This is a genomic window from Plantibacter flavus (assembly GCF_051487245.1).
GTDB lineage: Bacteria > Actinomycetota > Actinomycetes > Actinomycetales > Microbacteriaceae > Plantibacter > Plantibacter flavus_B.
Genome location: NZ_JAHVDH010000001.1, coordinates 570807 through 626611 on the forward strand (window position 1 = coordinate 570807; position 55805 = coordinate 626611).

General features: G+C 68.8%; 54 protein-coding genes and 2 riboswitches (2 of these 56 cut by a window edge). Of the genes, 26 read left to right on the forward strand and 28 right to left on the reverse strand.

Annotated features, from left to right (window positions below; all coding sequences use genetic code 11):
- Positions 1–861, forward strand: partial view of an alanine racemase gene (locus KXS11_RS02615; RefSeq protein WP_437383888.1) — the 3' portion only. The gene continues 384 nt to the left of window position 1, outside the view; 861 of the gene's 1245 nt are visible here — the last part of the coding sequence; its start codon lies beyond the left edge, outside the window; its stop codon occupies positions 859–861.
- Positions 861–2171: a D-arabinono-1,4-lactone oxidase gene (locus tag KXS11_RS02620; RefSeq protein ID WP_437383889.1), complete on the forward strand. Its 1311-nt coding sequence runs from the start codon at positions 861–863 to the stop codon at positions 2169–2171. The genes KXS11_RS02615 and KXS11_RS02620 overlap by 1 nt, the downstream gene beginning before the upstream one ends.
- Here KXS11_RS02620 and KXS11_RS02625 read toward each other — a convergent pair.
- Complete coding sequence (locus tag KXS11_RS02625) at positions 2144–2473, reverse strand: ATP-binding cassette domain-containing protein (protein WP_437383890.1); 330 nt, start codon at positions 2471–2473, stop codon at positions 2144–2146. The two genes, KXS11_RS02620 and KXS11_RS02625, sit on opposite strands and share 28 nt — an antisense overlap.
- 162 nt (positions 2474–2635) lie before the next feature.
- Between KXS11_RS02625 and KXS11_RS02630 the strand changes: the two genes are divergently transcribed.
- Together KXS11_RS02630 and KXS11_RS02635 are read left to right on the forward strand one after the other, a co-directional pair.
- Complete coding sequence (locus KXS11_RS02630; protein ID WP_437383891.1) at positions 2636–3202, forward strand: LemA family protein; 567 nt, start codon at positions 2636–2638, stop codon at positions 3200–3202.
- Between the two features lie 19 nt (positions 3203–3221).
- Positions 3222–4106 carry a M48 family metallopeptidase gene (locus KXS11_RS02635; RefSeq protein WP_437383892.1) on the forward strand — a complete coding sequence of 295 codons (885 nt, stop codon included), beginning with the start codon at positions 3222–3224 and terminating at the stop codon, positions 4104–4106.
- Positions 4107–4233: 127 nt separating this feature from the next.
- On the opposite strand, the gene KXS11_RS02640 is transcribed toward KXS11_RS02635, so the two are convergent.
- Positions 4234–5790 (reverse strand): hypothetical protein, encoded by a 1557-nt coding sequence (locus KXS11_RS02640; protein ID WP_437383893.1) that lies wholly within the window; start codon positions 5788–5790, stop codon positions 4234–4236.
- A 38-nt stretch (positions 5791–5828) separates the two neighbouring features.
- The gene (locus tag KXS11_RS02645; RefSeq protein ID WP_437383894.1) at positions 5829–7175 is read right to left on the reverse strand and encodes a winged helix-turn-helix domain-containing protein; all 1347 of its coding nucleotides are present in this window, start codon (positions 7173–7175) and stop codon (positions 5829–5831) included.
- A 138-nt stretch (positions 7176–7313) separates the two neighbouring features.
- Here KXS11_RS02645 and KXS11_RS02650 point away from each other — a divergent pair, with 138 nt between their 5' ends.
- Both KXS11_RS02650 and ilvA read left to right on the forward strand, forming a co-directional pair.
- A complete protein-coding gene (locus tag KXS11_RS02650; RefSeq protein ID WP_437383895.1) occupies positions 7314–8624 on the forward strand; it encodes an AI-2E family transporter in 1311 nt (436 codons plus the stop codon).
- A complete protein-coding gene (gene ilvA / locus KXS11_RS02655) occupies positions 8621–9877 on the forward strand; it encodes a threonine ammonia-lyase (RefSeq protein WP_437383896.1) in 1257 nt (418 codons plus the stop codon). The genes KXS11_RS02650 and ilvA overlap by 4 nt, the downstream gene beginning before the upstream one ends.
- Positions 9878–9958: 81 nt before the next feature.
- Here the strand turns inward: ilvA and greA are convergent, their stop codons facing one another.
- Together greA and KXS11_RS02665 are read right to left on the reverse strand one after the other, a co-directional pair.
- On the reverse strand, positions 9959–10450 hold the full coding sequence (gene greA / locus KXS11_RS02660) for a transcription elongation factor GreA (protein ID WP_437383897.1): 492 nt from the start codon (positions 10448–10450) through the stop codon (positions 9959–9961).
- A gap of 159 nt (positions 10451–10609) precedes the next feature.
- Positions 10610–11029 (reverse strand): DUF4307 domain-containing protein, encoded by a 420-nt coding sequence (locus KXS11_RS02665; RefSeq protein WP_437383898.1) that lies wholly within the window; start codon positions 11027–11029, stop codon positions 10610–10612.
- A gap of 166 nt (positions 11030–11195) precedes the next feature.
- Between KXS11_RS02665 and mca the strand changes: the two genes are divergently transcribed.
- On the forward strand, positions 11196–12071 hold the full coding sequence (gene mca / locus KXS11_RS02670; protein WP_437383899.1) for a mycothiol conjugate amidase Mca: 876 nt from the start codon (positions 11196–11198) through the stop codon (positions 12069–12071).
- Positions 12068–12391, forward strand: coding sequence for a hypothetical protein (locus KXS11_RS02675; protein WP_437383900.1), 324 nt, complete (start codon positions 12068–12070; stop codon positions 12389–12391). Before mca ends, KXS11_RS02675 begins: the two co-directional genes overlap by 4 nt.
- Before the next feature lie 17 nt (positions 12392–12408).
- On the opposite strand, the gene trhA is transcribed toward KXS11_RS02675, so the two are convergent.
- Positions 12409–13122, reverse strand: coding sequence for a PAQR family membrane homeostasis protein TrhA (trhA, locus tag KXS11_RS02680; protein ID WP_437383901.1), 714 nt, complete (start codon positions 13120–13122; stop codon positions 12409–12411).
- A 73-nt stretch (positions 13123–13195) separates the two neighbouring features.
- Here trhA and KXS11_RS02685 point away from each other — a divergent pair, with 73 nt between their 5' ends.
- The 4 genes from KXS11_RS02685 to KXS11_RS02700 all read left to right on the forward strand — a co-directional run bounded on the left by KXS11_RS02685 (position 13196) and on the right by KXS11_RS02700 (position 17450).
- On the forward strand, positions 13196–13978 hold the full coding sequence (locus KXS11_RS02685; RefSeq protein WP_437383902.1) for an isoprenyl transferase: 783 nt from the start codon (positions 13196–13198) through the stop codon (positions 13976–13978).
- Positions 13975–15144 carry an aminotransferase class V-fold PLP-dependent enzyme gene (locus KXS11_RS02690; RefSeq protein WP_437383903.1) on the forward strand — a complete coding sequence of 390 codons (1170 nt, stop codon included), beginning with the start codon at positions 13975–13977 and terminating at the stop codon, positions 15142–15144. The genes KXS11_RS02685 and KXS11_RS02690 overlap by 4 nt, the downstream gene beginning before the upstream one ends.
- Before the next feature lie 216 nt (positions 15145–15360).
- Complete coding sequence (locus KXS11_RS02695; protein WP_437383904.1) at positions 15361–16764, forward strand: PhoH family protein; 1404 nt, start codon at positions 15361–15363, stop codon at positions 16762–16764.
- Positions 16765–16871: 107 nt separating this feature from the next.
- Positions 16872–17450 carry a prepilin peptidase gene (locus tag KXS11_RS02700; protein ID WP_437383905.1) on the forward strand — a complete coding sequence of 193 codons (579 nt, stop codon included), beginning with the start codon at positions 16872–16874 and terminating at the stop codon, positions 17448–17450.
- Positions 17451–17510: 60 nt separating this feature from the next.
- On the opposite strand, the gene KXS11_RS02705 is transcribed toward KXS11_RS02700, so the two are convergent.
- From KXS11_RS02705 to xseA, 5 genes are read right to left on the reverse strand one after another with little or no spacing between them, the layout of a single operon-like run.
- Positions 17511–18914, reverse strand: coding sequence for a class II fumarate hydratase (locus KXS11_RS02705; RefSeq protein ID WP_437383906.1), 1404 nt, complete (start codon positions 18912–18914; stop codon positions 17511–17513).
- 54 nt (positions 18915–18968) lie between these two features.
- Positions 18969–19610: a carbonic anhydrase gene (locus KXS11_RS02710; RefSeq protein WP_437383907.1), complete on the reverse strand. Its 642-nt coding sequence runs from the start codon at positions 19608–19610 to the stop codon at positions 18969–18971.
- Positions 19607–20296, reverse strand: a complete 690-nt coding sequence (locus tag KXS11_RS02715; RefSeq protein ID WP_437383908.1) for a DUF4245 domain-containing protein — start codon at positions 20294–20296, stop codon at positions 19607–19609. The genes KXS11_RS02710 and KXS11_RS02715 overlap by 4 nt, the downstream gene beginning before the upstream one ends.
- Positions 20293–20529 (reverse strand): exodeoxyribonuclease VII small subunit, encoded by a 237-nt coding sequence (locus KXS11_RS02720; RefSeq protein WP_437383909.1) that lies wholly within the window; start codon positions 20527–20529, stop codon positions 20293–20295. Before KXS11_RS02720 ends, KXS11_RS02715 begins: the two co-directional genes overlap by 4 nt.
- Before the next feature lie 10 nt (positions 20530–20539).
- Positions 20540–21799 (reverse strand): exodeoxyribonuclease VII large subunit, encoded by a 1260-nt coding sequence (gene xseA, locus KXS11_RS02725; RefSeq protein WP_437383910.1) that lies wholly within the window; start codon positions 21797–21799, stop codon positions 20540–20542.
- A gap of 144 nt (positions 21800–21943) precedes the next feature.
- Here xseA and KXS11_RS02730 point away from each other — a divergent pair, with 144 nt between their 5' ends.
- Positions 21944–22975 carry a 4-hydroxy-3-methylbut-2-enyl diphosphate reductase gene (locus KXS11_RS02730; protein WP_437384130.1) on the forward strand — a complete coding sequence of 344 codons (1032 nt, stop codon included), beginning with the start codon at positions 21944–21946 and terminating at the stop codon, positions 22973–22975.
- A complete protein-coding gene (locus tag KXS11_RS02735) occupies positions 22972–23571 on the forward strand; it encodes a DUF6264 family protein (protein ID WP_437383911.1) in 600 nt (199 codons plus the stop codon). The genes KXS11_RS02730 and KXS11_RS02735 overlap by 4 nt, the downstream gene beginning before the upstream one ends.
- A gap of 95 nt (positions 23572–23666) precedes the next feature.
- Here the strand turns inward: KXS11_RS02735 and fbaA are convergent, their stop codons facing one another.
- Positions 23667–24692: a class II fructose-bisphosphate aldolase gene (gene fbaA, locus KXS11_RS02740; RefSeq protein WP_437383912.1), complete on the reverse strand. Its 1026-nt coding sequence runs from the start codon at positions 24690–24692 to the stop codon at positions 23667–23669.
- Positions 24693–24768: 76 nt separating this feature from the next.
- Here fbaA and KXS11_RS02745 point away from each other — a divergent pair, with 76 nt between their 5' ends.
- Both KXS11_RS02745 and glpX read left to right on the forward strand, forming a co-directional pair.
- The gene (locus tag KXS11_RS02745; protein WP_437383913.1) at positions 24769–25764 is read left to right on the forward strand and encodes a fructose-bisphosphatase class II; all 996 of its coding nucleotides are present in this window, start codon (positions 24769–24771) and stop codon (positions 25762–25764) included.
- Between the two features lie 50 nt (positions 25765–25814).
- A complete protein-coding gene (gene glpX / locus KXS11_RS02750) occupies positions 25815–26813 on the forward strand; it encodes a class II fructose-bisphosphatase (RefSeq protein ID WP_437383914.1) in 999 nt (332 codons plus the stop codon).
- An 84-nt stretch (positions 26814–26897) separates the two neighbouring features.
- Here the strand turns inward: glpX and rmuC are convergent, their stop codons facing one another.
- Both rmuC and KXS11_RS02760 read right to left on the reverse strand, forming a co-directional pair.
- The gene (gene rmuC, locus KXS11_RS02755) at positions 26898–28304 is read right to left on the reverse strand and encodes a DNA recombination protein RmuC (RefSeq protein WP_437383915.1); all 1407 of its coding nucleotides are present in this window, start codon (positions 28302–28304) and stop codon (positions 26898–26900) included.
- A gap of 49 nt (positions 28305–28353) precedes the next feature.
- Positions 28354–28935: an exonuclease domain-containing protein gene (locus KXS11_RS02760; protein WP_437383916.1), complete on the reverse strand. Its 582-nt coding sequence runs from the start codon at positions 28933–28935 to the stop codon at positions 28354–28356.
- Positions 28936–29029: 94 nt separating this feature from the next.
- On the opposite strand from KXS11_RS02760, the gene KXS11_RS02765 reads away from it, so the two are divergent.
- Together KXS11_RS02765 and ychF are read left to right on the forward strand one after the other, a co-directional pair.
- Positions 29030–29968 carry a DMT family transporter gene (locus KXS11_RS02765; protein ID WP_437383917.1) on the forward strand — a complete coding sequence of 313 codons (939 nt, stop codon included), beginning with the start codon at positions 29030–29032 and terminating at the stop codon, positions 29966–29968.
- A gap of 6 nt (positions 29969–29974) precedes the next feature.
- The gene (gene ychF, locus KXS11_RS02770; protein ID WP_437383918.1) at positions 29975–31048 is read left to right on the forward strand and encodes a redox-regulated ATPase YchF; all 1074 of its coding nucleotides are present in this window, start codon (positions 29975–29977) and stop codon (positions 31046–31048) included.
- Between the two features lie 38 nt (positions 31049–31086).
- Here the strand turns inward: ychF and KXS11_RS02775 are convergent, their stop codons facing one another.
- Entirely contained in the window at positions 31087–32130 is a 1044-nt protein-coding gene (locus KXS11_RS02775) for a hypothetical protein (protein WP_437383919.1), read from the reverse strand.
- Between the two features lie 258 nt (positions 32131–32388).
- On the opposite strand from KXS11_RS02775, the gene KXS11_RS02780 reads away from it, so the two are divergent.
- Both KXS11_RS02780 and KXS11_RS02785 read left to right on the forward strand, forming a co-directional pair.
- The gene (locus KXS11_RS02780) at positions 32389–32853 is read left to right on the forward strand and encodes a phage tail protein (protein WP_437383920.1); all 465 of its coding nucleotides are present in this window, start codon (positions 32389–32391) and stop codon (positions 32851–32853) included.
- 100 nt (positions 32854–32953) lie between these two features.
- Positions 32954–34126: a hypothetical protein gene (locus KXS11_RS02785; RefSeq protein ID WP_437383921.1), complete on the forward strand. Its 1173-nt coding sequence runs from the start codon at positions 32954–32956 to the stop codon at positions 34124–34126.
- Positions 34127–34167: 41 nt separating this feature from the next.
- Here KXS11_RS02785 and KXS11_RS02790 read toward each other — a convergent pair whose 3' ends face one another.
- Together KXS11_RS02790 and KXS11_RS02795 are read right to left on the reverse strand one after the other, a co-directional pair.
- Positions 34168–34515, reverse strand: coding sequence for a LysR family transcriptional regulator (locus tag KXS11_RS02790; RefSeq protein WP_437383922.1), 348 nt, complete (start codon positions 34513–34515; stop codon positions 34168–34170).
- A gap of 52 nt (positions 34516–34567) precedes the next feature.
- The gene (locus tag KXS11_RS02795) at positions 34568–35794 is read right to left on the reverse strand and encodes an ice-binding family protein (RefSeq protein WP_437383923.1); all 1227 of its coding nucleotides are present in this window, start codon (positions 35792–35794) and stop codon (positions 34568–34570) included.
- Between the two features lie 173 nt (positions 35795–35967).
- Between KXS11_RS02795 and KXS11_RS02800 the strand changes: the two genes are divergently transcribed.
- Positions 35968–37626, forward strand: coding sequence for an ABC-F family ATP-binding cassette domain-containing protein (locus tag KXS11_RS02800; protein WP_437383924.1), 1659 nt, complete (start codon positions 35968–35970; stop codon positions 37624–37626).
- Positions 37627–37646: 20 nt separating this feature from the next.
- On the opposite strand, the gene KXS11_RS02805 is transcribed toward KXS11_RS02800, so the two are convergent.
- Both KXS11_RS02805 and KXS11_RS02810 read right to left on the reverse strand, forming a co-directional pair.
- On the reverse strand, positions 37647–38216 hold the full coding sequence (locus tag KXS11_RS02805; protein ID WP_437383925.1) for a carboxymuconolactone decarboxylase family protein: 570 nt from the start codon (positions 38214–38216) through the stop codon (positions 37647–37649).
- Positions 38217–38364: 148 nt separating this feature from the next.
- Entirely contained in the window at positions 38365–38580 is a 216-nt protein-coding gene (locus tag KXS11_RS02810) for a hypothetical protein (protein WP_437383926.1), read from the reverse strand.
- Positions 38581–38749: 169 nt separating this feature from the next.
- Between KXS11_RS02810 and KXS11_RS02815 the strand changes: the two genes are divergently transcribed.
- Complete coding sequence (locus tag KXS11_RS02815; protein ID WP_437383927.1) at positions 38750–40090, forward strand: anaerobic C4-dicarboxylate transporter; 1341 nt, start codon at positions 38750–38752, stop codon at positions 40088–40090.
- 31 nt (positions 40091–40121) lie between these two features.
- On the opposite strand, the gene KXS11_RS02820 is transcribed toward KXS11_RS02815, so the two are convergent.
- The 8 genes from KXS11_RS02820 to KXS11_RS02855 form a co-directional block, all read right to left on the reverse strand.
- Entirely contained in the window at positions 40122–41237 is a 1116-nt protein-coding gene (locus KXS11_RS02820; protein WP_437383928.1) for an N-formylglutamate amidohydrolase, read from the reverse strand.
- 49 nt (positions 41238–41286) lie between these two features.
- Positions 41287–41496 (reverse strand): hypothetical protein, encoded by a 210-nt coding sequence (locus KXS11_RS02825; protein ID WP_347870517.1) that lies wholly within the window; start codon positions 41494–41496, stop codon positions 41287–41289.
- Between the two features lie 63 nt (positions 41497–41559).
- Entirely contained in the window at positions 41560–42552 is a 993-nt protein-coding gene (locus KXS11_RS02830; protein WP_437383929.1) for a glycosyltransferase family 2 protein, read from the reverse strand.
- 64 nt (positions 42553–42616) lie between these two features.
- On the reverse strand, positions 42617–43759 hold the full coding sequence (locus tag KXS11_RS02835; RefSeq protein ID WP_437383930.1) for a cysteine desulfurase family protein: 1143 nt from the start codon (positions 43757–43759) through the stop codon (positions 42617–42619).
- A gap of 1 nt (position 43760) precedes the next feature.
- On the reverse strand, positions 43761–44612 hold the full coding sequence (nadC, locus tag KXS11_RS02840; protein WP_437383931.1) for a carboxylating nicotinate-nucleotide diphosphorylase: 852 nt from the start codon (positions 44610–44612) through the stop codon (positions 43761–43763).
- Positions 44606–46234, reverse strand: a complete 1629-nt coding sequence (nadB, locus tag KXS11_RS02845; RefSeq protein WP_437383932.1) for an L-aspartate oxidase — start codon at positions 46232–46234, stop codon at positions 44606–44608. Before nadB ends, nadC begins: the two co-directional genes overlap by 7 nt.
- Position 46235: 1 nt before the next feature.
- A complete protein-coding gene (nadA, locus tag KXS11_RS02850; RefSeq protein ID WP_437383933.1) occupies positions 46236–47543 on the reverse strand; it encodes a quinolinate synthase NadA in 1308 nt (435 codons plus the stop codon).
- Entirely contained in the window at positions 47540–48322 is a 783-nt protein-coding gene (locus KXS11_RS02855; protein WP_437383934.1) for an NUDIX hydrolase, read from the reverse strand. Before KXS11_RS02855 ends, nadA begins: the two co-directional genes overlap by 4 nt.
- A gap of 143 nt (positions 48323–48465) precedes the next feature.
- Positions 48466–48551: riboswitch (glycine riboswitch) on the forward strand.
- 1 nt (position 48552) lies between these two features.
- Positions 48553–48659, forward strand: a riboswitch (glycine riboswitch).
- Between the two features lie 56 nt (positions 48660–48715).
- Between KXS11_RS02855 and gcvT the strand changes: the two genes are divergently transcribed.
- From gcvT to gcvP, 3 genes are read left to right on the forward strand one after another with little or no spacing between them, the layout of a single operon-like run.
- Positions 48716–49840 (forward strand): glycine cleavage system aminomethyltransferase GcvT, encoded by a 1125-nt coding sequence (gene gcvT / locus KXS11_RS02860; protein ID WP_437383935.1) that lies wholly within the window; start codon positions 48716–48718, stop codon positions 49838–49840.
- 5 nt (positions 49841–49845) lie between these two features.
- On the forward strand, positions 49846–50220 hold the full coding sequence (gene gcvH / locus KXS11_RS02865) for a glycine cleavage system protein GcvH (protein ID WP_437383936.1): 375 nt from the start codon (positions 49846–49848) through the stop codon (positions 50218–50220).
- Positions 50220–53117 (forward strand): aminomethyl-transferring glycine dehydrogenase, encoded by a 2898-nt coding sequence (gene gcvP / locus KXS11_RS02870; RefSeq protein WP_437383937.1) that lies wholly within the window; start codon positions 50220–50222, stop codon positions 53115–53117. Before gcvH ends, gcvP begins: the two co-directional genes overlap by 1 nt.
- Positions 53118–53187: 70 nt before the next feature.
- Here gcvP and KXS11_RS02875 read toward each other — a convergent pair whose 3' ends face one another.
- Positions 53188–53997 (reverse strand): CPBP family intramembrane glutamic endopeptidase, encoded by an 810-nt coding sequence (locus tag KXS11_RS02875; protein WP_437383938.1) that lies wholly within the window; start codon positions 53995–53997, stop codon positions 53188–53190.
- Between the two features lie 336 nt (positions 53998–54333).
- Between KXS11_RS02875 and KXS11_RS02880 the strand changes: the two genes are divergently transcribed.
- Positions 54334–55805, forward strand: partial view of a peptide ABC transporter substrate-binding protein gene (locus KXS11_RS02880; RefSeq protein ID WP_437383939.1) — the 5' portion only. 148 nt of this gene lie beyond the right edge of the window; the window shows 1472 of its 1620 coding nt (coding positions 1–1472); it begins with the start codon at positions 54334–54336; its stop codon lies beyond the right edge, outside the window.

Here is a 55805-nt window from a genome sequence, read left to right on the forward strand (position 1 = left end):
CGTGTCACCTTCATGATCGACTCGCTCGACCACCTCGACCTCGTCGACGCCGTCGCCGGCCCCGGGCAGCGCGAGGAGATCCGTGTCTGCATCGAGCTCGACGCGTCGTTCCGCGCGCCCGGCCTCGGCCACGTCGGGGTGCGACGCTCACCGCTGCGGACGCCGGACGAGGTGCGCGCCCTGGCGGAGGCGGTCGTGGCGCGGCCGGGATTCCGACTGGTCGGCATCATGGCCTACGAGGCGCAGATCGCCGGGCAGGGGGACGACCTCGCGGGCCGACCGGCGTGGTCGGCGACACTGCGGGCGATCCAGCGGCGTTCCTGGGCCGAGCTGCGCGAGCGACGCGCGGCGGTCGTCGAGGAGGTGCGGTCGGTGTGCGACCTCGAGTTCGTCAACGGGGGCGGAACCGGATCCCTCGAACTCACCGCCTCCGACGAGTCGGTCACCGAGATCGCGGCGGGAAGCGGCGTGTTCGGCGGACATCTCTTCGACCACTACCGCGCGTTCACGCCGGCCCCCGCTGCGGCGTTCGGACTCTCCGTCGTCCGGAAACCGTCGCCGGAGCTCGCGACCATCCTCGGCGGTGGATGGGTCGCGTCCGGTCCGCCGGGTGCCGACCGACTGCCGATGATCGTGTGGCCCGAAGGGCTCGAGATGCTGCCCCGCGAGATGGCGGGCGAAGTGCAGACACCGGTCGCAGGTGAGGAGGCGGCGGCGCTCCGGCTCGGTGACCGTGTCTGGCTGCGGCATACGAAGTCGGGCGAGCTCAGTGAGCGGGTCGGGTCGTTCCGGGTGGTCGACGGCGACCGGGTCGTCGACGAACTCCCCACCTACCGTGGCGAAGGCCAGGGGTTCGTCTGATGCGGGGGACCCGGGAGTGGACCAACTGGGCACGCACAGAACGGGTGCGCCCCGTGCGCGTGGAGCGCCCGGACTCGATCGTCGCTGTGCAACGACTCGTCCGTGCGGCTGCTGGAGCGGGACTACCGATCAAGGCCGTCGGTGCCGGTCACAGCTTCACGGGGATCGCCGTGGCGACCGGCATCCTCCTCGACCTCGACGGGCTGAGCGGACTGGTCACGGTGGACCGTGAACGCCAGCAGGTCACGCTGCTCGCGGGAACCCGTTTGCACCGGCTGCCGGCGTTGCTCGAACCGTTCGGGCTCGCGATGGCGAACCTCGGAGACATCGACCGTCAGACGATCGCCGGTGCGATCTCCACGGGGACGCACGGCACGGGTCTCGGTTTCGGGGGCATCGCGACGCAAGTGGTCGGCGCGACCGTCGTGACAGCGGACGGCTCGCTCCTCACCGCCGATGCCGAGCAGGAGACGGCACTCCTGCCGGCGCTCGCGCTCGGGCTCGGAGCACTCGGAATCCTCGTGGAGGTGACGCTGCAGTGCGTACCCGCGTTCGTCCTGCACGCTGTCGAACGCCCCGAGCCGATCGACGAGCTGCTCCCGAGCCTGCTCGATCGAGCTGCAGCCGTCGACCACTTCGAGTTCTACTGGTTCCCGCACACCGACACGGCGCTCACCAAGACCAACCACCGACTGCCCGGGGACACGGAACTGCGCCCCATCCGCCCGGTGTCGCGCTGGATCGACGACACCCTGCTCGCCAACGGCGTCTATCGGGTGCTCTGCAACGCGGGCTCCGTCGCGCCCGCGATGGTCCCGCGTGTGAACCGGCTGGCCGACAAGCTCGTCGGTGACCGTGAGTTCATCGACCGCTCGACCAGGGTCTTCACCACGAGTCGCACCGTGCGCTTCCGGGAGATGGAGTACGCGGTCCCGCTCGACCGGCTCGTGACCGCCGTCGAGCGGGTTCGCGCGCTCATCGACGAGCGGCAGTGGCGGATCTCGTTCCCGATCGAGGTCCGGGTTGCCGCGGGAGACGACCTCTGGTTGTCGACGGCCAGCGGACGACCGACGGGGTATGTCGCTGTCCACCGCTTCTTCCGCGAGGACCCGGGGGAGTACTTCCGCGGCGTCGAGGCGATCATGTCCGAGCTCGGAGGTCGCCCCCACTGGGGCAAGCTGCACGCCAGGGACGCCAGCTCCCTGCGCGAGGCGTATCCGCACTTCGACGACTTCCTCAGGGTGCGGGACCGTCTCGACCCCGGACGGCTCTTCGGCAACCCCTATCTCGCGCGGGTGCTCGGCGGCTGATCGCGCTTCTGGCGCACCGTGAGGTCGTCGTAGACGCTGGCCGACTGTGTGACGGAGCCGACGCGCCGTCTGAGGGCTGCCGATCCGGCTGGAGCGCCCAGGATCTCGACCGTGCCGGTGACACGTCGCTGGACACCGACGACCGCTCGAAGCAGGGTCGTCTTCCCGCTCCCGCTCGGCCCCAGGAGGCCGACGACGCCACCCTGCGCGATCCGGCAGCTCACCCCGTGGAGCACCTCGGCGGTGCCGCGCCGGACGCGGAGCTCGTGGAGCTCGACGGCCCACCTGGGAACGTTCGTCATGGGGGCATCATTCGCCCGCGTCGACGGGCCGTCAAGGGGGTGTCGTTTGTACCCGCGCTGCACGGGAGCTGCGCGCTTGCTGCGAACTCCCCAAGACCGCAGGGTGGTGCCGGGTAGAATGTGCAGACCCGCTCTTCATCGATCCGCAAGGAGTCCATCCTCATGGAATGGCTGATCCCAGTCCTCATCGTCGTCGCCCTGGTCGTCATCGTAGGCATCTACTTCTGGGTGACGTACAACTCGCTCGTGACGCTCAACGTGCGGGTCGACGAGGCCTGGAGCGACATCACGGTGCAGCTCAAGCGCCGTGCCGACCTCATCCCGAACCTCATCGAGGCGGTGAAGGGCTACGCGGCGCACGAGAAGTCGGTGTTCGAGAACGTCACCAAGGCCCGTGCCGAGACGCTCAGTGCACAGGGCCCGGTGGCCGCGAGCGAGGCGGAGAACCACATGCAGCAGGCGCTGAAGAGCATCTTCGCCGTCGCTGAGGCGTACCCGCAGCTCCAAGCGAGCCAGAACTTCCTCCAGCTCCAGTCGGAGATCGTCGACACCGAGGACAAGATCCAGGCGTCGCGTCGGTTCTACAACGGTGGCGTGCGCGAACTCAACACGAAGATCAAGGTGTTCCCGAACAACCTGTTCGCGAAGGGACTCGGGTTCTCCGAGCGCGACTTCTTCGAGGTCACCGACAACGCGGCGATCGCCGAACCGCCGCGCGTCCAGTTCTGACGGGCGGTAGCGCACTTCCATGTATCGGGCGATCGCCAGGAACAAACGCAACACCGTCCTGATCTTCATCGCCTTCCTGGCGATCATCGGTGGTCTCGGTTGGCTTGCGGGCTACATCTACCAGAACCTCACGATCACCATCGTGGTTGTCGTCGTCGCTGCGGGATACGCGCTGCTCCAGTACTACTTCGCCGGTCGACAGGCCATCGCGATGAGCGGCGCACAGCGGATCGAGAAGGCGGACAACCCTCGCCTGTACCGCATCGTCGAGAACCTCTCGATCACCACCGGTACCCCGATGCCCGAGGTCTACCTCATCAACGATCCCGCTCCCAACGCCTTCGCAACGGGGAGGGACCCTGAGCACGCGATGGTCGCTGCGACCACCGGTCTGCTCGACATCATGAACGACGCAGAACTCGAGGGCGTCATGGCGCATGAGCTCGGGCATGTCCAGAACCACGACATCCGTGTGTCGATGGTGGTCTTCGGGCTCGTCGTCGCGATCGGGTTCCTCTCCGACATGCTGCTGCGCATGACGATCTGGGGCGGCGGCAACCGGAACAACAACAACGGCGGCAACCCGGTCATGCTCGTCATCGGCATCGTCGCCATGCTGGTGGCGCCGCTGCTCGCGACGCTCGTGCAGCTCGCGATCTCACGGCAGCGCGAGTACCTCGCAGATGCCACCGGAGCCCTCACGACGCGCCACCCCGAAGCGTTGGCGAGTGCGCTCGGCAAACTCGCCGCGTACGGTCGGCCGATGGCGAAGCAGAACTCGTCGATGGCGCACCTGTGGATCTCCGACCCGCTGAAGCCCGGCGCCGTCGCTCGTCTCTTCAGCACGCACCCGCCCCTGGTCGAGCGGATCAAGCGCCTCAGCACCATCGGCGACGGCTTCTAAGCCCCAGGCTCCTCGACGGGCCGGGTGGGCCGTGCTTCGATGACCGGCGCGTTCCGTCCGTGAACAGCAGAACGGGGCGGCACCTGCGAAGGCGCCGCCCCGTTCTGCGTGCGAGGAGTGGTTCGTCCTACTCGGTGTCCTGCTCGTCCGAGTCGAAGGTCACGGTGACCTTGTCATCGGCGTCGATCGAGATCGTGCCCGGGAAGTTCAGGTACGTGTCCCAGACCTGCTGGCCGCTGACCGCGCTCCCGTACCAGGACGCGTCGAACGAGCCGTCGATGCGTCCGTCGGAGGTGTAGAAGTAGGTGCCGCCCTCGTCGACCTCGACGGTCGGAGGCGAGGTGAGGGTCCAGGTCACCGGGCCGACACTCGTGAACTGCTCCTGCTGCCAGGTCGGCATGACGCCGCACGTGGTGTCGAGTGTCGTGGCGTCGAGGCACTTCTCGATCATCGCGACGACCTGGGCGGTGACCTCGGTGGTGAGGGCCTCGGTCGCGGTCACGTTGATGTCGATGAACGCCGAACCCTCACCGGCCGTGTACGAGGTGAGCGTCACGGTCTGGCTGTCGCCAGCGAGGTACTTGCTCTCGGGCGGCGCGATCGTGTACACCGCCGGGTAGGCGAACAGGCTCTCGTCGGTCGCGCCGTCGAAGTTGATGCCGTTCACGCTGAACGCGGTGCTCCCGAGGCCGGTGTAGACGTTGATGCTCCCGACGAGTGAGGAATCGAGCTTCCACTGGTCGAAGAACAGGAACTGCTTCCCCTCGCTCTTGAGCGAGACGGAGTCCTCGTAGCGCTTGCCGCCGAGCTCGTAGGTGACCTCGACACGGGCCTCGCCGTTCCGGCTCGACACGCGTCCGACCTGCGGGTTCTTGATGCGCTCGTCGGCGGCCTTCAGGACCTCGTTGGTGAGGAGTGCCTTCGGGTCGACTGCCGCGGGTGCCTCGGCATCGGCGTCTGCGTCGTCAGTCGCGTCGTCTTCTGCGGGGTCGTCGCTGCCGACGATCGACGGGTCCGGTGCGACCAGGCTGTTGGCGAGTTTGGCGTCGCCGGCAGCGATGGCCTTCAGGTAGTCCTGGACCTTCGCCTGCGGGCCGAACGCCGTCGTGTTGAGGACCGACACCGTGATCGCAGCGGCGGCGATGAGCACGAGCGCTCCTCCGGCGATCGAGGACCACAGGATGATCCGCTTCTTCTGCTTCGGGTCCATCGGCTGTTTCGGTGCCGCGGTCGCGTAGGGGTTCTGCGCGGTCGCGTACTGGCCGTTCGGCTGCTGTCCCGTCTGGTACGGGTTCTGCTGGCCGGGCTGCTGGCCCTGCTGCGGCTGACCGTAGGGAGTCGGCGGTGCCTGGTAACCGGCCTGCTGCTGGCCCTGGCCCTGCTGGTACGGGGTTGGCGTCTGCTGCTGGCCCTGGCCCTGCTGGTACGGGGTTGGCGTCTGCTGCTGGCCCTGGCCCTGCTGGTACGGGTTCGGGGTCTGCTGCTGGCCCTGCTGGTACGGGGTCTGCTGCTGGCCCGAGGTCGGGACCTGGGTCTGCGCCCACCCCTGGGCGGGAGCGGTCGGTGCGTTCGGCTGCTGGACGGAGGGCTGCTCGCCGTTCGCGGTCGCTGCCGGATCCGTGGGCGTGGCGTCTGGAGCGGGCTGTTGACCCGGCTGTTCGGGTGTCGTGTCGTCGGTGCTCATGGCTGGATTCCCCTCGTTCTGATCCATGAAGGTGCCCCTCAACCTAGCATTTCTTGTGTATCCCCTGAGAGTGCTTGCGGCCCATCGCCATGGGGAGTAGTCCCCATGGCGGGCGCGGAATCGGCGGAGAGGAGCGGGCTGTCGAGGGCGACGGCAAGCGGAGCCGAGAGCGTGCCGCGATCGACGACGGACACCTCGTCCAACCCCTGCCATCGCGCCGTCTCCTGGAGCAGGAGGGCGAGGCGCATCGAGATCTCATCATCGCCGGCAGGCCGGAGTCCGCGCGCGAGTCCGTCGTCGTGGCCGCGTTCGAACCACGCAGACTGCACCCGGAGCACGCCGCGCTGACGATCGCTCTTGAGATCGACGCGGGCGACGATCTCGCCGTCGATCATCACGGGGAGGACGTAATAGCCGTACACGCGTTTCGGCGCCGGCGTGTAGATCTCGATCCGGTAGTGGAGGCCGAACATGCGCAGGGCCCGATCCCGGAACCAGACGACGGGATCGAACGGGCTGAGGAGTGCTGCGCCGGAGATACTGCGGGGTCGGCGTGCCTCGTGGTGGAGCCAGGCCTCCTGTGGCCCCCCGCGGCGGTCCCAGCCACCGACGGCGACTGGTTCGAGTTCGCCGGCGTCGACGAGTTCCTCCACGGCTTGCCGCACTGCCGTCTGCGGCTTGATCCGGAAGTAGTCCGCCAGGTCGGCGAGGGTGGCGACGCCTTGCGCGGCTGCTGCGCGTCGGACGAGTTCGCGGATCGCATCCGGCCGTGTGACCTCGCGGCCGTAGACCTCCGGACTGAGCACCTGCTCGGCGAGGGCGTAGCGTCGCTCGAACCGATCGCGCCCTGCGGTGACGACCTCGCCGTAGAGGAACAGCACCTCGAGTGCCCGCTTGACGTCGGACCACCCCCACCACGGCCCACGACGCACGTTCGCGTCGTGTTCGATCTCGCTGGCCTTGAGCGGCCCCTCCTCCCGCAGCAGTTCGCGTACCCAGTCGAGCATCGCGGCGTTGTGGTGGACCCAGGCGTCCTCATCGGTGGCATGCTTGGCGCGATGGGCCTCCATGCGCCATCGGAACAGCGGCCACGCGTCGCGGGGGATGAACGCCGCCTCGTGTGCCCAGTACTCGAGGTACGGGGCGTCGGCTCCAAGGGTCAGACGGTCGAGGAGCACTTTGTCATACCCGCCGAGACGGGCGAAGAGCGGCAGGTAGTGACTGCGCTCGAAGACGTTCACCGAGTCGATCTGCACGAGCCCCAGGCGGTCGATCGTGGAACGGAGCGTCCGCGTGCCAACCGCGGTGCTCCGAGGTGGGCCGGCGAAGCCCTGGGCGCCGAGCGCGATGCGTCTGGCGAGGGCGGGGGAGATGGATTCGGGCACGGCCCGACGCTAACACCGGTCACCGACACGGGCATCGGCTCGTGCCGAAGGGACCTCGCCTTCCGGGCTGGGAGCGACGGCCGTTTCTCCCAGGATTCGCATACCCGACACGGCATGCGCCAGCCCTACACTTGAGCAATGGCGGACGACACACCGAAGACCTGGTGGGGGCGCTTCCTTCCGGAGGCGGTCTCGCCCGTCCGTGAGCGCGAGCCGAGCCCGGTCGCCCCCGGCATGCGCATCGCTGCCGCCTGGTCCTGGCGGATCCTCGTCGTCGCCGCGCTCTTCGCCCTCGTGGTGTTCCTCGTCGTCCAACTCCGTCTCATCGTCATCCCGCTCCTCATCGCGGTGCTCGTCTCGGCGCTGTTGAAGCCGGTCGTGGACCTCCTCGTCCGGCACCGCTGGCCGAAGGGGCTCGCGGTCGCAGTCGGCATGGTCGGCGCGATCGCGGTCGTCAGCGGACTCATCTTCCTCGCGATCTCGCAGATCACCTCGCAGTTCGCCTCCGTGCAGGCGAGGACGCTCGCCGCGTACGACGACTTCAAGACCTTCCTGCTGAACAGCCCACTCCACGTCACCGAGACGCAGCTCAACGACTTCATCTCGCAGGCGTTCACCTCGCTCCAGCAGGACAGCCAGGTGCTGTTGTCCGGAGCGCTCTCGATCGGTTCGACGCTCGGCCATGTTGCGACGGGCGTGTTCCTCGCGCTGTTCTGCCTCCTCTTCATCCTCATCGACGGCCGTACCATCTGGCGCTGGACCGTCGGCGTCTTCCCGAAAGCCGCGCGGCCTGCCATCGACAGCGCCGGTCGCGCCGGATGGCGGACGCTCGGCAACTACGTGCGGACACAGATCCTGGTCGCCTCGATCGACGCCGTCGGCATCGGTCTGGGCGCGTTCCTCCTGGGGGTCCCGCTCGCGATCCCGGTCGCCGTGCTCGTCTTCCTCGGTGCGTTCGTCCCGATCGTCGGTGCCGTCGTGACCGGCGCGGTCGCAGTGTTCCTCGCGCTCGTCTACAACGGGCCGGTCATCGCGCTCCTGATGCTCGGCGTGGTGCTCCTCGTCCAGCAGGTCGAGGGCCACGTGCTGCAGCCACTCATCATGGGGACGGCGGTCAAAGTCCACCCGCTCGCGGTGGTGCTCGCCGTCGCCGGCGGTACGCTGCTCGCCGGCATCCCGGGAGCCCTCTTCGCCGTGCCCGTCGTCGCGGTGCTCAACGTCGTGGTGCACACGATCTCGAGCGGAGCATGGCGCACGGGGGCGCCACCGCCCCCGATCTCTGCTGACGACGCGATCTGGCAGACCGTCCCGAGCCCGAGGCGAATCCGCCAGGGTTCCCGCTCGTCCCGCGAGCCAGAGGGTCGACCCGTCGACCAGGAGCCCCAGCACCCCAGCGCCGACCCGACAGACACCTCGTCCCCAGAAAGTCCAGGACACCGCACACCATGACCGATCCCACCCAGAGCACCACCGTCATCCCCGGCCCTCCGCTCGCGGCGTTCGAGCGCGCCCGCGACACGCTCGCGGGCACCGTCCAGCGCACCCCGATGGAGAGCTCCCGCTACCTCGCCGACGTGCTCGGCGTCCCCGTCCACCTCAAATGTGAGAACCTGCAGCGCACCGGCTCCTACAAGATCCGCGGCGCCTACAACCGCATGTCCAGCCTGACTCCTGAGGAACGGGCTCGTGGGGTCGTGGCCGCGTCGGCCGGCAACCACGCCCAGGGCGTCGCGTTCGCCGCCCGCGAGCTCGGGATCACGGCCACGATCTTCATGCCGGTCGGCGTCCCGCTCCCGAAGCTCGCAGCAACCCGCGACTACGGTGCGCACGTGATCCTCCGTGGCCACACGGTCGCGGAACCCCTGATCGCCGCCGCCGAGTTCGCGGCCGAGACCGGCGCGATCCTCATCCCGCCGTTCGACCACGTGGACGTCATCACCGGGCAGGGCACGCTCGGGCTGGAGATCCTCGACGAGGTTCCCGACGTCGAGACGGTGATCGTCCCGATCGGTGGCGGGGGACTCATCTCCGGTGTCTCGGGTGCGCTCAAGCAGCGTGCAGCGCTCGAGGGCCGCACCATCCGCGTGATCGGTGTCCAGGCGGCGAACGCGGCCGCCTACCCGCCCTCGCTCGAGGCGGGGGAGCCGACGACGATCACGGTACAGCCGACGATCGCGGACGGCATCGCCGTGGCGCGTCCCGGTGAGCTCAACTTCCAGATGATCAGCGCGCTCGTCGACGAGGTGGTCACGGTCACCGAGGACGACCTGGCGCGGGCCATCGTCGTCCTCCTGGAGCGTGCGAAACTCGTCGTCGAGCCAGCGGGTGCTGCGGGCGTCGCCGCGATCCTCGCGGGCAAGATCGTCCCCACCGGGACGACCGTCACGATCCTGTCGGGCGGCAACATCGACCCGCTGCTGCTGCAGCGCGTCGTCAGCCACGGTCTCGCCGCGTCCGACCGGTACCTCACCCTCCGCATCCCGTTGCCAGACCGACCGGGTCAGCTCGCGCGGACGGCTGAGCTCGTCGCCCAGGCGAACGCCAACGTCATCGAGGTCCTGCACACCCGCCACGGCCATGGGCTGCAGATCAGTGAGGTCGAGCTGGAGCTCAGTATCGAGACCCGCGGCCCCGATCACCGCGACCTCGTCGTGCAGACCCTCCGCGAGGCCGGTTACGACCCCCAGATCGTCGACGACTGACACGGTTCATCCGACGACGGTCGACGACGATGAAGGGCCCCGCCGATCGGCGGGGCCCTTCGTCTGCGCGCTCCGGACGGATCAGGAGCCGGTGTAGGTCTCGACGGCGGTGATGGAGACGGTGATCTCCTTGCCGTTGGGGGCGGTGTACGTGGTGGACTCGCCGATCTTGAGGCCGAGGATGGCACCGCCGAGCGGGCTGCCCTCGCTGTAGACGTCGAGGTCGGTGTTGCCGGCGATCTCCCGGCTTCCGAGGAGGAACCGCTCCTCGCCACCCGCGACCACGGCGGTGATGACGGTACCGGACTCGACGACACCGTTCGATTCGGGAGCCTCGCTCACTTTGGCGTCACGGAGCATCTGCGTGAGCGTGCGGATGCGCGCCTCCTGCTTGCCCTGCTCGTCCTTGGCGGCGTGGTAGCCACCGTTCTCCTTGAGGTCGCCCTCTTCGCGAGCCGCTTCGATGCGCTTGGCGATCTCCTCGCGGCCCGTGGTGCTGAGGTGCTCGAGTTCCGCCTGCAGCCGGTCGAAGGCCTGCTGGGTGAGGAACGTCTCCTGGATCTGCTCGGACACGATGGAACTCCTTTACATGAGTGGTCCGGCACGGGGGCCTCGGAACTGCCCGTCATATGCCAGACGCCCCGGCGGAGTGCCGGGGCGTGTGAACTGCTTGCTTCGAGTATCGCACGATCGGGCGGGGAAGGGGCTGCACGGGATCGGCGCGGTGACGCCTCAGGAGGTGGCCTCGACGACCCAACAGGTGTCGACGACGCCGGTGTTGCTGCGTTCGGTCGTGCGGAGGAGCTCGGAGAAGCTGCGGGTGCGCTGCTCGGAGCGGGGCAGCTCGACGACCTTCCAACCGACGACGGCGAACTGCTCGTTGAGTGCTTGGACGGAGCACGCCATCGCGGTGTCCTGGGGCCCGGTCACCTCGAAGGAGACGCTGACCATCGTGTCGTCGACGATCTCGTGTGCGGTGTTGCGCGCTTCGATGCTCGGGCGGCTGCCGTCGAGCCCGGCCCAGACCACCCAGGCGACGAACACGACGACGAAGGCACCGGCCACGATCCAGAGCGCGCGGCGGTCGCGGGTGCGGCTGCCGGGGGTGCGTCCGTAGCGTGCTTCGATGGCGGCCTGGGGGGAATGGGTCACGTCACGGGCTCCGGTTCGAACGGTTAAGCTTGACCAGGAGTGCGAGTCGCCTCGAGGTCGATGCCTCAAGCGTATTGCAGCTTCCTGGACGCCTGGTCCCGCCGGCGCCCTCATCATCAGGGGTCACTCGATGACTCCTCCCACTCAGGCCGGAAGGCGGCGCACCATGACCATGAGACTGCTCGCCGTGCACGCCCACCCCGACGACGAGTCGAGCAAGGGCGCGGCGACCCTCGCCTACTACCGCAGCCTCGGCGCCGAAGTCATGGTCGTGAGCTGCACGGGAGGGGAGCGGGGAGACCTGCAGAACCCCGACCTGGCGGACGTTGCGATGCTCGACCGCGACCTCACGGGGTACCGGCGCCGCGAGATGGAGCGCGCGCAGGAGATCCTCGACATCCAGCACCGGTGGCTCGGCTATCAGGACAGCGGCATGGCGACCGACGACGGTTCGGTCCCACCCGCGAGCTTCGCCGACATTCCGCTCGACGTCTCGACCGGCGTGCTCGTCCGCATCGTCCGCTCCTTCCGCCCGCAGGTGATCATCACCTACGACGAGAACGGCGGCTACCCGCACCCGGACCACATCCGTTGCCACGAGGTGAGCGTCGCCGCCTTCGAAGCCGCTGCGGACGCTGAGCGGTACCCGGAGGCCGGGGAGGCGTGGCGAGTCGACAAGCTCTACTACGACCGGTCGTTCAGCCCGGCTCGGCTCGAGGCCGTGCACGCGTACCTCGTCGAACATCACCCCGAGGATCCGGCGGTGGAGCGTCTCGCCGAGATGCGCGAGTGGATGGCCGGTCGCCCCGACCTCGCGACCACCCACGTCGACGTCGGCGCCTTCTTCGAAGTCCGCGACGCAGCGCTGCGCGCGCACAGCAGCCAGGTGCCACCGGACTCCCCGTTCTTCTTCTGGCCGAACGACGTCCTCCGTGCCGCTTGGCCGTATGAGGACTACCAGCTCGTCACCTCGCACGTACCGTCGACGACCCCGGAGTCGGAGCTGTTCGCCGGCGTCGACACGACTGAAGGATCCGCATGATGCACCACCTGTTCACCGAGTTCGTGCTGGCGGTCACCCCGTCGCCCTCGCCATCACCGCAGTTCGACGAGAACCAGGTGACGCCGGGGCCGTGGGGCTTCGTCATCACCTTCACGATCGCCATCATCGTCGTCCTGCTCGTGGTCGACATGGTGCGACGGGTGCGTCGGGTGAACTACCGGGCCGAGATCGACGAGCGCCTGCAGGTCGAGCTGGCCGAACGCGACGCGGCGGCAGGCACGGCGGCCCCGAGCGACGGCTCCACGTCGAAGCGCGAGGGCGACAGCGGCACCACCCCCGACGGCACTCCCGCGCGGTAGCCCTCCGCGATCCGGCCTCAGCGGTTGTAGACGGGGTCGAGCGCAAGCAGCAGGATGCCGCTCCAATGGCAGAGGAACGCGAGAACCGTGCAGACGTGGAACAGCTCGTGGAATCCGAACCTCCCGGGCCACGGGTTCGGCCGCTTCAACGCGTACATGATCGCGCCGACGGTGTAGAGCAGGCCGCCCACCGCGACGAGGATCATCGTCGCGACGTTCGCCGCCGCGATGTCGCCGAGGAAGGCGACGGCACCCCAGCCGAGCGCGAGGTAGAGCGGCACGTACAGCCAACGCGGCGCCCCGATCCAGAACACCCGGAAGCCGATGCCGAGGAGCGCCCCGCCCCACACGAGCGCCAGGAGGAGGGTGCCCGTGGCCGGCGGCAGCGCCAACACCGCGAGCGGCGTGTAGGTTCCGGCGATCAGCAGGAAGATGTTCGCGTGATCGATGCGCTTGAACAACAGCTTGAGCTTCGGCCGCCAGGAGAAGCGGTGGTAGAGCGCCGAGTTGCCGAAGAGCAGCATCGAGGTGAGCACGAACACCAGTGAGCTCCACTTGGCAGGGGCACCCTGCGCGAGCGCGATGAGCACGATCCCTGCCGCGACCGCGATCGGGAAGACACCCGCATGGATCCAGCCGCGCCACGTCGGTTTGATCTCCTCGACGGTGGCGTCGACGGCTGCGACCTCCAGGAGGGGCAGCTGGGGCAGCTCGGGTTCTCTGCTCGTCATCTGCCCAGGATACGGGGTGGGTGACCGGGAGACCTGGGTGCCTCGGAGCATTCTGCACTAGCGTTGCAGGGTGATGACGAGGCAATCCGCACCTGGGGACGGCTTCCTGTACGGCGTCTACGCCAGACGCCTCCGGAAGTCCCTGACCCAGCAGAACCTGCCGCACCATGTCGCGATGATCATCGACGGCAACCGGCGGTGGGCGAAACAGCTGGGCTACGACACCGCCGCGCACGGCCACCGTGCAGGAGCCGCGAAGATGCGCGAGTTCCTCGCCTGGTGCGACGACCTCGGCATCGGCGTCGTCACGCTGTACCTGCTCTCGAGCGACAACCTCGTGAACCGCTCGCCCGAGGAACTCGACGACCTCGTCGACATCATCGCCGACCTGGCGGAGGACCTCTCCCACTATCGCGATTGGCGGGTGAAGCACGTCGGCTCGAGCGAGGGGTTGCCCGATTCGTTGCGCAGCGCGTTGGAGGGGGCGGAGCAGCGGACCGCGGACCACGCCGGCATGCACATCAACCTCGCGGTCGGGTACGGCGGTCGGACGGAGATCGTCGACGCCATGCGCGCGATCGTGGCGAAGCACCACCTCGAGGGCCGCAGCCTCGAAGACCTCGCCGCCCTCCTCACCCCGGATCTCATCGGTGAACATCTCTACACGGGCGGCCAGCCCGACCCCGACCTCGTCATCCGGACAAGCGGCGAGCAGCGGATGAGCGACTTCATGCTCTGGCAGAGCGCTCACAGCGAGTTCTACTTCGTCGAAGCGCTCGGTCCCGATCTCCGCGAGGTCGACTTCCTGCGCGCGCTGCGCGATTTCTCCCGGCGGCAACGGCGGTTCGGAGGATGAGCCGACGTTCGCCCGATCCGCTCCACCAGGAGGACACGGAAGCGGCCGCCCGACTCCGCGCTTTCCAGGCCGGATTCGGCGAAGAGCCCGGCTACCTCGACTACGGGAGGGTCGGGCCACTCGCCACCTCCGTCGTCGCCGAGGCGACACTGTGGAACGACGCACTCGCCCGGTCTCGTTTCGGGGCCTCCGGCGGTATCGACGAGCAGGACGAACGGATGCGCGTGGCCGTCGGCACGCTCACGGGCTTCCGGACCGACCAGGTCGTCGCGCAGCCGAACACCTCGCAGGGGCTCATGCACACGATGTTCGGTCTGACGGGCGGTGTGCTCCTCTCCCGAGCGGAGTTCCCCTCCTTGCCGCTGGCCGCACAGCGCGCCGCCGAGCACATGCACGTCCTCACCCCGTCCTGGCTCGAAACCGACCATGGTCGGGTCACGCCCGGGCAGATCCGGGCGCAGCTCGACGACTCGGTCACCGCGGTCGCCGTCAGCCTGGTCGACTACCGCACCGGGTTCGTGAGCGACCTGGAAGGGATCCGGCAGGTGATCGGCGAGCGGCTGCTGATCGTCGACGCGATCCAGGGCTTCGGCGTCGTCGACGCGCCGTACGAGGTCGCCGATGTCGTCGCGAGCGGTGGGCAGAAGTGGATGCGCGCCGGTTGGGGGACGGGCTTCCTCGCGCTGAGCGATCTGGCGCTCGAGCACCTCGTCCCGGTGTTCTCCGGTGTCACGGGGACCGACGAGGTCTGGCCGTTCGATGCGACGCCGGCTCCCAGCCGGAACGCCAGCGCCTACTCGATCACGCGCGCCGACCCACTGGCCGCCGCCCGCTTCGCAGCGTCGCTCGAGGACACGATCGCGGTCGGAGTGCCGGCCGTGCAGCGCGCCATCGCCGAGCTCGTGACGGAGGTGATCGACCTCGCCGATGAGTTCGGGATCCCCGTGTCGAGTTCGCGCGACGAGTCCGAACGGGCGGGCATCGTCGTGCTCGAACCGGACGGCGCCCTCCTCAACACGCTCTCCGCGTCGCTCGCGAACCACGGCGTGACCGTGACGACGCGAGGGGGTGCCGTCCGGCTCAGCGTGCACGCCGGAACGAGTCGCGAGACGCTCGACCAGTTGCGCGGCGGGCTGGTGTCCTTCGCGACCGCCGCGAGCTACTGACCTGCACCGAGCTGCGCCGCGCACAAGTCCCCGTTTGTTCATGTCCTCGTAACAGGACACGGGGCGTGTCGTCGCATCGATGTCGGCGGTCGGACGTACGTTCATCTCATCGGGCATGGAGCCCGGTCGAGACGGCCACATAAGTTCGGCTCGAAACCTGCAGGTGGCCGCTTCGCACAGTGATCCGAGCATCAGATGCTCGGGGTGGGAGTGGTTGTGGCCTCGCAAGAAATCCAGAACACGTCAGCCGGCACCGAGGCGCGGAACGCGTCGACGAGGACGAGCCGACGACCCGCCGACCGCGCGGCGAGCCGGGATGGTCAGGCCCAGGCCGAGACCACCTACGTGCTCGACACCTCCGTGCTCCTGTCGGATCCCAAGGCGCTCTTCCGGTTCGCCGAACACGCCGTCGTCATCCCGGTCGTGGTCATCAGTGAGCTCGAGGGGAAACGCAACGACCCCGAGATCGGGTACTTCGCGCGGCAGGCACTTCGCATCCTCGACGAGCTGCGCATCGAGCACGAGCGACTCGACTTCCCGATCCCGGTCGGAGACGGCGGCTCGCTCCGCGTCGAGCTCAACCACTCGAGCATGGCCTCGCTCCCGTCGGGGCTGCAGCTCGCCGACAACGACTCGCGCATCCTCGCCGTCGCGCTCAACCTGGCGAACGACGGCCTCTCCGTCACCGTCGTGTCCAAAGACCTGCCCCTGCGGGTGAAGGCCGCCTCGATCGGCCTCCAGGCCGAGGAGTACCGCGCCGAGCTCGCCGTCGATTCCGGCTGGACGGGCATGTCGGAGATCACGCTCGGCTCGGACGACATGAGCACGCTGTACGAGCGCGAGGAGGGCACGACACCGCTCATCGAGGGCATGCCGGTCAACACCGGCCTCGTCATCCACTCCGATCGCGGGTCCGCTCTCGGGCGGGTCACCGGGAAGCAGAGCTACAAGCTCGTCCGCGGTGATCGAGACGTCTTCGGACTGCACGGACGCTCCGCCGAGCAGCGGCTCGCGATCGACCTCCTGCTCGATCCCGAGATCGGGATCCTGTCGCTTGGAGGTCGAGCCGGGACGGGGAAGTCCGCACTCGCCCTCTGCGCGGGCCTCGAAGCGGTGCTCGAGCGCCAAGCGCACAAGAAGATCATGGTGTTCCGTCCGCTCTACGCGGTCGGGGGACAGGAGCTCGGGTACCTCCCGGGTGACCAGGGCGAGAAGATGAACCCGTGGGGTCAGGCCATCTTCGACACGCTCGGCGCGGTCGTCTCTCAGAACGTCCTCGACGAGGTCGTCGAGCGAGGCATCCTCGAAGTGCTGCCGCTCACCCACATCCGCGGGCGCTCGCTGCACGACGCATTCGTGATCGTCGACGAGGCGCAGTCGCTCGAGCGCAACGTGCTCCTGACGGTCCTCAGCCGCATCGGCCAGAACTCGCGGGTGGTCCTCACCCACGACGTCGCCCAGCGCGACAACCTGCGAGTCGGTCGGCACGACGGAGTCGCGTCGGTGATCGAGACCCTCAAGGGGCACCCGCTGTTCGCCCACGTCACGCTCACCCGCTCTGAGCGTTCGGCCATCGCCGCGCTCGTGACCGAGATGCTGGAAGGAAACGAACTGGCCTAGTCACGCCACCCCACGACCGATGGTGGGCGGGAACCCGCGTCCCGCCCACCATCGCAGCCTGTGGACAACTTCGGCGGCCGAACGGCCACTCGTCCTAGCCTGGCGGGATGCCCTCTCGCCAGGTCCTCCGTCGTCGTTCCCGCCGCCGTCTACTCCAGCGCTCCTGGATGCCGCTGCTCGCGCTGCTGCTCGCCGCGCTCGCCCTCCGGATCGGTCTCGACCTCCGCCCAGTGGCGATGCTCGTGCTGTGGCTGGCGTGCATCACGCCGTCACTCGTCCGGATCGACGTCGTCCAGCGGCGCCTGCCGAACCGCATCGTCCTGCCGGCGCTCCTCGTCGGCCTCCCGCTCGTCGTACTCGACGCAGCCGTCGACGGTCGGCCGGTCTGGGAGCCGCTCGGTGCCGGCCTCCTCGTGGGCGGATTCCTCTACCTGTGTGCGATGTTCGGCGGGCTCGGAATGGGCGACGTCAAGCTCGGGGCGCTGCTCGGACTCACCGTGGGGTGTTTCGGGATCGAGGCCGTGCTGCTGTTCTCGGTCGTCGCTGTGAGCACCGCTGGGGTCGTCGGCGGCGTGATCGTCATCGCCGGGCGACTTCGCGGCGGCACCGCTGATTGGCGCACGCGGATCCCGTTCGGCCCGTTCCTCCTCCTGGGGGCCTGGACCTCGATCGCGCTCTCGTCCTGACACAGGGAAACGGCCCCGGATCGTCGATCCGAGGCCGTTCCTGGTGGTGCAGCTGCGGACTCAGCCCGGGTGCGTCATCGACAGGACGTCGAGCGCCGTGTCGAGCTGTTCGACCGTGATCTCACCACGTTCGACGAAGCCGAGGTCGATGACGGCCTCGCGGACCGTGAGGCCCTTCGCGACCGAGTGCTTGGCGATCTTCGCCGCCGACTCGTAGCCGATGATCTTGTTCAACGGGGTCACGATCGAGGGCGAGGAGCCGGCGAGGGCGGCAGCGCGCTCGAGGTTGGCCTGGAGCCCGTCGACGGTCTTGTCGGCGAGGACGCGCGTCGCGTTCGAGAGGAGACGGATGCTCTCGAGCAGCGCCGTACCCATGACGGGGATCGCGACGTTGAGTTCGAACGAGCCGGAGGCGCCGGCCCAGGCGATGGTCGCGTCGTTGCCGATGACCCGTGCACCGACCATGAGGACGGCCTCCGGGATGACCGGGTTGACCTTGCCAGGCATGATCGACGATCCGGGCTGGAGGTCGGGGATGTGCAGCTCGCCGAGACCGGTGTTCGGACCCGATCCCATCCAACGCAGGTCGTTGCAGATCTTCGTGAGGCTGACCGCGATGACGCGGAGGGCTCCTGAGGCGTCGACGAGCCCGTCGCGTGCGCCCTGCGCCTCGAAGTGGTCCTGTGCCTCGGTGATCGGCAGCTCGGTCTCCTGTGCGAGCAGCTCGATGACGAGCTGCGGGAAGCCCTTGGGCGTGTTGATGCCCGTGCCGGTGGCGGTGCCGCCGAGCGGCACCTCGGCGACGCGGGGGAGCGCCGTGCGAACGCGCTCGATGCCGAGGCGCATCTGGCGGGCGTACCCGCCGAACTCCTGGCCGAGCGTGACCGGGGTGGCGTCCATGAGGTGCGTACGGCCGGGCTTGACGGCGGTCTTCCAGAGCTCGGCCTTCGCCTCGAGCGCCACCGCAAGGTGGTCGAGGGCCGGGATCAGGTCGTCGATGAGCGCGCTCGTGACCGCGATGTGCACCGACGTCGGGAAGACGTCGTTGGACGACTGCGATGCGTTCACGTGGTCGTTCGGGTGCACCGGGGCACCGAGGCGAGCACTTGCGAGCGTGGCGAGCACCTCGTTCATGTTCATGTTGGAGGAGGTGCCGCTGCCGGTCTGGTAGGTGTCGACCGGGAACTGAGCGTCGTGCACGCCCGTGATGACCTCGTCGGCCGCCGCCGCGATGGCGTCGGCGATGGCTGCGTCGAGGACACCCAGCTTCGCATTGGCGAGCGCCGCGGACTTCTTGATGCGGGCGAGGGAGGCGATCTGCGCCGACTCGAGCCCGCTGCCCGAGATCGGGAAGTTCTCGACCGCACGCTGCGTCTGCGCGCTGTAGAGCGCGTTCGCGGGGACCCGCACCTCGCCCATGGTGTCGTGTTCGATGCGGTACTCGGTTGCTGCGGTGTCTACCACGCTGTTCGTTCTCCTTTGTGCGATGTGCGCTGGCTGGATGAAGGTGTTGGAAAGCTAGGCGGGTTCCGTGATGTCGCCGATGATGATGTCGGCGACCGCGGTGCCCTCGAGCAGCTTGTAGTTGGCGCCGATGATGGCCACGGTGCCGGCCGCGACGGCGTCGCTGATGAGCTCGGAGCGGGAGATGATCTCCATGACCGTGCGGCGCAGGTGTCGGCGTCCGACCTCGGAGGAGTCCACGGCGGGTGCGTCGATCGGTGCCGGTCCGGCGACCGCGGTGACGGCCGGGACAATCTGCTGGATCAGGCGGTCGATGTGCGGCGGCAGTGGGGCTGCGTCTTCGGCCTGCGAGTCGATCGCGGCGCGCACGGCGCCGCACTCGTCGTGTGCGAGCACGAGGATGAGCGGAACCTGCAGGACACCGACGGCGTACTCGAGCGTGCCGAGGACGGAGTCCGAGACGATCTGGCCTGCGTTCCGCACGACGAAGAGGTCGCCGAGACCCTTGTCGAAGATGATCTCGGCCGCGAGACGTGAGTCGGAGCAGCCGAAGAGCGCAGCTTGAGGAGCCTGGGCGTGCGCGAGGTTGGCGCGGCGCTCGACGTCTTGACGAGGGTGGGCGGGTTCGCCGGCCACGAAGCGCGCGTTGCCGCGCTGCATCTCACGCCAGACGGCTCCCGGGTGTCGCTGGGTCATTCTGCATCCGTTTCTGCCGACGTCGCGGCGTCGAGGTTCGCGGTGACGCCGCTCCGCACGGAACGGGCGACGTCGACGATGTGTTCTGGGGTGGCGGTGCCGAAGACCGCGATGGTGCTCTGGCCGGCGACCGTGGAGAGCGCGTAGCCGACGTTCCCCTCGTCGGTGCCGCTGCCGTTCGCGTACTCGATCCACTCGACGCCGTCGATCGTGACCGTGCCCGTCGGGCGGGCGTCGTCGAGTTCGGCGGCCAGCCAGGTGTCGTTCGCGTCGATACCCTGCACGAGACCGACGAACTCGTCGTCGGGGGCGATGAGGCCGACGTTCCAGGAGCGGATGTCGGGGGTGCCGACGACGGGCGAGGGCGCCGTGCGGATGTCGGCGTAGTTGCTGCCCCAGTCGTCGCCGAGTTCCGGGGTCAGGAGCGGGACCGTGACGTCGCGCTGGGCCTGGCCGGCGAGCAACGCGTAGTCGACGTTCGGGCGCTCCGGGGCCTCGCCACGAGGCACGGCGAGCACGATGACGACCACCAGGCCGACGGTCGCGAGCAGGGAGAGGACGAGGTTGTTGACCGTCTTGCGTGCACGGTACAGGCGGGAGTTCTCGGCCTTGCGGTCGGCGGTCTCCTGGGGGGTCTCCGGACGACCGAGTTCGGCGACGACGCGGGGAGCCTTGGTGTCGTTCACTGAGCAGCGTCCGCCGTTCCGGAACCGAGCTGCGCGGCGCGCGCGGCGTCGAGGCGGGCCTTCGCGCCGATCAGCCAGTCCTCACACCGCTGCGCGAGCTGCTCGCCGCGCTCCCACAGGCGGAGCGAGTCCTCGAGGGACGCCGAACCCTGTTCGAGCTCGGACACGACCCGGACCAGTTCGTCGCGCGCCTGCTCGTAGCTGAGCGCCTGGACATCGGAGGGGGTGGACATGGCTTCTATCCTATTCGTCGTCGGTCGTCACGGCAGCCGTCGTCTGGCCGGTGCTGGTGGCCCCGATGGCTCCGGAGGCGAGGGTGATGAGCAGCTCCGTGCCGGCCGGTGCATCGGCTGCGGCCCGGATGACGGCGCCGCCGGGGACGTCCGCAGCGGGATCGGTCCGCTGGACGATCGCGTAGCCGCGGTCGAGCGTGCGTTGGGGGGAGAGCGCGCGCAGCTGGGTGCGGAGCTCTCCGACCTCCCGCTGGGCCCGCTCGACGGCACGGTCGATGAGTTCGGCACCGCGTGCGACCGTGCGCGTGAGGTCGTCCGCGCGGGAGTCCACGATCCACGACGGGTTCGCGAGCGCCGGCCGGGTGCGGAGCGTGGCGATGCGGTCGATCTCGTGGCCGAGCATCGTCGTCACCCGCGAGGACAGACGCATGCGGGCCTGCTGCACGCGCGTGAACTCCTCGGCCACGTCGGGAACGACGCGCTTGGCGGCGTCGGTCGGCGTCGAGGCGCGGAGGTCTGCGACGTCGTCGATCAGCGGCCGGTCGGCCTCGTGCCCGATCGCGCTCACCAGCGGTGTCGAACACGCTGCTGCCGCACGGACCACGCGCTCGTCGCTGAATCCGAGCAGGTTCTGGAAGTCGCCGCCACCTCGGGCGACGATGATGACGTCGACCTCGGGGTCGGCGTCGAGGGTCTGCAGGGCGCTGACGACCTCGCCCGGCGTGCGGTCGCCCTGGACCGCCGCATGGACGACGCGGAACCTGACGGACGGCCACCGGAGTTCAGCGTTGCGCAGGACGTCCTTCTCTGCGTCCGAATCCTTGCCGGTGATGAGCCCGATGCACTGGGGGAGGAAGGGGAGGGGCTGCTTCCGGGAGGCGTCGAACAACCCTTCGGAGGCGAGCTGCGATCGGAGCCGTTCGAGACGCTCGAGCAGGTCGCCGAGCCCGACGTGCTTCATCGACATGACCTGCATGGTGAGCGTGCCGCCCTTGAGCCAGTAGTTCGGCTTCATGAGCGCGACGACGTGGTCGCCCTGCTTCAGGTCGGCGGGGATCTTCGCGCGGACCGAGGACCAGATGGTGAAGCCGACGGTCGCGTCCGCCTCGAGGTCTTTGAGCTTGCCGTAGACGTTGCCGCCCGACGCACCCCACTGCGTGATCTCGCCCTCGACCCAGACCGTGCCGAGACGGTCGATGTAGTCGCGGAGCTTCGTCCCGAGGAGCGCGACCGGCCAGGGGGCGTCCATCGTGGCCGGTGCATCGCTCATCCCTCAACCCTAGCCGCGAGCACCGACGCGGAGCTGCGCGTCGGCCGTCTGCGGACCGTGAGGGTTCACGGCCGACTCCCGAGCGCGGCCGCGTAGAATCCAGAGGTGACTGATCTGCGTGACGCCCCCACCATCGGACTCGGGATGCCGAGACTCCGCCGGATCGAGGGACGCCTGGCCGACCTGCCCGTCGCGGGAGAGAAGCGCGTGCTCCTCGCCGCCCCTCGCGGGTACTGCGCCGGAGTCGACCGAGCGGTCATCGCCGTCGAGAAGGCGCTCGAGCACTACGGCGCGCCCGTCTACGTGCGCAAGCAGATCGTCCACAACGTGCACGTCGTGAGCCAGCTCGAGGCCCAGGGCGCGATCTTCGTCGACGAGGTCGACGAGGTGCCCTCCGGATCCCACATCGTCTTCAGCGCCCACGGGGTCTCCCCGGCCGTCGTGAACGCCGCCGCCGACCGCGGCCTCCTCGCCATCGACGCGACCTGCCCACTCGTCACGAAGGTCCACCGCGAGGCCGTGCGCTTCGCGCGCGACGACTACGAGATCCTGCTGATCGGACACGAGGGCCACGAAGAGGTCGAAGGCACAGCAGGGGAGGCACCCGAGCACGTCACGCTCGTCACGAGCCCCGAGGCCGTCGACGACATCGTCGTCGCCGACCCCGACCGGGTGGTCTGGCTCTCGCAGACGACGCTCTCCGTCGACGAGACCATGGAGACCGTGCGCCGGTTGCGGGAGCGCTTCCCCAAGCTGCAGGACCCGCCGAGCGACGACATCTGCTACGCCACGCAGAACCGACAGGTCGCCATCAAGAAGGTCGCCGAGGACGCAGACCTCGTGATCGTCGTCGGCTCGGCGAACTCCTCGAACTCGGTGCGGCTCGTCGAGGTCGCACTGGAGTACGGCGCCAAGGCCGCCTACCGCGTCGACTACGCCCACGAGATCGAGCAGTCCTGGCTCGACGGCGTCGTCACCGTCGGTGTCACGAGTGGGGCCTCCGTTCCCGAGGTCCTCGTCGACGAGGTGCTTGAAGAGCTCTCCGGTGCCGGGTACGGCACCGTTCAGGAAGTCAAGACGGCTGAGGAGGACCTCATGTTCTCCCTGCCGAAGGAGCTGCGCAAAGACCTTGCGGGCACGACCGATCCGCGCGCTCTGGGAGGGCGCCGACCATGAGCGAATCCCGCCCCCGTCCGCAGTTCGGCGAATACGCGACCCCCGAGGAGCAACGGGCGAGCATCAAGGAGCCGTTCGACCACCAGCGCGCGGAGGAACTCGGCGTCGCCCCCGTCGTCCCGGCCGGTCAGCAGCAGGTGCCGCCCGCGCAGCCCACCCTCCGCGAGCAGACCAGGGCGTCGGCGCCTGAATCCCCGGCGGCTCCGGTGCTTCCGAACGGCCGCCGACCGGTGACGGGCGATCGCCTGGCGACGTCGCTCCTGCTGGGTCTCGGACTCGTCAGCATCATCGTGATCATGCCGAACCTGCTCGACCTGCCCGGCCTCATCCGGCCGGCCCTGGTGCAATTCGGCGTCTCCGGCTACTCCTCCGACGCGCTCGCGAGTGCCATGGGCATCCTCGCGTTGGGGCTCCAGATCGCGCTCTGGATCGGTGCCGTCGTGCTGTCCAGCCGGTCACTCCGCGCCGGCAAGCTCACGTTCTGGATCCCGATCGTCGCCGGCGTCGTCGCGAACATCGTCGTGGTCGTGTGCATCGCCATCGCGATGGGCGCCGACCCGGCGTTCATGGAGTACGTGCGGTCGCAGCAGCCGTAGGCGATCGCCCGCCGAAGGCACCGTCCGCAGACGTACCATCCGCAGACGCGGAAACGGGGCCGGCATCGCTGCCGGCCCCGTTCCACGTCTCAGGCTCAGGAGGTGCTGGTGCCGTACGAACCGAGCTGCTTGGTGGACTCGAGGACGCGCTGCGCCATCGCGGACTCTGCGACCTTGCCCCAGGCACGGGGGTCGTAGAGCTTCTTGTTGCCGACCTCGCCGTCGACCTTCAGGACGCCCTCGTAGTTGGTGAGCATGTAGCCGGCGATCGCACGCGTGTAGGCGTACTGGGTGTCGGTGTCGATGTTCATCTTCACGACACCGTTCGCGACGGCTTCTGCGATCTCGGCGTCGGTCGAGCCGGAGCCGCCGTGGAAGACGAGGTCGAGCGGCTTCGGGCCGTGACCGTACTTCGCAGCCAGACCGTCCTGGATGGTCTTCAGGAGCTCGGGCTGCAGCTTGACGTTGCCGGGCTTGTAGACCCCGTGGACGTTCCCGAAGGTGAGAGCTGCCATGTAGCGTCCCTGCTCGCCGAGGCCGAGGGCCTCGACCGTGGCGATCGCATCGTCGAGCGTCGTGTACAGGTGCTCGTTGATGTCGTGGCTGACGCCGTCCTCTTCGCCGCCGACGACGCCGATCTCGACCTCGAGGATGGCGTTGATGGCCTTCGTGCGCTTGATCATCTCCTGCGCGATCTCGAGGTTCTCGGTGAGGGGAACCGCCGAGCCGTCCCACATGTGGGACTGGAAGATCGGGTTGCGGCCCGCCTTGACCTCTTCCTCGGAGGCGGCGATGAGCGGCATGACGAAGCCGTCGAGCGCGTCCTTCGGGCAGTGGTCGGTGTGGAGCGCGACCGTGACGGGGTAGTTCTTCGCGACCTCGGTGGCGAACTTCGCGAAGGCGATGGCGCCGGCCGCGCGGTTCTTCACGGTGTGACCGGCGAAGTAGTCTGCGCCACCCGTGGTGACCTGGATGATGCCGTCGGAACCGGCCTCGGTCAGGCCCTGGAGGACGGAGTTGATGGTCTGGCTGCTCGAGACGTTGAACGCCGGGTACGCGAACCCGTTCGACTTCGCCTTGTCGAGCATCGCTGCGTATTGTTCCGGGGTGGCGACGGGCATGTCTTCTCCTTGCGTGGGGACGATTCGTCTCAAAGTCTAGTGAATCGCCCCCGTCGGCATACGGCACGATGGAGAGATGCTCAAGCGCACCCCGGACGCCGCCCTCCTCGAGGGCTTCCTCGATGCGACGCGGTCGGCCGCCGCCGCCGTCGCCGGTCTCGTGGGCGGTGGAGACGGTCTGCGCATCGACGGTGTCGCCGTCGACGCCCTGCGCCGCGCACTCGAACCGCTCGCCGTCGACGGCCTCGTCGTGGTGGGGGAGGGCGAGAAGGACCAGGCGCCGATGCTGTTCGTCGGCGAGCGGTTCGGCACGGGATCCGGGCCGGCGATCGACCTCGCGGTCGATCCGGTCGACGGCACGAAACTCGCCGCCGCCGGTCGACCCGACTCCGTCGCCGTCATCGCGGTCGCCCCGCGCGGTGCGATGTTCGACATCGGGCCCGCCTACTACCTGGAGAAGCTCGTGACCACGGGCGCCGGAGCAGGGCTGTCGCTGACGGACCCGGTGTCGGTCTCCCTGACGACGCTCGCCGAGCGGCTCGGACGTCCCGTCGAGCAGCTGCGCGTCGCCGTGCAGGAGCGTCCGCGCAACGAGCGGTACGCACGGGAAGTCGTCGCGGCCGGAGCCCGACTGGTGAGTTTCGCGGACGGCGACGTCGCGCTGTCGTTGCGCGCGGCAGCGCCCGACGGCGACCTCGACCTGCTGCTCGGCATCGGCGGCGCTCCCGAGGGCATCCTCACCGCTGCAGCCGTCCGGGCGCTCGGCGGCTGGATGTCCGCGCGGTTCGCGCCGCAGTCGGTCGAGGAACGCACCCGTCTGCAGGGGGTCGGAACGGACCTCGACCGCGAGCTCACCCTCATGGACCTCTGCCATGACGACGCCTGGCTCCTGCTCAGCGCGGTCACATCGACGGCGCTCGCCGCAGGTCACGAGCTTGCGGGAGTCCGGGTCGACGCGGACGGAGCCGTCGTCGTCGAGTCCGTGGTCGTCGGACCGGGGAGTCCGCTGACGAGGTCACGGAAGCGCCTCGATCCACATTCGTCGCGGGGCTCAGGGGGCCCCGTTCGGTAGGCTGAAACCCTCACCCACCGAAGCGTCGTGTCCCACGAGGCGAGCGATCCATGGAGGATCCAGTGACCCAGCCTGAAACCGGCTCCCACTATCTGCAGCCCGACCGCAACCTCGCCATGGAACTCGTGCGCGCGACGGAGGCTGCGGCCATCCGTGCAGCGCCGTTCATCGGCCGCGGCGACAAGAACGCCGCGGACGGCGCGGCCGTCGACGCCATGCGCGCCTTCCTCGGCACCGTGAACTTCGACGGCGTCGTCGTCATCGGCGAGGGCGAGAAGGACGAAGCCCCGATGCTCTTCAACGGCGAGCACGTCGGCAACGGACGCGGGCCGTCCTGCGACATCGCCGTCGACCCGATCGACGGCACGAGCCTCACCGCCGCCGGTCGGCAGAATGCGCTCTCGGTCATCGCGGTGTCCGACCGCGGCAGCATGTTCGACCCGTCGGCGGTGTTCTACATGGACAAGATCGTCACGGGTGCAGACGGCATCGGTGTCGTCGACATCAGCCAGTCGATCGGCGACAACATCCGTGAACTGGCGAAGGCCAAGGGCAAGCAGCCCGAAGACATCCGCGTCGCGGTCCTCGATCGCCCGCGTCACGCGCAGCTCATCGAAGAGATCCGCGAGGCCGGCGCCGGCACACGACTCCTGCTCGACGGCGACGTCGCCGGCGGGATCAACGCCGCTCGCTACGACTCGCGCATCGACATGTGCGTCGGCATCGGCGGAACCCCTGAGGGCATCATCACGGCGTGTGCGGTGAAGGCGCTCGGCGGACTCATCCAGGGCAAGCTCATGCCGAAGGACGACGAGGAGCGTGCGCGCGCGATCGCCGCCGGTCACGACCTCGACCGTGTCCTCGGAGCGAACGACCTGGTCCGTGGCGACAACACGTACTTCGTCGCGACCGGTGTCACCCATGGTGAGCTGGTCGACGGTGTGCAGCGCAAGGGGCCGATCATCCGCACCGAGAGCCTCGTGCTCCGCTCCCGTTCTGGCACCATCCGCCGGGTGGAAGCCGACCACCTCGCCGAGAAGTGGCTCTAGGCCCCAGCTGCACGATGAAGCGCCCGGTTCCCCCGTTCGATCGGTGGGGCCGGGCGCTTCATCATGTCGAGGAGTCGACTGCGCTCAGTCGTGCAGGCGGTGTGCCAAGCGCGCTTCGAGCTCGCTCGGCTCGGACGGCGGTGCCTCCGGTGCGGGTTGTGCCTCGGGTGCGGGCTGTGCCTCGGGTGCGGTGAGGCGTTTGGGGGAGGAGTCGCTCTGGGCCAGCGTCCCGATGGTGGTGGCCTCATCGAGGGCGTCGAGCTTCCGCGCGGTGACGAGCACCCGGCTCTCGAAGGAGGACGCGAACTGGTTGTAGTTCGTCACGGTGCTCTCGATCGAGCGACGCAGTCGGTCTGCGTGGTCGGACAGCGTGGAGAGACGCTGGTAGAGCTCCTTGCCGAGGTCGAACAGCTGCTTCGCTTCGTCGGTGAGGACGTCCTGCTGCCAGGTGAACGCCACCGTCTTGAGCACGGCCCACAGGTTGACCGGCGAGGCGAGGGCCACCCGCTTGCCGAAGGCGTAGTCGAGGAGACTCGGATCGGCTTCGAGCGCCGCGGCCAGCAGGGACTCGCTCGGGATGAAGCAAATGACGAACTCGGGGCTGGACTCGAGGCCGCGCCAGTACGCCTTCGCGGCGAGCGCGTCGACGTGGGAGCGGACGGCCTTGACGTGCTGACCCAGCAGGGAGGCCCGACGTGCGGCCTCCTCACCCGTCGCGGTGACGGGGATCGTGCTGGCTTCGAGGTACTGCGCGAACGGCACCTTGGCATCGACGGCGATCGACTTCCCGCCGGGGAGCCGCACGATCATGTCGGGGCGGCCGACGCCGGCGTCGGAGGTGATGCTCGACTGCACGTCGAAATCCACGCGCTGCGTGAGGCCGGCGGCCTCGACGACGTTGCGGAGTTGCGTCTCACCCCAGACACCACGCGTGGCGTTGTTGCGGAGCGCCGAGGCGAGCGACTCGGTCGTCGAGCGGAGACGTTCCTCCGATTCGGAGGCGGTCTTCAACTGTTGGGCCAGCTCGCCGTGCTGTCGACTGCGCTGCTGCTCCAGCTCGGTGACCTTCGCCTGCATGTGTTCGAGACTGTGCTGGACCGGGGCGAGCGCCTGCAGGACGAGGCTCTCCTCCTGCTCCTGACGCGTGCGGGCGTTGGCGTCGGCGCGGTGACGTTCGACGAGTTCGCGATACTGCTCGCGCTGCGCCGCGAGCTCTCGCCCGAGCCCGTCGGCGGTGGCGTCGAGCGCCGCGAGTTCTGCACGGAGGGCGGCCCGCAGTTCGGCTTCGCGCGCGGCCGCGTCGGCGAGGACCTGGGACTGCTGGCCGCGGATCTCGGCGAGCTGTGCCGCGTGACGGGCTTCGAGCAGCGCTGGGTCCACACCGCCCGCCGGATCCCCGGCTGCGGAGCGGCGCATCAGGATCACCGCGACGGCAGCGCCGAGGACGAGACCGATGAGGAGGCCGACGCCGAGGGTGAGCACACTGTCCATGCCCTCAGTGTGGCCGGGGCCACCGACATCGGCCGGAGGCCGCGCGGACTCAGGCGGCGACGCTCACACCGATGCGGCCGATCTTCACACTCGTGAGCTCGGCGAGCTCCGTGATGGAAGATGCTCCTCGGCGGCGGGCCGAGTCGATGATGATGTGGGCCGACGCCTCGGCATCACCCGTCGCCTCGTGGTGCTGGAAGTCGTCGAATCCTGCGGCGAGTGCTGCCACCGGGAGTCGGTAGGACTCCAGCTGGTACGTCTTGCGCGCGATGTTCAGGCTGCAGAGGTAGGTGATGTCGGGGCAGTCCAGCCCCGTCGCCGCGCACGCACCGCGGATGACACCCATGTCGAAGCCGGCGTTGTGGGCGACGAGGGCGTCGCCCTGCGTGAAGTCGAGGAGGTCGCCGAGCTGGTCGTCCCACCCGGCCGCCCCGATCACGTCACTCGCGACGATGCCGTGGATGCGGGTGTTCCACTCGAGGAAGGCGTCGTGTCCGGCCGGCGGACGGATGAGCCAGCCGGCGCGTTCGACGACCACGCCGTCGCGGACGCGGACGAGCCCGACGCTGCACGCGGAGGCGGAGGACGAGTTCGCGGTCTCGAAGTCGATGGCGGTGAAATCCAGGGGCACGTGATCACCCTCGCACCATCGTCCGACACCGGCGGGCTGGCACGCCGTCCCGGCCATGATCCGCGCGGGATGGACACCCGACTACGGTTGTCGGATGGTCAAGCGTCGGTTCTTCGTGTTCCTGGTGCTCGCGAACCTCTTCTGGGCCGGCAACTTCGTGTTCGGTCGCCTCGTCGTCGGTCAGATCTCGCCGCTCGACCTCACCTTCCTCCGCTGGGTGTTCGCTGCGCCGATCATCGTGCTCCTCGCCATCGTCGTCGAGCGCCCCGACTGGCGGGCGGCGTTGCGGGAGTGGCCGAAGCACCTCGTCCTCGGCCTTCTCGGACTCGTCGCGTTCTGCCTGTTCAGCTATGAGGCGCTCCGCCACACCTCGTCCCTCGACGCATCGCTCGTCGGGGCGACGAACCCGGCGCTCATCGCGGTCACCGCGACGGTGCTCGCCCGTCAGCGGATGCGAGGCGGTGCTGTTGCCGGGATCCTCCTGTCGTTGCTCGGCGTGCTCCTGGTGCTCACACGCGGTGATCTCGGGCGGCTGCTGCACCTCGACCTGAACGTGGGTGCGCTGTTCATGCTCGGTGCGGTCGCCGTGTGGACGGCGTACACGATCCTCGGGCGCACGCTCCGGACGCCACCTATCACGTCGAGCGCCGTCCAGGCCGTCATGACGTCCGTCCTGCTGCTACCGGTCGCCTTGTGGGCGGGGCTCGACGTCCCGGTCGACGCCGGCGCCTGGGCGGGGCTCGGGTACATCGTGGTCTTCCCGTCCGTCCTGTCGCTCGTCCTCTGGAACCTCTCGGTGAAACAGGTCGGCGCAAGTCGGTCGGGCATCTTCCTCAACCTGATGCCGGTGTTCGTCGCGCTCATCGGCCTCCTCCTCGGGACACCGGTCACGCTCGTGCAGATCGCCGGGGGAGTCCTCGTCATCGCCGGCGTCTGGCTCACGAACCGGCCGGCCAGGGGAGCTGTTCGGCTGGATCCGGAGGCGGGCGGACCGCGCGTGCGACCCACGGACCCTCGCGGCCAAGTACGATAGACCCTCGTGGCTCTTACTCTCGGCATCGTCGGCCTGCCCAACGTCGGCAAGTCCACCCTGTTCAACGCGCTCACGCGCAACAACGTGCTCGCAGCGAACTATCCGTTCGCGACGATCGAGCCGAACGTCGGCGTGGTCGAACTGCCCGACGCGCGTCTCGGCAAGCTCGCCGAGATCTTCGGAAGCGAGCGGATCCTCCCGGCCGCGGTGTCCTTCGTCGACATCGCCGGCATCGTGAAGGGTGCGAGCGAGGGCGAGGGCCTCGGCAACAAGTTCCTCGCGAACATCCGCGAGGCCGACGCCATCGCGCAGGTCGTGCGTGGCTTCGCCGACCCCGACGTCGTGCACGTCGATGGTTCCGTGAACCCTGCGTCCGACATGGAGACCATCAACACCGAGCTGATCCTCGCCGACCTCGAGACGCTCGAGAAGGCGATCACCCGGTACGAGAAGGAGGTCAAGGGCAAGAAGCTCGACCCCTCCGTGCTCGCCGCCGCGGTGGAGGCACAGGAGGCGTTGAACGCCGGTACGCCGCTGTCGGCGACGAAGATCGACCTCACGCCCATCAAGGAGCTCGGTCTCCTCACGGCGAAGCCCTTCATCTACGTCTTCAACGTCGACGAGGGCGTGCTGCAGGACCAGGGCAAGCTCGACGAACTCGCTGCCCTCGTCGCTCCGGCGAAGGCCGTGTTCCTCGACGCGAAGCTCGAGTCGGAGCTCGTCGACCTCGACGAGGACGACGCCCGCGAGATGCTCGAGTCGACCGGCCAGACCGAGTCCGGGCTGGACCAGCTCGCACGCATCGGTTTCGCGACGCTCGGTCTGCAGACGTACCTCACCGCCGGTCCCAAGGAGTCCCGCGCGTGGACGATTCCGCAGGGTGCGAAGGCGCCTCAGGCTGCTGGGGTCATCCACACCGACTTCGAGAAGGGCTTCATCAAGGCCGAGGTCATCTCCTTCGACGACCTCGTCGAGACGGGCTCGGTCGCCGAGGCGCGCGCCAAGGGCAAGGCCCGCATGGAGGGCAAGGACTACGTCATGCAGGACGGCGACGTCGTGGAGTTCCGCTTCAACGTCTAGCCGACCGTCGTCCCTCCGGCCCACGTGGACGTTGCGCCTCACCGAGCGCCAAGTGCCACTTCTGCGTCGTACCAGCTTCTGAAGATCTCGACCGTGTTGTCGGCCAGTTCAGGAAGCTGGTCCAACGAGACATCGTTCGTCTTGGGTCCCACCGCCCACGTGGTGTACCCCTTCGCCAGGTATCGGAGCCTTCCGAGGTGCTTCGTCGCCAGCGGCAACTTGTGGATTCCGAGGTGCTTTCGGCCATTGCCCGGCGCTCCACGGTTCACCCCCAACCGCCCCTCCTGCCCGTCCAGCACCGTCGCGTGGAGGAGTCGCAAGTGCTCGACCCAGCGCGGCACTTCGGAGACTTTCGTGGGGTCGGGAAAGTCGTGCGGGTCCGTGTTGTCAACTGAGATACCGATGTAGCTGTTGAAGCGCACATCCTCGAGACGTGGTGGCATCCTTCGCCCAGTGACTTCGAGCTGCCCCCGGAGCTGCTTCCCATCGGGAAGGGTCGGCGAACGAAACGTGAGGGATGGCATGCCGCTGTCTCCTCGGTCGATACTCGTCACCCAGCCGGGAAGCTGGTGCGGAAGGTCCAGCATCTTCCTCTGCGCGCGTAGGCGCGCTTCGACAGTGGTCTTGAGGAGTCGTCCCTCGCCTTCGATGTCGCCCAGCGTGAGCCGTGATGCGTCAAAACTCGCCAGCGTGTCCTTCCAATCGATCACGCTGACGCCTGGATAGTCCGGGAGCCACTCGGGGGCCCACTCTTTGCACGGGAGGAGAATGAACAGTGTTGCAGCGTCGCCGAGCGCGAGCAGCTGATCATCGACCTGTTCGGCGGTGAGTTCGTGATCGAGTTTCGCCTCGATGCCGACCGTGTGTCCTTCGAACTCCAGCTGGACGTCAACCCGCACAGACGCCTGGGAGGCGCCGACAAGCGTGTGCTTGACCTCGCACTGCACGTCGTGGAGTCGTCCGAAGTCCCTTCCGCCCTCGCGTTCCAGCAGGGAGACGAATCTCCGATGATCATGACGGATCTCCGCTGCGAGCGCTCGGGTCGCCATGGCCTCTGTGCGGTAGATCGTCTGCATCGACATGGCTCCAAGGATGCCAGAGTGTCGAAGCCCCACCCTGGCGCGATCGAAGGCCCGGCACCATCGGCGGCGACGCGGTCGGCGTCGACCCAGAGTTCGACCGACGGTGTGCTCAGCTCCGTCTTCGCCACAGCGAACGCTGAACGCGCCGCCTACGATCGTTGGCCGGCACTCGATCGAGGGGAGCGACGGGTAGCATCGCACCAGGACAGCAGCGGGCCGCCGGGTCGGCACCGCCGTACCGCATCCCGAGGAGGAACCATGTCGTACGTCGTCGATTTCGTGAACGTGTCGGAGACCGGGCTGGAGTCGTCGCCGGTGGCGCCCGCGCTCGCCGGACTGCGAGCGAACGAGGCTCGCTACTTCAAGAACAAGTACGACCATGTGTTCACCACGAACCCCGCTGCTGAGGTGCAGGAACTCATCGACCGCGTGAGCGGCATCCTCGCGAGCGAGCGCGACCTCGTCATCGAGTCGAAGCCACTCGAAGCGACGGACTTCGTCGTCGACGGCGTCAGGTGGACGTACGTCTTCTACGAGTCAGGGCTCTCGATCAACGTGCTGTACGCGCTCGACGAGGGTGGCAAGCGCGCGGTCGGGTTCAAGCTCTCGGACGGCATGGAGGTGCCCACCGAGCTGGCATCGACGTTCAAGTTCGCCCGCCAGAAGTCGAAGCTCGCCGGGACGATCCGTGGCTCCTACTTCGTCATCAGAGGCGAGCACTGACGCAGTGCGCCGAGGAGATCGTTCAGCGGGCTGACTATCTCCTGAACTGCGGGTAGCATCGAGGCAGCGCCGCCCGAACGGCGCTGTGGGGGAGGCGTCGGTGAGCATCGATCTCGTCACCATGCTCGTCGTCTCGGTCGTGGTCTGCGCCGGCTGCGGCGTGTTCTATGCGCTCGACAGCGCCCGGACCCTGGCTGGGCGCCACATGGCGGCATGGCTGTCCGGCTTCGCGTCGACGCTCCTGTCGTCCGTCTGCTACCTCGCCGCCAGCTACACGGACAACACCGTGTGGATCGTCGCGATCGCGAACGCGGGTATGGTCGCCGCCCTCGCCGCGGTGTGGGTCGGCTGTCGGTTGTTCAACGGGCGTGCGGGGCTCGTGGCCGTCGGGACCTTCCTCGTCGGCGTGACGGCGATCGCCGCCGTCGTCGACCCGACCGACGACGCCGAATGGGCGGGCTCCATCGCGAAGTTCGTGTGCCTGATCCTGCTGTCGGTGCTCATCGTCCGAGAATCGCTCCGGGACCGGCTCCGGACGGCACCGCCGTCGAAGGTGCTCGTCGTCGTGCTGTCAGTCCACACGGTGTTCACCCTGGCACGACTGGTCGTCTTCGCAACCATCGGTCACCACTCGGAGATCTTCGAGCGCGTCTTCAGCTCGGCCATCGTGACGAACATGAACCTCCTCTTCATCGTCGCCGTCGCCGTCGGGCTCGTCCTGTTGCGATCGTGGGAGCGCAAGCAACGGCTCGCCCCCGAGCGCGTCGAGATCCGAGCCGTCGGCCGCCGTGAATTCGACCAGGCCGCCACGCGAAGCCGTGAGCTCCTGCCCGATGACCGTCGCTTCGCGATCATGGAGGTCGGGATCGACGGGTTCTCAGATCTTCGCCGCGCGTATGGTCTGGCGAGCGCCGGCGAACTCGAAGCGCTCCTGACCGAGATCGTCTACGGCGTCCTCCCGCCGGAGTCCGTCTGCATGCGGGTTCGGAACGGGATCGTCGTCGTGGCGACCTCGACGGTCGCCGGGCGCGACGATGCCGCTGAGCTCAGCGCCCTCGCCGTCCCGATCGCCAGCGCCTACCGGGCCGCCGTGAGTGGTCAGATCGACGGCTTCGCGGGGACCACCCGTCTCGGCATCGCCGTCGACGGAGGGGCACCGATCGCGATCGGAACGCTCACGCGGGCTGCGAGTGCGGCGCGAGATCAGGCTGAGCTGCGCGGTGAAGGGGCGCGTGTCGTCCACCCGGCGAACGGCTCCGACATCACCGTCTGACGATCGTCGACCGTTGCGCATCGGAGCACAACGGCTTCGGGTCAGCGCCCCTGGCGCTTCTTGTACGGAAGCGGCTCGCCCTTGACCTTCGGTGCGCGGCCCTTGCCCTTGTTGGCCTTCGCCTTGCCGCCCGGTTTCGGCGCCGACTTCGCCGCGGCCGCTGCGGAGGCGTCGAGCTGACGACGGGCATCGGTGAGGAAGGCGTAGCCGGCATCGGTGAGCTGCGTCGATTCGACGTCTCGTGCGAACAGTTCGGCCCCGAGGAACTCCTCGAGCTTCCGGACGTCGGCGACCACGGTGCTGCGAGGCAGGTCGAGCGCCTTGGCGGCCTTGGCGAAGTGGAGGGTCTCCGCGGAGGCGACGAAGGAGCGCAGCAGCTTGTGGTCCATGTCCCTCAGCCTACGCGGAGGCTGAGGGACCGCAGACCAGTGGCGGGCCGATTCATCCGGTCGCGCCCGGCATGTCCCGTCGAGAGACGATGCGCGCGCTGGCCACCAGGGCGAAGCCGAGGAGGAGGAGCGCTGCGCCGAGCAACCCGAGTGCGAGACCATCGACGCCTGTGGCGGGAAGGCTGGTGGCATCGGAACCTGACCCGGCAGGGAGGGCTGACACCGGCGCCACGGCGGCCAGGACGGTGATCGTCGACGTGACCGAGTCGTCCGGCGCGGTGCCGTTCGAGGCGGTGATCGTGACGGTGAACGTTCCCGGCGTCGTCGGCGTGCCGGTCACGGCGCCGGTCGTCCCGTCGAGGACGAGCCCCGGGGGGAGGGCGCCGGAGGTGACGGTGTATCCGACGACCGGGCTACCCGTCGACGTGACGGTGCCGCTGTACGGTGTGCCGACGGTGCCGTTCGTGAGGGGAGGAGACGTGATCGTCGGGCTGGAGGTGACGACCGATCCGCTTCCGTCGTCGCAGCCCACGGGCTGGGTGACGACCGTGGAGTCGAGTGTGACGGCGCCCGTCGACGCGAGGAGGCGGCCTTCGACCGTGGTGCCCGTCACCGTCGTGATCGACTCGTCGGCGAGAATCGTCCCGGCGAAGTCGGTCGATTCGCCGAGGGTGGCTGAGCTGCCGACGCGCCAGAACACGTTGCACGCGCTCGCGCCGTCGGTGAGGATGATCGAGGCGCCCGTGCCGGTGACGAGGGTGCTGGCCGCCTGGAACACCCAGACCGACTCGGCCGTGCCGCTGAGCGTCAGTTCACCGTTCAGGGAGAGCTCTCCGCCGGAGTAGACCCCGGGCGTCAAGGACAGGCCCGCGAGGTCCCCGAGCCCTTGCGTCGTCGGGGTGAGACTGGACGCGACACCCATCGCGGTGCCGAGATCGTCTTGAGCGAGGGCGGCGACCTCGTCCGTCACATGCAGGGTCCCACCGGACAGGCCGGGTGGGAACCCGGTCACCTCCGAGCCGGGGCTCAGCCCGACATCGCCGGTGATGACGCTCGGCCCCGTGTTCGTCACGGTGGACGCTCCGAGGACGCCGAAGTCGGCCGCGGAGCCGAGGTCGATCGGGCCGTCGATCGTGGTCGCAGCACTGGCCGGTGACACACCGAGGAGGACGCACGTCGCTGCGGCGACCGCTGTGATCAGCACCGAGCCGAGTCGTGGTCGGGAGCGGGAGGAACGTCGAGAGTTGGCGGTCGGTGGAACGAGGGTGTGGAGGCGCATCGGGGCCCCTTCCGTGTGGGAGGGGCGCGAAGCCGATGGAATCGGCGACATCAACCGCAACACTTCCAGGTGTAACACATTCGGGGGGGGGTAGGAAACGGGATCGCTGCGATCGCGTACCCGATCGTGATGTGCCGCATCCGACGTGTGCCCGCGGATGAGACGATTGCAGGATGACTGCAACACTCGTGGCCCAGGGGCTCGCTGGAGGCCACGGCCACCGCACGCTGTTCGACGGACTCGACCTCACCGTCGCGCCCGGAGACGTCATCGGGGTCGTCGGGGTGAACGGCGCAGGGAAGTCCACCCTCCTGCAGCTGCTCGGCGGCGCCCTCGAACCACAGGCCGGCACGATCACGCTCTCGCCCTCGGACGCCTTCATCGGAGCCTTGCCGCAGGAGCACGAGCGGGTCCCAGGTGAGAGCGTCTCCACCTACATCGGTCGTCGCACCGGCTGCGCCGCCGCGACGGAGGCGATGGACGCCGCAGCGGCGGCCCTGGCGATGCCCGCCACCGGACCCGAGGACCCCGCGGACGTCTACTCCACCGCCCTCGACCACTGGCTCGCGACGGGAGCGGCAGACCTCGACGACCGCATCCCGGCCGTCCTCGCCGATCTCGGGCTCGACCTTGAACCGGACTTCGCCACGAGCACGATGATGACCTCCCTTTCCGGCGGCCAGGCGGCCAGGGTCGGTCTCGCCGCGCTCCTCCTCTCACGGTTCGACATCGTCCTGCTCGACGAACCGACGAACGACCTCGACCTCGACGGCCTCGAACGCCTGGAACGGTTCGTGCAGGGCCTCCGAGGCGGCGTCGTGCTCGTCAGCCACGACCGGGAGTTCCTGGCCCGATGCGTCACCCGCGTCCTCGAACTGGACCTCGCCCAGCAGAGCAACCGGGTGTTCGGTGGCGGCTACGAGGCCTATCTGGAGGAACGGGAGGTCGCCCGCCGGCACGCACGGGAGGCCTACGACGAGTTCGCAGACAAGAAAGCCGACCTGGTCGGCCGTGCCCGGGTGCAGCGTGAGTGGTCCAGCCAGGGCGTGCGGAACGCGATGCGGAAGGCACCGGACAACGACAAGATCCGCCGCAAGGCGTCTGCGGAGTCCTCGGAGAAGCAGGCGCAGAAGGTGCGGCAGATGGAGAGCCGCATTGCGCGCCTCGACGAGGTCGAGGAGCCGCGGAAGGAGTGGCAGCTGCAGTTCACGATCGGCGCCGCGCCGCGGTCGAGCACGGTCGTCGCGACGCTGTCACAGGCCGTCGTGCGCCAGGGCGACTTCACGCTCGGCCCGCTGTCGCTCCAAGTGAACGTCGGCGACCGCATCGGCATCACGGGTCCGAACGGCGCGGGGAAATCCACGCTGTTGGCGACGCTGCTCGGTCGGCGGACTCCCGACGAAGGCAGCGCGAGCCTCGGGTCGAGTGTCCGAATCGGCGAGATCGACCAGGCTCGTTCGCTCCTCGTCGGCGAGGACGCGCTCGCCGACCGTTTCGAGCAGATCGTGCCGGAACTCTCGCCGGGGGAGGTCCGCACCCTCCTCGCGAAATTCGGGCTGAAGGCCGACCACGTGAACCGCCCAGTCGATGAGTTGTCGCCCGGGGAACGGACCCGCGCCGGTCTCGCCGTCCTCCAGGCGACCGGGATCAACCTGCTCGTCCTCGACGAACCGACGAACCACCTCGACCTCGCTGCGATCGAGCAGCTCGAGGAAGCCCTGGACAGCTACGACGGCACCCTGCTCCTCGTCACCCACGACCGCCGCATGCTCGACACCGTGCGTATCGAACGGCGTTGGACGGTCGAGGCCGGGCAGGTCACCGAACGCTGAGCGCTCGCCGTCCGCACCGGTCAGAGGTCGGCCACCAGCGCCCGACGGAGCTCGTCGCTGATGTCCGACGGCGGTTCGACCTCGACCGCGAGTGCCCCGATCGCTCGGCTGTAGTAGTTCCGTGCTGCCGCGGCGAGGGTGATGTCGAGGATCTCCTGATCGCTGAACCCGTGTTCACGCAGCGTGAGACTGTCCGCGTCGGTCATCGCTGATGCGTCTTCACTGACCCGCTCGGCGAAGCACATCATGGCCACTTCGGCGGGGGAGAGGTCTGCGTCCCGATAGTCGGCCGCGATCCTGATCAGCTGGCCTTCGTCGAACAGGTCGAGAGACTTCCTGCCATGGGCGAGGCGGCAGTGCGCCGATCTGGTGCCTCGGGCTGCCGCGAGGGTGACGAGTTCGTAGCGCCGCCGGCCGAGGGGCCGGGCCACGGCGCCGATGAGGTGCTCCCATGCGGCATACGCCTCCATGTTGAGCGCCATGACCTTGGTGTGGGCCGAGACGTACCCCTGATCGGCGATGTCGTCCGCGTACAGCTCGGCGACCGCTCCGGTGGCCTCGGCTTCCGGGACCGTGTGCAGGATCGTCATCGTCGGCCACCTCATCGTCGCGAGCGTCGCGGACTGGTCGTCCGCGGCTCCTCACATCGTCTCAGCCTCCGGGCGCGATGTCAGCAGGGAGTTCCCGAAACGACAGCGGGCCCGTCCGGTCTCCGGACGGGCCCGCTGGAGGTGCGCGTCAGTCGCGCAGCTTCTCCTTGTAGTCGTTCTTGGCCTCGGTGGAGTCGCGTTCGGCCTCGGCCTTCTTCACGTCGGCTTCGGCCTGCTTGACCTTCGCGTCGGCCTTCGCCTCGTCGACCTTGTCCTCGATGCGGTCCTTCGTGTCCTCGACGAAGTCACCGATCTTCTTACCGGTCGCCTCGGCGGCATCCTTGGCGTTGTCCAGGAATCCCATGGTCCGCTCCGTTCCCCGACCGTGTCTCGGCCGGACATCCAGACTCCCGGAAGCGGGACGGGCACGACAACCGGTTGTATTCCCAGGAGAACCTGGCCAGCCCCTCGACCAGATGAGTCTCGGGCGGCTACGCTCGGGCCAGGCCCGGGGGCGGGCCGGAGGAGGCGTCATGGAAGCCGTTCGTTTCATCCTCGAACTCCTGGTCGTGCTCGGCGCGATCGTCATGGGTACTCGCTCGAGCGGCGTCGGGCTGGGCCTGTGGGGCGGCACCGGTGTCGCCGTCCTCGTCTTCGTCTTCCAGGAGCCGGTCGGTTCCCCGCCGGTCGACGCACTGCTCATCGTGCTCTCGGTCGTGCTGGCGTCGTCGATGATGCAGGCGGCGGGAGGTATCGACTGGATGGTGTCGATCGCGGCGAAGGCGATCTCCCGCAGCCCGAGACAGATCACGCTCGTCGCACCGCTCGTGTCCTTCCTGTTCTCCGTCGGCGCCGGTACCTCGAACATCCTGTATCCGCTCCTGCCCGTCATCCAGGACGTCGCGTACAAGAACAACATCAGGCCGTCCCGTCCGCTCTCCCTCTCGGTCGTCGCAACCGGTGTGGCCCTCGCCTGCAGCCCGGTCTCGGCGGCGATGGCGGCGATGGTGACGCTCACGGACGTCGCCCCGTACAGCTTCGAACTCATCGACATCATCAAGGTGACCTTCCCCGCGGCTGTGGTCGGGATCGTGATCGCGTCCTTCGTCGTCTCCCGACTCGGCAAGGACATCGCGGACGACCCGTCGATCCAGGCCAAGATCGCCTCCGGCGAGTTGGAGGCGCCGAAGACGGACGGGCCGTTGAAGGCCGCAGACGTCACCGTGACGACAGCCGGCCGGAATGCCGCCCTCATCTTCTTCGCCGGTGTGATCACGATCGTGGTGTTCGGACTCGCGAAGGACATCCGCCCGCTCGACGGCGACGGCAATCCGCTCAGCATGACGCCGATCATCGAGATCATCATGTTCCTCGTCGGCACGCTCATCCTGATGGTGTCGCGGCCCAAGGTCGCTGAGATCCCCACGATGTCGGTGTTCAAGGCCGGCATGGTCTCCGCGATCGCCCTCTTCGGTCTCGCCTGGCTCACCGACACGTTCCTGAACGCGCACCAGGAGGCGATCGCGACCACGGTCGGCAGCTGGGTCGCCGCCCTCCCGTGGATCTTCGCCATCGGGGTGTTCCTCGTGTGCGTGCTCACGACCTCCCAGTCGACGGCCACGAGGACGGTGGTGCCGATCGGTCTGGCCGCTGGCATCCCGGTGGGGCTCCTCACCGGGATGTGGGCGGGCGCCTTCGCGGGTATCTACCTGCTCCCGACGAACGGCTCCCAGATCGCCGCTGCCAACTTCGACACCTCGGGCAGCACGAAACTCGGCACGAAGCTGGTCGATCACTCGTTCTTCGTGCCGACCGTCGTGCTCGCGGTCGTCACCATCGCCTTCGGAGCGTTGTTCGGCATCCTCTGGGGCTGACGCTCCACAACGACCGGTGCAGCCTGATCGCTCAGTCGGTCGTCGCGTCCCGGTAGCCGCTCCACGCGGCCATGCAGGCTCGTGCGATGCGGTCGACGTGATCGTGATCCGGCTCGACCCAGTCGGTGCCCGGCTGTTGGAGGATCGCGGTGTTCGCATCACCGAGCAGATACTCGCGCAGGAACTCGGCCTGGACTGCGCCGAGGGTGACCCCGAGCGAGGCGGCCTCGGCTGAGACCGCGCGGAACCGGGCACCGGCGTCGATGATCTCGAAGCTCCCGAGGTACGGCTGGTTGAGAGCGACGGAGGCCGCGTCGACGACGTCGAACGCCGTGCGATGCGTCTGCGCCAGGATGCGCATGTGCTCAGGGTCCATCGTGACGGGGCTGTCGCCGATCGGTTCGCCCTCATGGTCGCCGCGGTTCGACAACGCGACGACGGCGGGCAGGCGGTCCTCGCGCGCTCGCTGGACGTTCACGGCGCCATCGACGGTCGTCGTGGTGTTCATGGTGTCGTGGAACGAGAGCCGCGTGAACGACGACGGTGACCCGGTCGACCCTTCGGCGAAGGACTTCGCGACGAACCGGTCCGACAGCTCGTCGCGGACCCGTTCGTACACGCCGAGCCCCTGCTCAGCGACAGCGGTGAACGCGTCGGCGATGCGATCGACGTCGGCGTCCGTCCCGGGGACCGAGAGCAACGGGTAGAAGGAGAAGGTCACGGGACGCACGGCGTCGACGCCGGTGAGATCGACCCGGGTGTACGGCCCGGCTGCGCGCACCCTGGCGAACGCCTCGCGGAGCGTGGCGCGGAGATCCGCCGGGCGTTCGCGGTTGGGATCGCGCAGCATGCGCGGGTGGGGGTTCTCGACGACGACGATGCGTCGATCGATCTCCGCCCAGCGACGCACGATCGCGCTCGTCGACACGTCGGTGAAGTCGTATTGGAGGCGCCGGGTGAACTCCGGCGCGAGGAACGGGGCGAGCTCTTCAGGGATTGCCGCTCCCGCGTGCGGGGCACTCACGAGCAGGTCCGCCTCGGCGATGGCCTCGTCGAGGCTGCGCTCGCCTGGATCCGCCCAGAACGTGATGTCCGCCGGCGTGAAGACGGTACCGGCAGGGATGAGGATCGGCGAGTGATCGTCCATGCCCGCACTCTACTCCGGACGTCTCGACGGATCGAGGGTCCGGCCGAGCTCAGGGGGCCGGCGCGCTGCCGTCGGTCGGCGTGGCATGCGGAAGCCAGTTCTTGAGGAGGACCTCTTCCGGATCGACGAGGCGTTCCGTGTGCAGGTCGTACTCGGGATCCCGTTCCGCGAGGAAGCGCGTCACCGCGTCCGAATCCTCGTTGTCGTGGCGTCGACGCGCGCGATCCGCTGCGTCCTGCGACTCCTGCTCGGTGCTCATGGCACCACCGTAGCCGACCTGAGCCCTGCAGGGCCACGGTCCGGGGCGTCGTCGAGCGCGTCGTCAGGACGTCAGCAGCGCGACCGAACCGGAGGCGTCGGACGCGAGTGCACGCAACTGGGTCAGGGTCGCTTCGGGGACCAGCGCCAGCGTGGCCGGCTCCGCGAGCGCGAGCAGTTCCACGGCCACGAGGGCGACGTGCCCGCGTTGCTCGGACGAGTCGGCCGCTGCCGCGAGCAGGCGGGGGAGGTCCATCCGCAGGTTGAGCGCCAGCCGGGCCTGCACTGCTGCCGAGACGCCCGCTGTCTGCAGCGTCGTCAGGGTCCGTCGCATGGCGGTCAGGCATGCCACGAGGGTGTCGAGCTCGCGCTCGCGTTGGGTGATGGAGGTGCCCTCCGCGCGGATGCGCCAGTGGTAGACGACGTCGGGGATCAAGTCGAAGCTCGCGGCCTCGGCGTAGAAGCGCGCGGCGATCACCTGGTCCTCGTACAGTTCGCCGACGGGGAACCGGAGGCGCTGCCGCTCCCAGAACGCTCGACGGGACACCTTCGACCAGGCGACGATGTTGCCGATGGCCTCTGGATGCTCGGTGAGCGTGGTCGCGATCAGCGAACGGTTCGACGCGGTGACCCACGGCTGCACCTCACCGAGCTCGTAGGCGCCCGCCTCGTCCTCGCGGGGACGCAGCCGGACGTAGGCGCCGGCGACGAAGTCGGAGCCCGAGGAGCGGAGCGTTCCCAGGAGGCGCTCATAGGCCGTGTCCGGGAGCACGTCGTCGGCGTCGAGGAAGGCGATGTACTCGCCTCGAGCCTCGTCGAGTCCTCGGTTGCGCGCAGCGGACAGCCCGAGGTGCTCCTGCTGCAGGATCCGGAAACGGTGGTCGTGCGCCGCGTGCGCCTCCGCGATGCCGACCGTGCCGTCGGTCGACCCGTCGTCGATGAGGAGCGCCTCGAAGTCCGAGAAGTGCTGTGCAGACAGGCTTGCGAGCGCCTCATCGAGGTAGGGGGCGACGTCGTGCATCGGCACGATCACGGTGAGGGTCGGCGTACGGTCCACGTCAGATCCAAGGCGAGCCGGCGCGACGCTATTCCCGTTCAGGGACTCGACATCACCCACCGATTCAGCCGAGCCCGGCGACCGCGGCGACGGAGGCGACGACGGCGCTCGCCGCCTGATCGAGTTCTGCAGCGGTCACCGCGGCGCTGAAACTGAAGCGCACGGCGGTCTGCGCGACCTCCGGAGGCAGACCCAGCGCGAGGAGGACGGCGGACGGCTCATCGCTGCCGGCTGCGCAGGCCGATCCGCTCGACGACACGACACCCCGCCGTTCGAGTTCGAGGAGGACCGCCTCGCCGCTCGTCCCGGGGAAGACGAACGAGGCGATACCGGGAAGGCGATGTCCGGGGTCGCCGGTCAGCTGCGCGCCGGGCACGTTCTGCAGCACCCGGGCGATGAACTCGTCGCGGAGCGCCGCGACCCGGCCTGCCGCTTCGGGTTGTTCCGCCGTCGCCAGTTCGAGCGCGGTCGCGAGGCCGATCGCTGCGGCGACGTTCTCCGTACCGCTCCGTCGCCCACGTTCCTGCCCGCCACCATGGACGAGCGGCTCGAGCGGGATCGCGCCGCGCACGGCGAGGAAACCGATGCCCTTCGGAGCACCGAGCTTGTGCCCCGAGACGCTGAGGGCGTCGACGCCGAGACGATCCAGGCCGAGGGGGATCCACCCGGCCGCCTGCACCGCGTCGGTGTGCAGCGGGACACCGGCCGAGCGAGCCGCAGCGCCCAACGCGGTGAGGTCCTGCACCGTGCCGATCTCGTTGTTGGCCGCCATGATGCTCGCGAGAACGGTGTCCGGGCGGAGCGTCGAGGCGAAGTCCTCCGGTGCGATGCGTCCGGCCCGATCGACGGGCACCTCGGTCACCTCGAAGCCGTGGAGGCGTCGCAGGTAGTCGACCGATTCGGCGACGGCCTCATGCTCGATCGGTGAGGTCACGAGATGACGGCCTCGGGACATCGAGGCGAGCGCGATGCCCTTCACCGCGAGGTTGTCGGCCTCCGTCCCGCCGGAGGTGAAGACGACGTCTCCCGCGCGGACGCCGAGCACCCGTGCGATCCGTCGGCGGGCGTCCTGGAGACCGGCCGCCGCGGCCTCGCCCACCGTGTGGTGGCTCGACGGGTTGCCGAACGTGCCCGTCAGGTAGGGCCACATCGCTTCGAGCACCTCTCGGCGGACGGGTGTCGTCGCGGCGTTGTCCAGGTAGAGCACGTCAGTCGACCGAGATGTCGAGTCCGAGGTCGAGGGAACGCACGCTGTGTGTCAACGCCCCGGAGGAGATGACGTCGACACCCGTCTCGGCGATCTCACGCACCGTCGCAAGCGAGACGTTGCCGCTCGCCTCGACGACGGCTCGTCCCGCGACGAGCGCGACCCCTTCGCGCAGCTCGTCGAGGGAGAAGTTGTCGAGCATGATGGTGTCGATCCCGGCCGCCAGCACGTCCTCGATCTGGTCGATGCGGTCGACCTCGACCTCGATCGTCGTCGTGTGCGGCAGCTCGTCGCGTGCGCGCAGCAGCGCCTCGGTGGCGGTGAGCCCGCGTTCGACGAGCACGGCGAGGTGATTGTCCTTGACCATGACGGCGTCCGACAAGGAGTTGCGGTGGTTGCGCCCTCCGCCCGAGCGCACGGCGTGTCGTTCGAAGGCTCGGAGCCCTGGCGTCGTCTTCCGGGTGTCGACGATGCGCGCGCGGGTGTCTGCGACGGCAGCGACGTAGGCGGCGGTCGTGGTGGCGATGCCGCTCATCCGCTGCACGAAGTTGAGGGCCACGCGTTCGGCGGTGAGGACGGAGCGAGCAGGCCCGTTCACCATCGCGATCGTGTCACCGGCGGCGAAGGTGTCGCCATCGGAGAGGAGGAACGCGACCGTCACGGCAGGGTCGGTGAGGCGGAAGGCGGCCTCGAAGACGGCACTGCCGCTGAGCACGCCTGGCTCGCGGGCGTTGAGCGTCGCTGAGGCGGTCGCATCGGACGGGATGAGCGTCCCGGCCGTCAGGTCGCCCCAGGGGGCGTCCTCCGCGAGCGCGGCGGTCACAGTGGTGTCGATCAGGTGCGGGGTCAGCATGGGGCGAGCACGGTTCCGTTCACGAGCGGGTGGTCTTCGGGGAGAGTGGGGTGCGGGACCGGGGCGGAGGAGACGGCGACGGGCTGCGCCTGGGCCGCGTCGATCAGCGGGAAGTCGTCGCGGGCGTGCGCGCCACGCGATTCCGTGCGGTGCAGGGCCGCCGCGACGACGGACCGGGCCAGCAACAGGAGGTTGGCGTCCTCGGCGGCGCGGGTCGACTCGGCGGCCGAGGCGGAGGACGCGGTCGATCGAGCCCAGCCGTCGAGGGTCTGCTTCGCGGCGCGGAGGCCGGACGCATCGCGTACGAGGCCCGCGTGGGCCCACATCACCGTGTGCAACGCCTCGCGACTGAACGGCGTGATCGTGGACGGTGCGCTGTCGCTCTGGCCGCCCGACGGGGCGAGGTCGATGCGCTCGGTATGCGGTGGCAGCACCGGGCGGTGATCCTGCGCCCCGCCTCGCTCGGCGTCGATCGCTGCAACTGCCCGCGCGGCGAACACCGCGCCTTCGAGCAGTGAGTTCGAGGCGAGGCGGTTCGCCCCGTGGACGCCCGTCCGGGCGACCTCGCCGACGGCGAACAGGCCCGGAACGCTCGTCCGGCCGTCGAGGTCGGTCGCGATCCCGCCCATCCAGTAGTGCGCAGCGGGAGCCACCTCGACCGGGGTCGTCGACCAGTCGACGCCGGAGGCGCGGATCTGCTCGTCGATCCCCGGGAATCGGGCCGCGAGACGCTCCGCACCGAGACTCGTGGCGTCGAGCGTCACCGGTCGGCCTCCCTGCGCGGCCATGGCTTCGGCGATCCCGCGGGCGACGACGTCGCGTGGTGCGAGTTCGGCGTCGGGGTGCAGGCCGACCATGAACCGGCGTCCGGCTGCGTCCCGGAGGACGGCGCCTTCGCCCCGCACCGCCTCGGACACGAGGAAGCTTCCGGGCAGTGTGAGTGCGGTCGGATGGAACTGCACGAACTCGACGTCGGCGAGGACGGCTCCTGCTCGAAGCGCAGCCGCGGCGCCGTCTCCCGTCGCGACGGAGGGGTTCGTCGTGTACGGGTAGAGCTGGCCGAGTCCTCCGGTCGCGAGGATGACGTGATCCGCCTCGATGGTGAACACGCCGCGTTCGGTCGACTGCAGGAGCGCACCGTGCACCGCACCGTGATCGACGAGGAGGTCTCGGAGGAAGGTGTGTTCGAGCACCGGCACGGCGCGCGCCGCGAGCGTGGTGACGAGGGCCGTCTCGATGGCGGCACCGGTCGCATCCCCGCCGGCATGGAGGACGCGCGGATAGGAGTGCGCCGCCTCGAGGCCCTTCGCGAAGTCCGCGCCGTCGCGGTCGAACGAGACGCCGAAGTCGATCAGCTCCCGGATGCGCGCCGGGCCCTCGGTGCACAGGACGCGGACGGCATCCTCGTCGCACAGTCCTGCGCCGGCGAGGAGCGTGTCGCGGATGTGGTCCTCGACCCGGTCGTCGTCGAACATGACGCCCGCGATGCCGCCCTGTGCGTAGCGCGTGTTGCTCTGACCGAGGACGTCTTTGGTGACGACCACGACGTCGTGCCGCTCGCTGGCGTGGATCGCGGCGACGAGGCCGGCGATCCCGCTGCCGATGACGAGGACGGTCGCCATGTCAGCCTGCCTGGGTTCCTGTGGCGACCGGGGGCTTCGCCGCGAGCATGCGCTCGAGCGAGAGGCGGGCGGGGATCGCGACGTCGTCGGAGACCGTGATGCGGTTGATGACCTCGCCGGCGACGAGTCCTTCGAGCACCCAGGCGAGGTAGCCGGGGTGGATGCGGTACATCGTCGAGCACGGGCAGATCACGTCGTCGAGGCAGAAGATCGTGTGCTGCGGGAACTGCGCCGCCAGTCGCTGCACCATGTTGATCTCGGTCCCGATGGCGAACGTCGTGCCGTCGGGTGCGGCGGCGATCGCCTTCTGGATGTAGTCGGTCGATCCCGCCTCGTCCGCCGCGTCGACGACGGGCATTGGGCACTCGGGATGGACGATCACCCGGACCCCCGGGTGCTGCGCGCGGGCGCGGTCGATCTGGTCGACGGTGAACCGCTTGTGGACCGAGCAGAAACCGTGCCAGAGGATGACCTCGGCCTGCTGCAGCTCGTCGGCCTCGTTCCCGCCGAGGGGGCGGTTCGGGTTCCACATGGGCATGCGCTCGAGCGGGACGCCAAGCTTCTTGGCGGTGTTGCGCCCGAGGTGCTGGTCGGGGAAGAACAGGACGCGCTGCCCGCGCTCGAAGGCCCAGCGGAGCACGGTCTCGGCATTGCTCGAGGTGCAGACGATGCCACCATGACGCCCACAGAACCCCTTGAGGGCTGCGGAGGAGTTCATATAGGTGACGGGGATGACCGGGACGCGGCCGTCGGCGTCCGGCTCGGTGCCGTAGAGGGCCTCGAGTGCCTCCCAGGCCTCCTCGACCTGGTCGATGTTCGCCATGTCCGCCATGGAGCAGCCGGCGGCGAGGTTCGGGAGGATGACGGCCTGCTCGGGGCCGGAGAGCAGGTCGGCGGTCTCGGCCATGAAGTGCACGCCGCAGAACACGATCGCCTCGGCTTCGGTGCGCGCTTTGGCGGCGTTCGCGAGTTGGAACGAGTCGCCGACGTAGTCGGCATGCTGCACGACCTCGTCGCGCTGGTAGAAGTGGCCGAGGATGACGACGCGGTCGCCGAGGGTCTCCTTCGCGGCGACGATGCGCCGGTGGAGGTCCTCGGGGGAGGCGTCGCGGTAGGCGGCCGGCAGCTGTCCCTGACGGGGTGAGCCGGTGGGGATCACGTCGCCCATCGACGCGCCCGGGCCGTAGCTCGGTGGTTGCAGGTCGAAGACCCATGGCCCCGACGCGAGCTCGGGGGCGCAGGTCGTGCCGTCGCCGGAACCCTCCGCGATCTCCTGGATGGTGGCGTCGACTGATGCGGTGAGGGTCATGAGAGCTCCTGGTGCTGCGAACGGGGATTCGGGGTGGTGATCGTGGTGCGCGGCGATGCGCTGCCACGCGCGGCGGGGAGGTCGGGGCGCGTGATCGGTTGCGCCCAGCGGTACAGGCGCGCCGGCCGATGCCGTCCGCCGGTGCGCTGTTCCTCGGTCGCGACGACGAGACCGGATGACTCGACCTGGCGGCGGAAGTTCGCCGGGTCCAACTGCTTCTGCAGCACGGCCTCGTGGACCTCCCGCAGCTCCGTGAGCGTGAAGGTGTCGCCGAGGAAGGCGTGCGCGATGTGGCTGTACTCGAGCTTGTTGCGGAGTCGCCACAATGCGTACTCGACGATCTCCCGGTGGTCGAATGCGAGCGGTGGGAGGGCGTCTGCCGGGAACCAGCGCACGTTCTGTCCGAGCAGCGTGCGCTTCGCCTCCTCGGAGCCGACCAGTGCCCAGTAGACGATCGAGACGACGCGCTCGTCGGGGGAGCGGTCGAGGTCGCCGAAGGCGTAGAGCTGTTCGAGGTACCGCGGCCGAAGGGAGGTGGTGGTCTCGAGCGTGGAGGCCGCGGCATCCGCCAGCGACTGCGCGGCACCGAGGGGGCCGCCGGGGAGCGCCCACAACCCGTCGTACGGTTCGCGGATGCGGCGCACGAGCGGCAACCAGATGCCGGGGGCCGGATCGGTGGCACCGAATCCGTCGTCGGCCCGCAGGGTGAAGATGACCGTGGACACCGCGAGCCCGACCTGGGCGACGTCTGCGTCCGTGGCGGTCGTCGAGGCGTACATGGCTGGCTCCCGCCTCGGATCAGATTAAAGGTTACGCAGACTCTTACTCCGCTGGGTCTTAGTGTACACCTGACCAGAACCGAGAGCTCCTCAGTGCTCCCGACTCGCGATATGCTGGGCGCTTCAACCGAACATCGGGCCGCAAACACGATGCGGGAGAGCCGGCATGCCGGCACCGAAGGAGCAAGCCTCCCCGCCAATCTCTCAGGTCCTGTACCGCATCGAACTGGCCACTCTGGAAAGCAGCGCACGCTCGTGGTGCGCTCGCCGACGGTGAAAGCAGTGCCCGCGCGCGTCGCGGCGCCCGTGAAGCTCTCAGGCCAATGACAGAGGGGGAGTTCCCAACGGTCACCGACAGGTGCCCGCAGCGCACCACGCGACCCCGGAGAACTCGTGACCGATCCCGAACGAACCAGCCCGATCCACGCCGTCCACGAAGCCGCCGGCGCGAGCTTCACCGACTTCGCCGGCTGGCAGATGCCCGTCCGCTACTCGAGCGACCTCGCCGAGCACCACGCGGTCCGGTCAGCCGCCGGAATCTTCGACATCTCGCACATGGCGGAGATCCAGGTCGCAGGTGCGGACGCCGCGGACTTCCTCGACCACGCGCTCGCCGGCAAGCTCTCGGCGATCGAGCTGTTCCAGGCCAAGTACTCCCTCCTGCTGAACGAGGCCGGCGGCATCATCGACGACCTCGTCGTGTACCGCAACGGCGAGGAGGAGTTCCTCGTCGTCGCGAACGCCGGAAACCGCGAGGCGGCGTTCACCGCGCTCACCGAGCGCGCGGCCGGTTTCGAGCAGCTCGCCGTCGTCGATCGCAGCGACGAGATCGCGCTCATCGCCGTGCAGGGACCCGCCGCGCGCGCGGTCCTCGAAGCGACCGCGGGCCTCGTCGTCCTCGACGAACTGCCGAGCCTCGACGACGTGAAGTACTACCGCGCCACGGGTGCTTCCTTCGCCGGAGGCACCGTGTTCATCGGCCGCACCGGCTACACGGGCGAGGACGGCTTCGAACTGTACGTCGACGTCGCGGACGCCGTCGAACTCTGGGAGGCGCTCCTCGAGGCCGGCGCGCCGCTCGGGCTCGTACCGGCCGGACTCGCGAGCCGGGACACGCTCCGGCTCGAAGCCGGCATGCCGCTGTACGGCCACGAACTCGGCCCGGACATGCTGCCCGTCCAGGCGGGGCTCGGACGCGTCGTCGCCCTAGCCAAGCACGGCGACTTCGTGGGCCGCGCCGCCGTCGAGCAGGGCCCCGCGGCCGACGCCCCGGTCCTCGTCGCGCTCGTGAGCGAGGGACGCCGCGCCGGCCGGGCGGGCTACGCCGTGCTCGCCGGAGACGACACCGTCGGCGTCGTCACGAGTGGCGCGCTGTCACCCACGCTCGGCCACCCCATCGCCATGGCCTACGTCCACCCAGACCACGCCGAGCCGGGCATCGTGCTCGACATCGACGTCCGCGGCACGCGGATCCCCGCGACCGTGACCAAGCTCCCCTTCTATTCGAGAGAGAAGTGACCCGAATGACCGACAAGACCACCCTCAAGTACACGCCAGAGCACGAGTGGATCCGCGTCGAGGGCGAACTCGCCGTCATCGGGATCACCGACTACGCCGCCGAGAAGCTCGGTGACGTCGTGTTCGTCGACCTGCCCGCCGTCGGCGCGACGCTCGCCGCGAGCACCGTCGTCGGCGAGATCGAGTCCACGAAGTCCGTCGGCGAACTCTTCGCACCCCTCGACGGCACCGTCGCCGAAGCCAACGACGCCGTCGTCGACGACCCGTCGCTCGTGAACAGCGACCCGTTCGGTGCCGGCTGGCTCGTGTCCATCCGCTACGACGCCCTGCCGGAGAACCTGCTCAGCTGGGACGAGTACGCAGCGCTGGTGGGCGAGTGATGGCGGAACGCTTCGCGGAACGCCACATCGGCACCGACCGGTCGGCGCAGGCCACCATGCTGGCAGCAGTCGGCTACGACAGTGTCGACGCGCTCCTGTCCGCCGCAGTGCCCTCCGCCATCACCGCGGCCGAGCTGGCCTCCTCGAGCATCCCGGCGGCCGCGACCGAGCGGGCGGCGCTCGCTGAACTCCGAGAGATCGCCGGCCGCAACACGGTGAACCGCAGCCTCATCGGGCTCGGCTACTTCGACACCGTCACACCGGCGGTCATCAAGCGCAACGTCCTCGAGAACCCGTCCTGGTACACCGCCTACACGCCGTACCAGCCGGAGATCTCGCAGGGTCGCCTCGAAGCGCTCATCAACTTCCAGACGATGGTCGCCGACCTCACGGGGCTCGACACCGCCAACGCGTCGATGCTCGACGAGAGCACCGCGGTGGTCGAAGGCATGCTGCTCGCCCGTCGGGCTTCGAAGCTCGCCACCCACACGTTCATCGTCGACTCCGACGCGTACCCGCAGACGAAGGCGTTGCTCATCAGCCGTGCGGAGGCGGTCGGTATCGAGCTCGTCGCGCTGCCCTTGTCGACGACGGCACCCGAGGAGCTGCCGGAGGCCTTCGGCGCGTTCATCCAATACCCGGGCGCATCGGGCCAGGTGTGGGACCCGTCCGCCGTGATCGCCGCAGTCAAGGCCACCGGCGGCGTGTCCGTCGTCGCCGCCGACCTGCTGGCGCTGACCCTCATCGCCTCGCCCGGCTCGCTCGGCGCGGACATCGCGGTCGGGACGAGCCAGCGCTTCGGCGTGCCGATGGGCTTCGGCGGACCGCACGCCGGCTACCTCGCCGTGCGGAAGGGGCTCGAGCGCCAGCTCCCCGGGCGCCTCGTCGGCGTCAGCCAGGATGCCGCAGGACACCCGGCCTACCGCCTCACCCTGCAGACCCGCGAGCAGCACATCCGCCGTGAGAAGGCGACGAGCAACATCTGCACCGCGCAGGTGCTCCTGGCCGTCATGGCCGCGATGTACGCCGTCTACCATGGCCCGGCCGGCCTCAAGCGCATCGCGCAGTCGGTCCACGCGACGACGGCGGCGGCCGCTTCGGCGCTCCGCTCGGCCGGGGTCGAGGTGCTCACCGAGCACTACTTCGACACGCTGCAGCTCCGCGTCGCCGACAGCACGGCGGCGGTCGCGGCAGCCCACGAGCGCGGCATCCTGCTCTGGGCGGTCGACGCGACCACCGTCTCACTCAGCTTCGACGAGGTCACGGCACTCGACGAGCCCGAGGCGAACGTCATCGCGACCATCGTCGAGACGCTCGCGGGCGTCGGCTCGCATGCTGGCGTCTCCTCCGGTTTCGGCGATGCCGCGGTGCAGGAGTTCCCCGCGGAGCTGACCCGCTCGACCGAGTACCTGACGCACCCGGTGTTCAACACGCATCACTCGGAGACGGCGATGATGCGCTACCTCAAGCAGTTGGCCGATCGTGACTACGCGCTCGACCGTGGCATGATCCCGCTCGGCTCCTGCACGATGAAGCTCAACGCCGCCACGGAGATGGAGGCCGTCACCTGGCCCGAGTTCGCCGGGCTGCACCCCTTCGCCCCGCGGAAGGACGTCGTGGGCTCGCTCGAGCTCATCGACCAGCTCGAGACGTGGCTCGCGGAGGTCACCGGTTACGACTCGGTGTCCCTGCAGCCGAACGCGGGGAGCCAGGGCGAACTCGCAGGCCTGCTCGCGATCCGCGGCTACCACCGTGCGAACGGCGACGAGCAGCGCACCGTCTGCCTCATCCCGTCGAGTGCGCACGGCACGAACGCCGCGTCGGCAGTGCTCGCGGGCATGAGTGTCGTGGTCGTGGCATGCGACGAGCAGGGGAACGTCGACCTCGTCGACCTGCGGGCGAAGATCGCGGCGAACGCCGACTCGCTCGCGGCACTGATGATCACCTACCCGTCCACGCACGGTGTGTACGAGCACGAGGTGAAGTCGATCACCCAGGCCGTGCACGATGCAGGCGGGCAGGTGTACGTCGACGGCGCGAACCTCAACGCGCTCCTCGGCTACGCCCGGTTCGGCGAGTTCGGCGGCGACGTGTCGCACCTGAACCTCCACAAGACCTTCTGCATCCCGCACGGTGGTGGCGGTCCCGGTGTCGGCCCGGTCGCAGCGAAGGCGCACCTCGCGCCGTTCCTGCCGGGGCACCCGCTGGCCCAGCGCGCCGAGCACCCCTTGCTCGGTGGCGGTACGGTCGTCCACGCTGGTGGACCCATCTCGGCCGCGCCGTACGGCAGCCCGAGTATCCTCCCGATCTCGTGGGCCTACGTCCGCATGATGGGCTCGGAGGGACTCCGAGAGGCGACCGGTGCTGCGGTGCTCGCCGCGAACTATATCGCCACCCGGCTCCAGGAGCACTTCCCGGTGCTCTACACGGGCGACAGCCACCTGGTCGCGCACGAGTGCATCCTCGACCTCCGTCCGCTCAAGGAGGCGACCGGTATCACCGTCGACGACGTGGCGAAGCGCCTCGTGGACTACGGCTTCCACGCCCCGACGATGTCGTTCCCGGTCGCGGGAACACTCATGGTGGAGCCCACGGAGAGCGAGGACCTCGTCGAGGTCGACCGCTTCATCGACGCGATGATCGCGATCAAGGCTGAGGCCGACGCGGTGGCCGCGGGCGCCTGGCCGGCCGACGACAACCCGCTCGTCGGAGCGCCCCACACGGCGCAGTCGGTCATCGAGGGGGAGTGGACCCACGCCTATTCGCGCGAACTCGCGGTCTACCCGGTGCACACGCTCGTGCGCACGAAGTACTGGCCGCCGGTACGACGCATCGATCAGGCGTTCGGCGACCGCAACCTCGTGTGCGCGTGCCCACCGCCTGAGGCGTTCGCCTAGCATCACCGACTCCCTCGCCCGTTCTCGGGCGAGGGAGTCTTCGTTCGCCCGAGCATGGGCGAACGGGCGGTCAGGAGGTGGTCGCGGCGAAGATGCCGGGCCACCAGGCGACGGCGAGCGGGAAGCCGGCGAAGGAGATGATGTCGATGATCGCGTGGGCCACGACGAGCGGCATGACCCGCCCCCAGCGCTTGTAGCACCAGCCGAAGGCGACGCCCATCGCGACGTTTCCGAAGAACGGCCCGATGCCCTGGTACAGGTGGTAGCTGCCGCGCAGCACGGCGGTGGAGAGGATGATCGTCCACCAGCCCCACCCGATCTCGCGGAGCCTGGTGGAGAGGTAACCGATGATGATGACCTCCTCCTGGAGGCCGGCGCGGAGCGCGGAGAAGACGAGCATGGGGATCGTCCACCAGTACATGGTGTCGGGGAAGGTCGACACGGCGACCGTCAGTCCGAGCACCCGCCCGAGCGCGTACACACCGATGCCGGGGATGCCGATCGCGGCGACGAGCAGCAGGCCTCGGCCGAGGTCCTTGCCGGGGGAGCGGAGGTCGAAGCCCATCCGGGCGAAGCCGCTGCGGCCGGGCTGCCATAGGAGGTAGATGACGAGCGCGACCGGTGCCAGCTGGAAGAAGATCCCGAGGAACTGATAGCTGAAGTCGAGCCACTCGCGGGTCGACTGCGTCGTGTTGATCGCCGCCGATTGGTCGGAGAGCGGGGGGCCGGCGGTCAACTTCGCGATGATCGAGATGATCGAGTAGACCGCTGATGCGCCGAGGCTCAGGGCGAGCACGATGCCGATCTCCCACCACCGCCGGGCGTTGCCGCCGTCTTCCGGAAGACGCGGGGCTCGATCGCCGGTGCTCTGCTCGCTCACGGCACCATTCTGACGGCATTCGACTGGATGCGCGCCGCATAGCAGTCCGCGGGGCAGATCCGTGCCGGTGCGCGCGAATCGGCATACGATTCGTATCCCTGGCAGTGATGGCCTCGCAGGAGTTTTGCGATCAGCGTCGTTCTCTTGCGTCGGGGGCGGGATACGTGCACGGAAACGGATCGCAGAGCAACAATCCGTCGTTTCGGTTACCGCTGTGTAACGTTTGCCGTCCCAGTTTGCTCGTCGTCCTTCTTCTGCTTATCGTCAGAGTATTCAATGAGCGATCCAGCGCACACGATGCGCCGGTTTTGCTTGCCCTTTCCCCAAGGAGGAACTGTGAAGTTCAGTCGGTTCGGCTCTGCCGCCGCCATCATCGCAGCAGGGGCTCTCGTCCTCACCGGTTGTTCCGGTGGCGGTTCCAGCAGCGAGAGTTCCAGCAGCACGTCATCCATCATCACGACCAACGGCTCCGAGCCGGAGTCGGGCCTCATCCCCAGCGACACCAACGAGGTCGGTGGCGGAAAGATCCTCGACGAGATCTTCGCGGGTCTCGTCTACTACGACGCGAAGGGCAAGCCGGTCAACGACCTGGCGGAGTCCATCGAGACCGACGACTCGATCACCTTCACCATCAAGATCAAGCCCGACCAGAAGTTCACCAACGGTGACCCGGTCGACGCGGATTCCTTCGTGAACGCGTGGCAGGACGCGGCGCTCCTCTCGAACGCCCGCAAGAACAGCTACTTCTTCGAGGACATCAAGGGCTTCAGCTACGACGCTGACAGCCCGCTCACGGGCCTCAAGGTCGTCGACGACACGACCTTCACGGTCGAGCTCAACGCCGCCCGTTCGGACTTCCCGCTGCGCCTCGGTTACTCCTCGTTCTACCCGCTGCCCAAGTCGGCGTTCGACGAGGCCGGCAAGGTCACGGCCGACTTCGGTCAGAACCCCGTCGGCAACGGCCCGTACAAGCTCGACGGCGAGAAGGCCTGGAAGCACAACGAGTCCATCGCCCTCGTCACCAACGACGAGTACACCGGCGGTCGTAAGCCGAAGAACGGTGGCGTGACGATCAACTTCTACGCCAGCTTCGACGCTGCGTACGCCGACCTGCTCGGTGGCAACCTCGACGTCCTCGACCAGATCCCGGACTCCGCGATCTCGACCTTCCAGGACGACCTCGGCGACCGCGCGGTGAACCAGCCGGCCGCGATCTTCCAGTCGTTCACGATCCCGTCGCGCCTCCCGCACTTCAGCGGTGAGGAAGGCCAGCTCCGTCGCGAGGCCATCTCCTACGCGATCAACCGCGAGCAGATCACGGACGTCATCTTCGAGGGCACGCGTACGCCGGCCACCGACTTCACGTCGCCCGTCATCGACGGCTACTCGAAGGACATCCCCGGCAACGAGGTGCTGACGAACGACGACAAGAAGGCCAAGGAACTCTGGGCGCAGGCTGACGCCATCTCCCCGTGGGACGGCTCCTTCCAGATCGCCTACAACGCCGACGGCCCGCACCAGGCCTGGGTCGACGCTGTGACGAACAACATCAAGAACACGCTCGGCATCGAGTCCTCGGGTGTTCCTGTCGCCGTCTTCGGTGACTTCCGCGAGAGCATCACGAGCCGTCAGATCCAGACCGCGTTCCGCAGCGGCTGGCAGGCGGACTACCCGGGTCTCTACAACTTCCTGGGCCCGCTCTACGCGACCGGCGCTTCCTCGAACGACGGAGACTACTCGAGCCCCGAGTTCGACAAGCTCCTCGCCGAGGGTGCTTCCGAGTCCGACCTGGCCGCTGCGAACAAGAA

Coding starts and splice junctions, on each gene's coding strand:
- KXS11_RS02745 (WP_437383913.1), top strand. CDS start 24,769: ATGCTCAAGCGCACCCCGGACGCCGCCCTCCTCGAGGGCTTCCTCGAT.
- KXS11_RS02690 (WP_437383903.1), top strand. CDS start 13,975: ATGAGCCGACGTTCGCCCGATCCGCTCCACCAGGAGGACACGGAAGCG.
- KXS11_RS02735 (WP_437383911.1), top strand. CDS start 22,972: ATGAGCGAATCCCGCCCCCGTCCGCAGTTCGGCGAATACGCGACCCCC.
- KXS11_RS02635 (WP_437383892.1), top strand. CDS start 3,222: ATGTATCGGGCGATCGCCAGGAACAAACGCAACACCGTCCTGATCTTC.
- mca (WP_437383899.1), top strand. CDS start 11,196: ATGACCATGAGACTGCTCGCCGTGCACGCCCACCCCGACGACGAGTCG.
- KXS11_RS02820 (WP_437383928.1), bottom strand. CDS start 41,237: ATGGACGATCACTCGCCGATCCTCATCCCTGCCGGTACCGTCTTCACG.
- fbaA (WP_437383912.1), bottom strand. CDS start 24,692: ATGCCCGTCGCCACCCCGGAACAATACGCAGCGATGCTCGACAAGGCG.
- KXS11_RS02825 (WP_347870517.1), bottom strand. CDS start 41,496: ATGAGCACCGAGCAGGAGTCGCAGGACGCAGCGGATCGCGCGCGTCGA.
- KXS11_RS02620 (WP_437383889.1), top strand. CDS start 861: ATGCGGGGGACCCGGGAGTGGACCAACTGGGCACGCACAGAACGGGTG.
- xseA (WP_437383910.1), bottom strand. CDS start 21,799: ATGAGCGATGCACCGGCCACGATGGACGCCCCCTGGCCGGTCGCGCTC.
- KXS11_RS02815 (WP_437383927.1), top strand. CDS start 38,750: ATGGAAGCCGTTCGTTTCATCCTCGAACTCCTGGTCGTGCTCGGCGCG.
- KXS11_RS02675 (WP_437383900.1), top strand. CDS start 12,068: ATGATGCACCACCTGTTCACCGAGTTCGTGCTGGCGGTCACCCCGTCG.
- KXS11_RS02730 (WP_437384130.1), top strand. CDS start 21,944: ATGCCGAGACTCCGCCGGATCGAGGGACGCCTGGCCGACCTGCCCGTC.
- KXS11_RS02790 (WP_437383922.1), bottom strand. CDS start 34,515: ATGGACCACAAGCTGCTGCGCTCCTTCGTCGCCTCCGCGGAGACCCTC.
- KXS11_RS02640 (WP_437383893.1), bottom strand. CDS start 5,790: ATGAGCACCGACGACACGACACCCGAACAGCCGGGTCAACAGCCCGCT.
- KXS11_RS02685 (WP_437383902.1), top strand. CDS start 13,196: ATGACGAGGCAATCCGCACCTGGGGACGGCTTCCTGTACGGCGTCTAC.
- KXS11_RS02805 (WP_437383925.1), bottom strand. CDS start 38,216: ATGACGATCCTGCACACGGTCCCGGAAGCCGAGGCCACCGGAGCGGTC.
- KXS11_RS02720 (WP_437383909.1), bottom strand. CDS start 20,529: ATGTCCACCCCCTCCGATGTCCAGGCGCTCAGCTACGAGCAGGCGCGC.
- nadA (WP_437383933.1), bottom strand. CDS start 47,543: ATGACCCTCACCGCATCAGTCGACGCCACCATCCAGGAGATCGCGGAG.
- gcvP (WP_437383937.1), top strand. CDS start 50,220: ATGGCGGAACGCTTCGCGGAACGCCACATCGGCACCGACCGGTCGGCG.
- KXS11_RS02650 (WP_437383895.1), top strand. CDS start 7,314: ATGGCGGACGACACACCGAAGACCTGGTGGGGGCGCTTCCTTCCGGAG.
- KXS11_RS02630 (WP_437383891.1), top strand. CDS start 2,636: ATGGAATGGCTGATCCCAGTCCTCATCGTCGTCGCCCTGGTCGTCATC.
- KXS11_RS02795 (WP_437383923.1), bottom strand. CDS start 35,794: ATGCGCCTCCACACCCTCGTTCCACCGACCGCCAACTCTCGACGTTCC.
- nadC (WP_437383931.1), bottom strand. CDS start 44,612: ATGCTGACCCCGCACCTGATCGACACCACTGTGACCGCCGCGCTCGCG.
- ilvA (WP_437383896.1), top strand. CDS start 8,621: ATGACCGATCCCACCCAGAGCACCACCGTCATCCCCGGCCCTCCGCTC.
- KXS11_RS02765 (WP_437383917.1), top strand. CDS start 29,030: ATGGTCAAGCGTCGGTTCTTCGTGTTCCTGGTGCTCGCGAACCTCTTC.
- trhA (WP_437383901.1), bottom strand. CDS start 13,122: ATGACGAGCAGAGAACCCGAGCTGCCCCAGCTGCCCCTCCTGGAGGTC.
- rmuC (WP_437383915.1), bottom strand. CDS start 28,304: ATGGACAGTGTGCTCACCCTCGGCGTCGGCCTCCTCATCGGTCTCGTC.
- KXS11_RS02625 (WP_437383890.1), bottom strand. CDS start 2,473: ATGACGAACGTTCCCAGGTGGGCCGTCGAGCTCCACGAGCTCCGCGTC.
- KXS11_RS02710 (WP_437383907.1), bottom strand. CDS start 19,610: ATGACCCAGCGACACCCGGGAGCCGTCTGGCGTGAGATGCAGCGCGGC.
- KXS11_RS02800 (WP_437383924.1), top strand. CDS start 35,968: ATGACTGCAACACTCGTGGCCCAGGGGCTCGCTGGAGGCCACGGCCAC.
- KXS11_RS02780 (WP_437383920.1), top strand. CDS start 32,389: ATGTCGTACGTCGTCGATTTCGTGAACGTGTCGGAGACCGGGCTGGAG.
- KXS11_RS02775 (WP_437383919.1), bottom strand. CDS start 32,130: ATGTCGATGCAGACGATCTACCGCACAGAGGCCATGGCGACCCGAGCG.
- gcvH (WP_437383936.1), top strand. CDS start 49,846: ATGACCGACAAGACCACCCTCAAGTACACGCCAGAGCACGAGTGGATC.
- KXS11_RS02810 (WP_437383926.1), bottom strand. CDS start 38,580: ATGGGATTCCTGGACAACGCCAAGGATGCCGCCGAGGCGACCGGTAAG.
- nadB (WP_437383932.1), bottom strand. CDS start 46,234: ATGGCGACCGTCCTCGTCATCGGCAGCGGGATCGCCGGCCTCGTCGCC.
- glpX (WP_437383914.1), top strand. CDS start 25,815: ATGGAGGATCCAGTGACCCAGCCTGAAACCGGCTCCCACTATCTGCAG.
- KXS11_RS02700 (WP_437383905.1), top strand. CDS start 16,872: ATGCCCTCTCGCCAGGTCCTCCGTCGTCGTTCCCGCCGCCGTCTACTC.
- KXS11_RS02855 (WP_437383934.1), bottom strand. CDS start 48,322: ATGTACGCCTCGACGACCGCCACGGACGCAGACGTCGCCCAGGTCGGG.